Annotated in this window: 50 protein-coding genes, 1 tRNA gene and 1 pseudogene (2 of these 52 running past the window's edge); 31 read left to right on the top strand and 21 right to left on the bottom strand. The window is 32.1% G+C overall.

Features of this window, described 5'->3' with window-relative positions; genetic code table 11:
• Nucleotides 1–473 (top strand): annotated as a pseudogene (locus tag Q0807_RS18910) (OmpA family protein) (its annotated part extends 364 nt beyond the left edge of the window); the annotation flags it as partial.
• 150 nt (nt 474–623) lie between these two features.
• Nucleotides 624–1661 (top strand): aldo/keto reductase, encoded by a 1038-nt coding sequence (locus Q0807_RS01985; RefSeq protein ID WP_299105756.1) that lies wholly within the window; start codon nt 624–626, stop codon nt 1659–1661.
• Between the two features lie 62 nt (nt 1662–1723).
• On the opposite strand, the gene Q0807_RS01980 is transcribed toward Q0807_RS01985, so the two are convergent.
• Nucleotides 1724–2194, bottom strand: coding sequence for an Lrp/AsnC ligand binding domain-containing protein (locus Q0807_RS01980; protein WP_299105754.1), 471 nt, complete (start codon nt 2192–2194; stop codon nt 1724–1726).
• Nucleotides 2195–2284: 90 nt separating this feature from the next.
• On the bottom strand, nt 2285–3649 hold the full coding sequence (locus Q0807_RS01975; protein ID WP_299105752.1) for a saccharopine dehydrogenase C-terminal domain-containing protein: 1365 nt from the start codon (nt 3647–3649) through the stop codon (nt 2285–2287).
• A gap of 69 nt (nt 3650–3718) precedes the next feature.
• On the opposite strand from Q0807_RS01975, the gene Q0807_RS01970 reads away from it, so the two are divergent.
• Nucleotides 3719–4108, top strand: coding sequence for a DUF423 domain-containing protein (locus tag Q0807_RS01970; protein WP_299105750.1), 390 nt, complete (start codon nt 3719–3721; stop codon nt 4106–4108).
• Between the two features lie 66 nt (nt 4109–4174).
• Entirely contained in the window at nt 4175–5791 is a 1617-nt protein-coding gene (pckA, locus tag Q0807_RS01965; RefSeq protein WP_299105748.1) for a phosphoenolpyruvate carboxykinase (ATP), read from the top strand.
• 78 nt (nt 5792–5869) lie between these two features.
• Here pckA and Q0807_RS01960 read toward each other — a convergent pair whose 3' ends face one another.
• Together Q0807_RS01960 and Q0807_RS01955 are read right to left on the bottom strand one after the other, a co-directional pair.
• Entirely contained in the window at nt 5870–6619 is a 750-nt protein-coding gene (locus tag Q0807_RS01960; RefSeq protein WP_299106107.1) for a uroporphyrinogen-III synthase, read from the bottom strand.
• A 16-nt stretch (nt 6620–6635) separates the two neighbouring features.
• Nucleotides 6636–7286 carry a DUF4271 domain-containing protein gene (locus Q0807_RS01955; protein ID WP_299105746.1) on the bottom strand — a complete coding sequence of 217 codons (651 nt, stop codon included), beginning with the start codon at nt 7284–7286 and terminating at the stop codon, nt 6636–6638.
• 247 nt (nt 7287–7533) lie between these two features.
• Here Q0807_RS01955 and Q0807_RS01950 point away from each other — a divergent pair, with 247 nt between their 5' ends.
• Genes Q0807_RS01950 through Q0807_RS01940 form a run of 3 tightly spaced genes read left to right on the top strand, consistent with a single transcriptional unit; the run spans nt 7534 to nt 10060 of the window.
• On the top strand, nt 7534–8256 hold the full coding sequence (locus tag Q0807_RS01950) for a polyprenol monophosphomannose synthase (RefSeq protein ID WP_299105744.1): 723 nt from the start codon (nt 7534–7536) through the stop codon (nt 8254–8256).
• 6 nt (nt 8257–8262) lie between these two features.
• Nucleotides 8263–9606 carry a dihydroorotase gene (locus tag Q0807_RS01945; protein WP_299105742.1) on the top strand — a complete coding sequence of 448 codons (1344 nt, stop codon included), beginning with the start codon at nt 8263–8265 and terminating at the stop codon, nt 9604–9606.
• Nucleotide 9607: 1 nt separating this feature from the next.
• A complete protein-coding gene (locus Q0807_RS01940; RefSeq protein ID WP_299105740.1) occupies nt 9608–10060 on the top strand; it encodes a DUF4296 domain-containing protein in 453 nt (150 codons plus the stop codon).
• Here Q0807_RS01940 and Q0807_RS01935 read toward each other — a convergent pair.
• Complete coding sequence (locus Q0807_RS01935; RefSeq protein ID WP_299105738.1) at nt 10057–11076, bottom strand: NAD-dependent epimerase/dehydratase family protein; 1020 nt, start codon at nt 11074–11076, stop codon at nt 10057–10059. The two genes, Q0807_RS01940 and Q0807_RS01935, sit on opposite strands and share 4 nt — an antisense overlap.
• A gap of 161 nt (nt 11077–11237) precedes the next feature.
• Here Q0807_RS01935 and tyrS point away from each other — a divergent pair, with 161 nt between their 5' ends.
• On the top strand, nt 11238–12548 hold the full coding sequence (gene tyrS, locus Q0807_RS01930) for a tyrosine--tRNA ligase (RefSeq protein WP_299105736.1): 1311 nt from the start codon (nt 11238–11240) through the stop codon (nt 12546–12548).
• Between the two features lie 96 nt (nt 12549–12644).
• Nucleotides 12645–13115: a DUF1572 domain-containing protein gene (locus Q0807_RS01925; RefSeq protein ID WP_299105734.1), complete on the top strand. Its 471-nt coding sequence runs from the start codon at nt 12645–12647 to the stop codon at nt 13113–13115.
• Nucleotides 13116–13250: 135 nt separating this feature from the next.
• On the opposite strand, the gene Q0807_RS01920 is transcribed toward Q0807_RS01925, so the two are convergent.
• The 3 genes from Q0807_RS01920 to Q0807_RS01910 all read right to left on the bottom strand — a co-directional run bounded on the left by Q0807_RS01920 (nt 13251) and on the right by Q0807_RS01910 (nt 18151).
• Nucleotides 13251–14231, bottom strand: coding sequence for an acyl transferase (locus Q0807_RS01920; protein WP_299105732.1), 981 nt, complete (start codon nt 14229–14231; stop codon nt 13251–13253).
• Nucleotides 14232–14365: 134 nt separating this feature from the next.
• Complete coding sequence (locus Q0807_RS01915; RefSeq protein WP_299105730.1) at nt 14366–16090, bottom strand: T9SS type A sorting domain-containing protein; 1725 nt, start codon at nt 16088–16090, stop codon at nt 14366–14368.
• A 273-nt stretch (nt 16091–16363) separates the two neighbouring features.
• Complete coding sequence (locus Q0807_RS01910; RefSeq protein WP_299105727.1) at nt 16364–18151, bottom strand: T9SS type A sorting domain-containing protein; 1788 nt, start codon at nt 18149–18151, stop codon at nt 16364–16366.
• Nucleotides 18152–18378: 227 nt separating this feature from the next.
• On the opposite strand from Q0807_RS01910, the gene Q0807_RS01905 reads away from it, so the two are divergent.
• Both Q0807_RS01905 and Q0807_RS01900 read left to right on the top strand, forming a co-directional pair.
• Nucleotides 18379–19065: a response regulator transcription factor gene (locus Q0807_RS01905; protein ID WP_299105726.1), complete on the top strand. Its 687-nt coding sequence runs from the start codon at nt 18379–18381 to the stop codon at nt 19063–19065.
• On the top strand, nt 19065–20108 hold the full coding sequence (locus tag Q0807_RS01900) for an ATP-binding protein (protein ID WP_299105724.1): 1044 nt from the start codon (nt 19065–19067) through the stop codon (nt 20106–20108). Before Q0807_RS01905 ends, Q0807_RS01900 begins: the two co-directional genes overlap by 1 nt.
• Here the strand turns inward: Q0807_RS01900 and Q0807_RS01895 are convergent.
• Complete coding sequence (locus Q0807_RS01895; RefSeq protein ID WP_299105722.1) at nt 20091–21098, bottom strand: glycosyltransferase; 1008 nt, start codon at nt 21096–21098, stop codon at nt 20091–20093. The two genes, Q0807_RS01900 and Q0807_RS01895, sit on opposite strands and share 18 nt — an antisense overlap.
• A gap of 166 nt (nt 21099–21264) precedes the next feature.
• On the opposite strand from Q0807_RS01895, the gene trmB reads away from it, so the two are divergent.
• The 7 genes from trmB to Q0807_RS01860 all read left to right on the top strand — a co-directional run bounded on the left by trmB (nt 21265) and on the right by Q0807_RS01860 (nt 25915).
• Nucleotides 21265–21939: a tRNA (guanosine(46)-N7)-methyltransferase TrmB gene (gene trmB, locus Q0807_RS01890; RefSeq protein ID WP_299105720.1), complete on the top strand. Its 675-nt coding sequence runs from the start codon at nt 21265–21267 to the stop codon at nt 21937–21939.
• A gap of 2 nt (nt 21940–21941) precedes the next feature.
• Nucleotides 21942–22571 (top strand): LysE family transporter, encoded by a 630-nt coding sequence (locus Q0807_RS01885; RefSeq protein WP_299105718.1) that lies wholly within the window; start codon nt 21942–21944, stop codon nt 22569–22571.
• Nucleotides 22572–22904, top strand: coding sequence for an MGMT family protein (locus tag Q0807_RS01880; protein ID WP_299105716.1), 333 nt, complete (start codon nt 22572–22574; stop codon nt 22902–22904). It abuts the gene before it with no gap.
• Between the two features lie 174 nt (nt 22905–23078).
• A complete protein-coding gene (locus Q0807_RS01875; protein WP_299105714.1) occupies nt 23079–24218 on the top strand; it encodes an Mrp/NBP35 family ATP-binding protein in 1140 nt (379 codons plus the stop codon).
• A complete protein-coding gene (locus tag Q0807_RS01870; RefSeq protein ID WP_299105711.1) occupies nt 24219–24461 on the top strand; it encodes a NifU family protein in 243 nt (80 codons plus the stop codon).
• Between the two features lie 63 nt (nt 24462–24524).
• A complete protein-coding gene (locus Q0807_RS01865) occupies nt 24525–25580 on the top strand; it encodes an NAD(P)/FAD-dependent oxidoreductase (RefSeq protein WP_299105709.1) in 1056 nt (351 codons plus the stop codon).
• Complete coding sequence (locus Q0807_RS01860) at nt 25580–25915, top strand: 2Fe-2S iron-sulfur cluster-binding protein (RefSeq protein ID WP_299105707.1); 336 nt, start codon at nt 25580–25582, stop codon at nt 25913–25915. Before Q0807_RS01865 ends, Q0807_RS01860 begins: the two co-directional genes overlap by 1 nt.
• A gap of 34 nt (nt 25916–25949) precedes the next feature.
• On the opposite strand, the gene Q0807_RS01855 is transcribed toward Q0807_RS01860, so the two are convergent.
• The 7 genes from Q0807_RS01855 to Q0807_RS01825 all read right to left on the bottom strand — a co-directional run bounded on the left by Q0807_RS01855 (nt 25950) and on the right by Q0807_RS01825 (nt 34093).
• Complete coding sequence (locus Q0807_RS01855) at nt 25950–26420, bottom strand: hypothetical protein (RefSeq protein WP_299105705.1); 471 nt, start codon at nt 26418–26420, stop codon at nt 25950–25952.
• A gap of 5 nt (nt 26421–26425) precedes the next feature.
• Nucleotides 26426–27322: a metallophosphoesterase family protein gene (locus Q0807_RS01850; RefSeq protein ID WP_299105702.1), complete on the bottom strand. Its 897-nt coding sequence runs from the start codon at nt 27320–27322 to the stop codon at nt 26426–26428.
• 74 nt (nt 27323–27396) lie between these two features.
• Entirely contained in the window at nt 27397–30846 is a 3450-nt protein-coding gene (locus Q0807_RS01845; RefSeq protein WP_299105700.1) for a hypothetical protein, read from the bottom strand.
• Nucleotides 30847–30997: 151 nt separating this feature from the next.
• The gene (locus Q0807_RS01840) at nt 30998–32176 is read right to left on the bottom strand and encodes an acyl-CoA dehydrogenase family protein (RefSeq protein WP_299105698.1); all 1179 of its coding nucleotides are present in this window, start codon (nt 32174–32176) and stop codon (nt 30998–31000) included.
• Between the two features lie 111 nt (nt 32177–32287).
• Nucleotides 32288–33004: a tRNA1(Val) (adenine(37)-N6)-methyltransferase gene (locus Q0807_RS01835; protein WP_299105696.1), complete on the bottom strand. Its 717-nt coding sequence runs from the start codon at nt 33002–33004 to the stop codon at nt 32288–32290.
• Nucleotides 33004–33534 carry a ribosome maturation factor RimM gene (rimM, locus tag Q0807_RS01830; RefSeq protein WP_299105694.1) on the bottom strand — a complete coding sequence of 177 codons (531 nt, stop codon included), beginning with the start codon at nt 33532–33534 and terminating at the stop codon, nt 33004–33006. Before rimM ends, Q0807_RS01835 begins: the two co-directional genes overlap by 1 nt.
• A 64-nt stretch (nt 33535–33598) precedes the next feature.
• The gene (locus tag Q0807_RS01825) at nt 33599–34093 is read right to left on the bottom strand and encodes a 30S ribosomal protein S16 (RefSeq protein WP_299105692.1); all 495 of its coding nucleotides are present in this window, start codon (nt 34091–34093) and stop codon (nt 33599–33601) included.
• 215 nt (nt 34094–34308) lie between these two features.
• On the opposite strand from Q0807_RS01825, the gene Q0807_RS01820 reads away from it, so the two are divergent.
• The 3 genes from Q0807_RS01820 to Q0807_RS01810 all read left to right on the top strand — a co-directional run bounded on the left by Q0807_RS01820 (nt 34309) and on the right by Q0807_RS01810 (nt 40894).
• Nucleotides 34309–35523, top strand: a complete 1215-nt coding sequence (locus Q0807_RS01820; protein WP_299105690.1) for a DUF6252 family protein — start codon at nt 34309–34311, stop codon at nt 35521–35523.
• 281 nt (nt 35524–35804) lie between these two features.
• Nucleotides 35805–40184, top strand: a complete 4380-nt coding sequence (gene dnaE / locus Q0807_RS01815) for a DNA polymerase III subunit alpha (protein WP_299105687.1) — start codon at nt 35805–35807, stop codon at nt 40182–40184.
• Between the two features lie 236 nt (nt 40185–40420).
• Nucleotides 40421–40894: a DUF695 domain-containing protein gene (locus Q0807_RS01810; protein ID WP_299105685.1), complete on the top strand. Its 474-nt coding sequence runs from the start codon at nt 40421–40423 to the stop codon at nt 40892–40894.
• 59 nt (nt 40895–40953) lie between these two features.
• Here the strand turns inward: Q0807_RS01810 and Q0807_RS01805 are convergent, their stop codons facing one another.
• Entirely contained in the window at nt 40954–42522 is a 1569-nt protein-coding gene (locus Q0807_RS01805) for a hypothetical protein (protein WP_299105683.1), read from the bottom strand.
• 370 nt (nt 42523–42892) lie between these two features.
• Between Q0807_RS01805 and trxA the strand changes: the two genes are divergently transcribed.
• From trxA to Q0807_RS01790, 3 genes are all read left to right on the top strand, one after another.
• Nucleotides 42893–43210, top strand: coding sequence for a thioredoxin (gene trxA, locus Q0807_RS01800; RefSeq protein ID WP_299105681.1), 318 nt, complete (start codon nt 42893–42895; stop codon nt 43208–43210).
• An 80-nt stretch (nt 43211–43290) separates the two neighbouring features.
• Complete coding sequence (locus Q0807_RS01795; protein WP_299105679.1) at nt 43291–44220, top strand: DUF58 domain-containing protein; 930 nt, start codon at nt 43291–43293, stop codon at nt 44218–44220.
• Between the two features lie 76 nt (nt 44221–44296).
• Nucleotides 44297–44370: transfer RNA gene (locus tag Q0807_RS01790), tRNA-Asp, on the top strand.
• A gap of 170 nt (nt 44371–44540) precedes the next feature.
• Here the strand turns inward: Q0807_RS01790 and Q0807_RS01785 are convergent.
• On the bottom strand, nt 44541–46322 hold the full coding sequence (locus tag Q0807_RS01785) for an ATP-binding protein (RefSeq protein WP_299105677.1): 1782 nt from the start codon (nt 46320–46322) through the stop codon (nt 44541–44543).
• Nucleotides 46319–48076 carry an ATP-binding protein gene (locus Q0807_RS01780; protein ID WP_299105675.1) on the bottom strand — a complete coding sequence of 586 codons (1758 nt, stop codon included), beginning with the start codon at nt 48074–48076 and terminating at the stop codon, nt 46319–46321. The genes Q0807_RS01785 and Q0807_RS01780 overlap by 4 nt, the downstream gene beginning before the upstream one ends.
• A gap of 626 nt (nt 48077–48702) precedes the next feature.
• Between Q0807_RS01780 and Q0807_RS01775 the strand changes: the two genes are divergently transcribed.
• The 3 genes from Q0807_RS01775 (at nt 48703) to Q0807_RS01765 (ending at nt 51786) form a co-directional block, all read left to right on the top strand.
• Complete coding sequence (locus tag Q0807_RS01775; RefSeq protein ID WP_299105673.1) at nt 48703–48876, top strand: hypothetical protein; 174 nt, start codon at nt 48703–48705, stop codon at nt 48874–48876.
• Between the two features lie 131 nt (nt 48877–49007).
• Nucleotides 49008–51035 (top strand): tetratricopeptide repeat-containing sensor histidine kinase, encoded by a 2028-nt coding sequence (locus Q0807_RS01770; RefSeq protein ID WP_299105671.1) that lies wholly within the window; start codon nt 49008–49010, stop codon nt 51033–51035.
• An 82-nt stretch (nt 51036–51117) separates the two neighbouring features.
• Entirely contained in the window at nt 51118–51786 is a 669-nt protein-coding gene (locus Q0807_RS01765; RefSeq protein WP_299105669.1) for a response regulator, read from the top strand.
• Between the two features lie 255 nt (nt 51787–52041).
• On the opposite strand, the gene Q0807_RS01760 is transcribed toward Q0807_RS01765, so the two are convergent.
• Complete coding sequence (locus Q0807_RS01760; RefSeq protein WP_299105667.1) at nt 52042–52539, bottom strand: DUF456 domain-containing protein; 498 nt, start codon at nt 52537–52539, stop codon at nt 52042–52044.
• Nucleotides 52540–52664: 125 nt separating this feature from the next.
• Here Q0807_RS01760 and Q0807_RS01755 point away from each other — a divergent pair, with 125 nt between their 5' ends.
• The 4 genes from Q0807_RS01755 (at nt 52665) to Q0807_RS01740 (ending at nt 57099) form a co-directional block, all read left to right on the top strand.
• Entirely contained in the window at nt 52665–53024 is a 360-nt protein-coding gene (locus Q0807_RS01755; RefSeq protein ID WP_299105665.1) for a BlaI/MecI/CopY family transcriptional regulator, read from the top strand.
• A 2-nt stretch (nt 53025–53026) separates the two neighbouring features.
• Nucleotides 53027–55363 (top strand): M56 family metallopeptidase, encoded by a 2337-nt coding sequence (locus Q0807_RS01750; RefSeq protein WP_299105663.1) that lies wholly within the window; start codon nt 53027–53029, stop codon nt 55361–55363.
• Between the two features lie 12 nt (nt 55364–55375).
• On the top strand, nt 55376–56506 hold the full coding sequence (locus Q0807_RS01745; protein WP_299105661.1) for a tetratricopeptide repeat protein: 1131 nt from the start codon (nt 55376–55378) through the stop codon (nt 56504–56506).
• A gap of 116 nt (nt 56507–56622) precedes the next feature.
• The gene (locus tag Q0807_RS01740; protein WP_299105659.1) at nt 56623–57099 is read left to right on the top strand and encodes a hypothetical protein; all 477 of its coding nucleotides are present in this window, start codon (nt 56623–56625) and stop codon (nt 57097–57099) included.
• Nucleotides 57100–57151: 52 nt separating this feature from the next.
• Here the strand turns inward: Q0807_RS01740 and Q0807_RS01735 are convergent, their stop codons facing one another.
• Nucleotides 57152–57671, bottom strand: partial view of a Bax inhibitor-1/YccA family protein gene (locus Q0807_RS01735; RefSeq protein WP_299105656.1) — the 3' portion only. The gene runs 218 nt beyond the window's last position; 520 of the gene's 738 nt are visible here — the last part of the coding sequence; its start codon lies off the right edge, out of view; the stop codon is at nt 57152–57154.

Below are 57671 nucleotides of genomic sequence, written 5' to 3'. Positions count from 1 at the left end.
AAGAACAAGCTTTAGCTGCAGAAAATGAACGTTTAAATACATTGAAGAAAGAATTAGAAAGCCGCTCGCAACGCGTAGCTGAATTAGAAAATGTGATTGCATCAAAAGATGCAGCCATGAATAATTTAAAAGATGCTATTTCTAAAGCCTTAACTAATTTTGAAGGTAAAGGTTTAACTGTAGAGCAGCGTAACGGAAAAGTTTATATTTCTATGGAAAATAAGTTGTTGTTTGAGTCTGGAAGCTGGTATGTTGGAGCACAAGGAAAACAAGCTGTAAAACAGTTAGGTAATGTATTAGCTGAAAATCCTGAAATTTCAGTTTTAATTGAAGGTCATACAGATAATGTGCCTTATAAAGGTAACGAGCAATTAAGTGGTAATTGGGATTTATCAGCAAAAAGAGCAACAGCTATTGTAAATATATTAAGAGAAAATGAGGCTATTAATCCTGAAAACTTAACAGCAGCAGGACGTGGAGAATTTGCACCAATAGCATCAAACGAAACATCAGAAGGTAAAGCAAAGAATAGGCGTATTGAAGTGATTTTAACGCCTAAGTTAGATGAGATTTCTAAGTTGTTGAATGAGATATAACGAACTCTTGCTTTCAAATTAAATACTATGAAATACACAACGCTACCAAATACAGATATAAAAGTTAGTAAAATATGTCTTGGCACCATGACTTGGGGAAATCAAAACACCCAAGATGAAGGTTTTGCTCAAATGGATTTTGCGCTAGATAGAGGCGTTAATTTTTTTGATTGTGCAGAATTATATCCAGTGCCAGCAACAAAGGAGACTTATGCAGAAACTGAACGTATTATTGGTAATTGGTTTGCTAAAACAGGCAATAGAGATAAAGTCGTTTTGGCCTCTAAAATTGCTGGGACAGGAGATTATACGGCTCATATTAGAACTAATGGTTTTAGTAAAGAGGCATTAAATGAAGCCGTAAATAACAGTTTAAAGCGTTTGCAAACGGATTATTTGGATCTCTATCAGTTACACTGGCCAGAACGCGATACTAATTATTTTGGTGTTAGAGATTATAAGCATAACTCAGATGATAACTGGGAAGATAATTTCAACGAGATTCTTTATAATCTTGATGAAATTGTTAAATCTGGAAAAATAAGACAAGTTGGTATTTCTAATGAAAAAGCTTGGGGAACCATGCGTTATTTAGAAGAGTCCAAAAAGCACAATTTACCGAGAATGATTACCATTCAAAACGCATATTCTTTAATTAATAGAGTGTTTGAAGGTGATTTAGCTGAAGTAGCCTACAGAGAAAATATTGGTTTACTTGCCTATTCACCAATGGCATTTGGAGTTTTATCTGGTAAATATGTAAAAGGAATAGATGCTGAGAATTCGAGGTTGAATTTATTTCCAAGATTTGCAAGATATAGCAGTAAGCAATCTACAGAAGCTACTAAACGTTATTTGAAAATTGCAGAAGATAGTAATATGTCACTCGCACAAATGTCTTTGGCTTTTGTCAACGAACGACCATTTTTAACGAGTAATATTATTGGAGCAACAAGTATAGAACAGTTAGAAGAAAACATTGATAGCATTAATATTTCTTTATCAGATGAAGTAATGAAAGCGATAGACAGTGTTCATTCTGAGATTCCTAATCCTGCGCCATAAAGTATGATTTATTGTAAAATAAAAAGTCCATTTGTAATCTACAAATGGACTTTTTTATGTGTTTATATTTTAATCTGACGGTTAATCTGTTCCTGTAAAGAAATGAACGTTTCAGTTCTAGAAACGCCTTTTATACTTTGTATTTCAGAATTAAGAACATGCATTAAATGTTCATTATCTTTAGATAGTATTTTAATGAAAATAGACCAATTTCCTGTGGTGTAATGACATTCAATAACCTCAGGTATTTTTTGAAGTTGCTTTACAGCTTCCGGATTACTAATCGCTTTATCCAAATAAACACCAACAAAAGCCATGGTTGTATAGCCTAAAGCTTTAGGGTTTATAATAAATTTTGAACCAGCTAAAAGACCAGATTTTTCTAATTTCTTTAAACGTTGATGAATAGCAGCTCCAGAAATTCCGACATTACGAGCAATTTCCAGAATTGGTGTTCTGGCATCTTCCATTAATGCTCGTAGTATTTTTTTATCAATACCATCAATATATATACCGTTGTCATTAACCTTCATATGTCTTAAGCCTTATAGTTTGAAAGTTAAAGGTAAAAAAAGCGTTTCAATTTGAAACGCTTAATACTAAATATATGTTTAATTATAAAATTAAATATTCAGAGGGTTATAACCTAAGTAAGGTACTTCATGTTCCTTAAAAATAATATCATAGGACTCTAATTCTTTTAAAATTGGTGTATAAACCTCTTCTGAAATAGGAATTTGAACACCAGGAGTTTTTATTTTACCATTAAGTATAGCTAAAGTTGCAATAGCTACAGGTAAACCTACCGTTTTTGCCATAGCAGTATAAGTTTGGTCTTTGCCAAGCGTAACCATTGTGGCATCAATCTGATGTTTTTTACCATTAAGTTCATAACCAAATTTATGGTACATTACAAGCATGTCTTTATCGGTTTCGTCTAATGTCCAACTATCCATTAATATTTTTTGAAGAATTTGAGCAGGTGTCGCTTTATCTAATTCTACCATTTTTTCAGGATTAAAAATATCCAGTTCTAAAAATTTGTCCCAAACAATATCATCTTGGTCAATTTTTAGTGCATGTCTAAATTTAAGTTCTACAGAATCGGTTGGACTATATGGTAAAAATGCATTAACAAAATCACGATAACTCATATTAATACTATCGTCTATTGTGTAACTATCATCTGTCATTCCTAATTGGGCAAAAACATTCCATGCTCTGCTAAAACCAACGCGTCGCATTGTGCCACGGTATAACGTTTTTACATGGTCTAGGCCATAAACCTCTTGGTATTTTAAGGAGTCCCTATTAGCGTAAGCTTCAAAACGGCCATAACTATCAACTTCTAAAAATTCTGTACGTCTAAATAAACGATTATAAGGAATGTATTTAAATTGACCTTCTTGTAAAAATTTAGCAGCACCTCCTTGTCCGGCAACAACAACATTTCTAGGGTTCCAAGTAAATTTGTAATTCCACAAGTTGTTATCACTCTCAGGAGCGACTAAGCCACCTGTAAAAGATTCAAACAAAATCATTTTTCCGCCTTTATTTCTAATACGGTCAATAACTTGCATTGCACTCATGTGGTCAATGCCTGGATCTACACCAATTTCATTCATAAAGATGAGGTTATTGGCTATGGCATCGTCATTTAAAGCTTGCATTTCTTCGCTGACATAAGATGCTGTGACCATATGTTTTTTGTAAGTAATACAGTCTTTTGCAACTTCTATATGAAAACGTGCAGGTAGCATAGAAACTACAATATCTGCTTTTTTTACAGCTTCAATTCTAGATTCAGCATTAAATACATCTAAATGAATAACATTTGTGTTTGGGTGTGTGTCAACCAACTTTTTAGCATTATCTACATTAAGATCACCAACAGTAATTTGAAGTTTTTCTGATTCTGATTTATCTAGTAAATATTTTATGAGATAAGAACAGGATTTACCTGCTCCAATGATTAAAATCTTTCGCATTATAACTAATTTTGTAGGACACGAATGTAAGAAATACTAAAGCCATTTTATACCAAATTATTACTAATTATGAATAAAAAACTATTAATTACAGGAGCAATACTAGGAATATTAAGCATTATTTTGGGTGCTTTTGCGGCACATGGTTTAGCGAAATTGATTGATGCTGATGCTATTAAAACTTTTGAAACAGGAGTGCGTTATCAAATTTATCACGCCTTTTTTCTGTTAATTTTAGGTGGCACTTCCTTTGTGAGTTTAAAAACTAAGAAAACAATATTTTATTTAGTGATAGTAGGTGTGTTATTCTTTTCTGGTTCTATATACGGATTGGCTACAAATTCGCTTTCAGCCTTTGATTTTAAAACTATTGCATTGCTAACACCAATTGGTGGATTGCTGTTAATCGTTTCATGGAGTGTGATGTTAGTCGGTATTATTAGAAATAAAGTCGATTAATGACAATCAAATGAGCTGTTTCAAAATAAAATTATAGTTTTGCAGAACTAAACAACAAATAATATTATGGCAAACCATACCCAATTTACGAAAACGATTTCGTTAGATCAATATGGAATTAAAAATGCAAAGGTTAATTATCAATTATCTTCAGATGAGCTTCATGCTGAAACCATTGCTAAAGGACAAGGTGTAGAATCTTCATCTGGTGCTATAGCTGTTAATACAGGTGAGTTTACAGGGCGTTCTCCTATGGATAGATTTATCGTTAAAGATGCTATTACAGAAGAGAAGGTTTGGTGGGGAAATATCAATATCACTTTTGATACTGATAAGTTTCAGAAACTTTACGACAAAGTTGTTAATTATCTATCTGAAAAAGAATTATATGTTCGTGATAGTTATGCCTGCGCAGATGAGAATTACAAGTTAAATATTAGAGTTATTAATGAGTTTCCTTGGAGTAATATGTTTGCATATAACATGTTTTTACGTCCTACAGAAGCTGATTTAGAAGGTTTTTCGCCAGAATGGACTGTGGTGAATGCACCAGGTTTTATGGCAGATCCAGAAGTAGATGGTACACGTCAGCATAACTTCGCAATTTTAGATTTTACAAGAAAAATTGCTTTAATTGGTGGAACGGGCTATACAGGTGAAATTAAAAAAGGAATTTTTTCTGCTTTAAACTTTATTCTTCCAGTTTATAAAGAAACATTACCAATGCACTGTAGTGCTAATGTTGGTAAAGATGGTGACACAGCTATTTTCTTCGGTTTATCAGGTACAGGTAAAACAACACTTTCTACAGATCCTAATCGTAGTTTAATAGGTGATGATGAACACGGTTGGACAAAAGAAAACACAGTCTTTAATTTTGAAGGTGGTTGTTATGCTAAAGTTATTAATCTTTCTCAAGAACAAGAGCCAGAAATCTTTGCAGCTATTAAAAAAGGAGCAATTTTAGAAAATGTTATAATGGATGATAATGGCAATGTTGATTTTGCTGATACATCAATTACACAAAACACAAGGGTAAGTTACCCAATTTATCATATTGATAATATTAGAAAACCTTCTATCGGTAAGAATCCAAAAAATATATTTTTCTTAACAGCAGATGCTTTTGGAGTATTACCTCCAATATCTAAATTAACACCGAGCCAAGCAGCATATCACTTTATTTCTGGTTATACAGCAAAGGTTGCTGGTACAGAAGCAGGAGTTGTGGAGCCAGTACCTAGCTTTTCGGCTTGTTTTGGTGCACCATTTATGCCATTACATCCTACGGAATATGCAGATATGCTTAGTAAAAAAATGAGTGATGCTGGTGTAAATGTGTGGTTAGTTAATACAGGTTGGACAGGTGGTCCTTATGGTGTTGGTACTCGTATGAAACTAAAATATACACGTGCCATGATTAATGCAGCTTTAAATGGTGATTTAGATGATTATACTTATGAGGATTATCATATTCATTCTGTGTTTGGAGTAGCACAACCAAGATCTTGTCCCGGAGTACCAACAGAAGTGTTGAGTCCAAGAACAACTTGGAACGATGATGAAGCCTATTATAAAATGGCGTTTAAACTTTCTAATGCATTTAGAGAAAACTTTAAAAAGTTTGAGTCTTATGCTTCTGAAGAAGTGAGACGTGGTGGACCACAACGTTATGCTTTTTAGTAAAGTTATATAAACCAAAAAAGCGATTCTAAATTTAGAATCGCTTTTTTTTTATGTTTTAATCTTAAAGTTTAATAACTACTTTCCTTTATTAACAGCATCAATATATTTCTGTAATGCCATTGTCATTGAAGGTGTTTCTGGAGTTGGTGCAGAAATATCTACACGCAATCCTTTTTCCTTAACTGCTTTAACCGTTGTGTTACCAAATACAGCAATACGCGTTTCGTTTTGCTTAAAATCTGGGAAGTTATGGAATAAAGATTCTATGCCAGAAGGGCTAAAGAATACTAAGATATCATAAGTTACATTTGATAAATCAGATAAATCACTGATAACCGTTTTATAAAATGTCGCTTGTTTCCATTTTACACCTAAATCATCTAAGATTTCTGGTATAATTGGCTTTACCTTATCTGTTGTAGGTAATAAGAATGATTCGTCTTTGTATTTTTTAATTAAAGGAATTAAATCTTCAAAAGTACGTTTACCTACATAAATTTTACGTTTTCTGTAAACAACATATTTTTGTAAGTAATAAGCAACCGCTTCGGATTGGCAAAAATACTTCATAGCATCTGGTACTTTAAAACGCATTTCGTCTGCAACTCTAAAGAAGTGATCTACTGAATTTCTACTTGTAAGAATAATGGCTGTAATTTTACTAAGATCAACCTTTTGCTGTCTTATATCTTTAGAAGACACACCTTCAACATGAATAAAGGGTCTAAAGTCCACCTTAACTTTTTGCTTCTCTTGCAAATCAAAGTACGGAGAGTTCTCTACTTTAGGCTCTGGTTGTGATACTAAAATCGTTTTCACTTTCATACGTAAACCTTGTGTTTTAACCGTTATACTCTCTAATAACCTTATATAAAAGTACATAAGGTCCAATTTCGAGAGCGCAAAGATACAACAAAAAATAGAAAAAATTAGGATTAATTATTTTTTGATAGGTTTTGAAGGAGTTTAAAAAGCCAACAAGATTTATGATACAGACTAAAGAAAATGCAATAATGATTGTTATTTCCATATAACGCGTGGTGTACAACAAAAATAAATTCGCGATTAAAAATACAATACCAGATAAATTTTTGAACGTTGTTTTTTGAAATAGGTAATGATCCATTAAGCTATCTATTTCAAAAAGACTACCAATAAGACGTTCTATAAGTGTTTTTATAATAATTATAGTAGAAACTGCAAATAGTAATTTTAAAAACGAAACGAGTTCAAAATTTAAAGGAGATACAAAAGTAGAGTAGGCGAAATAAATAAATATACTCAGTGACAAACTGAGATTTATAAATAGAAAACTATCAAACTGATCAATGAATTTTTGATCTTTACTATAGATTTTTAAATACTTAGAATTCCCAATAACATAAATAAAATCATTAAACCTAAGCGTGTTTAAATATTTTGCAATGACAATAGTACACAATCCTATGACAGTGAAAATGGTAAACCAATCGTGTGTAATATAGTTTCGCATGCGGCTAAATTATAAAGAATATTGAGGTAATGCCAAATAAATATCAAAATGAAGGCATAATTTTATTTGGTTTTTGATTTGTTAATAAAAACAATTCAAAATTAATTAATGTTCTTTATTTATTTGAATTATAAAGATATGTATAAATCGTATCTATAGAAAACGTTAATTTGAACTTATAGTCCATTAAAAACTTTATTTTTGTTAAAATTCTAACGCAAGAAAATGCGTATTTAAAAGTGAGTTAATGTCTGACGCAATTGTCATAATCCCTACATATAACGAGATTGAAAATATAGAATCAATCATTAGAACTGTTTTTTCTCAAGAAAAAGAATTTCATGTACTTGTTGTAGATGATAATTCTCCTGATAATACAGGAAAAATGGTAAAATCGTTACAACAAGAGTTTGAAAACAAATTATTCTTATTAGAACGAAAGCAAAAAAGTGGATTAGGAACAGCCTATATTGCAGGATTTGAATGGGCTTTAGAGAAATCGTATCAGTTTATTTTTGAAATGGATGCTGATTTTTCGCATAACCCAGACGATTTAGAAAAATTATATGATGCTTGTGCTAAGGATGGTGCAGATATTTCTGTAGGATCAAGATATGTTAAAGGTATAACGGTAGTTAATTGGCCATTGTCTCGTATTTTATTGTCATATGGTGCGTCTCGCTACGTGAGATTAATTACAAGAATGAAAGTAAAGGATTCTACAGCAGGATTTGTTTGTTATAAAAGACAAGTATTAGAAACCATTAATCTAAAGAAGATTAAGTTTGTAGGTTACGCGTTTCAAATTGAAATGAAATTTAAAGCCCATAAAAAAGGTTTTAAAATTATGGAAATACCAGTTATCTTTAAAGATAGAACTAAAGGACATTCTAAAATGAGTGGCAGTATTATTTCTGAAGCTATTTTTGGAGTGATTAATTTAAAATTAAAAAGTTTATTTGCTAAGTAAAATAATATGAATCGACAGACGCTTATTAAAAATGCAAGAATTGTCAACGAAGGAAAGATTGTTGAAGGCGATATTCTTATTGAAGGCAATATCATTAAGGAAATAGACTTATCTATTAGTGTTAAGTCTGCTGATATGACTGTAATTGATGCAGAAGGTAATTACGTATTGCCGGGTATGATTGATGATCAAGTACATTTTAGAGAACCAGGACTAACACATAAAGCTAATATTGAGTCTGAGTCTAGAGCAGCATTAGCAGGTGGTATTACTTCGTTTATAGAAATGCCTAATACAAATCCTCAAACAACAACAGTAGAAAAATTAGAAGAAAAGTTTGCTATTGCAGCAGATACATCTTACGCTAATTATTCATTTATGTTTGGTGGTACAAATGATAATTTAGATGAAATTCTAAAAGTTGACCCAAAAACTGTAGCAGGTTTAAAACTCTTTTTAGGATCTTCTACGGGAAACATGTTAGTGGACGACCCTAAAGTGATTGAAAAAATATTTTCGAGTACAGATATGGTTATTTCTGTGCATTGTGAAGATGAAGCAACTATAAAAGAAAATTTAGCCAAGTATAAAGCCGAATATGGAGATGATATACCAATGGAAATGCATCCAATTATTCGTAGTGAAGAAGCTTGTTATATATCATCTTCAAAAGCTATTGAACTAGCGAAGAAAACAGGAGCTAGATTACATGTTTTTCATTTGTCGACAGGGAAAGAAACGAGTTTGTTTTCAAATAAAATTCCTTTAAAAGATAAAAAGATAACTGCTGAGGTTTGTGTGCACCATTTATGGTTTTCGGATGAAGATTATGTTAAAAAAGGAAGTCATATAAAATGGAATCCGGCTGTGAAAACATCTAAAGATAGAGACCAACTCTGGAAAGCTTTGTTAGATGATAGAATAGATGTAATTGCAACAGATCATGCACCTCATACATTAGAGGAGAAAAATAATCCATATACAAAGGCTCCTTCTGGTGGACCATTAGTGCAACATGCTTTAGTGGCTTTGTTAGAAGCGCATCATCAAGGTAAGATTTCAGTTGAAAAGATTGTAGAAAAAGCATGTCATAATCCTGCCATTTTATTCAATGTTGAAAAAAGAGGTTATATAAGAGAAGGTTATTTTGCAGATTTAGTTATTGTAAACCCACAAAGTCCTTGGACCGTAAATAAAAGTAATATTTTATATAAATGTGGCTGGTCACCTTTTGAGGGTAACACGTTTAAAAGTAGAATAACTCATACTTTTATTAATGGACAACTTGCTTACAATAACTTTAAGGTTTTAGATGTAAAAGCCGGACAACGATTAACTTTTAATAGATAGCATGTTAAAACATTATATTATAGTACTACTATTAGGAATTTTGGTTTTAGGGTGTGAAAACATTGAGAAGCCTAAAAAACCTGATAATTTAATACCAAAGGCACAGATGACAGAGCTTTTGTACGATGTTTATGTGGTTAATTCAGCAAAAGGTGTTAATAGAAAAACATTAGAATTAAATGGTATTATACCAGAAAATTACATTTTAACAAAGCATAATATTGATAGTACTCAATTTTCAGAAAGTAATACCTATTACAGTTTTAACACAGAGGATTATAAAAGCATTGTAGAAAAAGTAAAAGAAAGATTAGAAAAAGAGAAAAAGGAATACGAAGATTTAAGAGACGAAGAAAATAAAGATCTGAAAACCCAAAAAGATTCTGTAAAAAAGAAAAAACGTATTAATCCTGTTAATCAGTCTAAGAAACGACCTGTTTTTGATAAAGATTAATTATTCAAATCTTTAAGGTATAGTGTACTGACTTCTTTAATAGTTTCTTCTATTGGCTTAAATTTAAAGCCTAAAATATTTTCTACTTTAGAACTATCATATTTTCTGATACTTAAAATTGAGTTTGAGGCTTGTTTTGTTAAGTTTCTAGGTTGACTTAATAATTTAGATTTAAGCCAATCTAATCTCCAAATAATTTTTGTAAGCCAAGGCTTTGCTTCTTTTGTAGGTTGTTTCACATTTAGAGCTTTTGCAGTCTCTATAAAAAAGTCTTTATAGCTTAGATTGTTAGCGGCTAGAATGAAGTTTTCATTTTTTATGTCACTATTCATTAGTTGTTGCATCAAATTAACAACGTCCCAAACATCAACAAATCCTGTGATACCTGTAGTGTAATAAGGAAGTCCATTCTTAATTCGTTTAAACAAATTACCACTACTACCTCCAGACCAATAGCCAGCTCCTAAAATAATACCAGGATTTACAATAACAGCATCTAATCCTTCTTGTGTACCTCTCCAAACTTCAAGTTCTGCACCATATTTTGTAATAGCATAAACGCTGTTGTCATTTTCGGCGTTCCATTCAGTTTGTTCATTTATAGGTTTTTCTGAATTGGTGTGATGCCCAATGGTTGCAACAGAACTCACATAGCATAGCTTGTCAACTTTATGACTAATACATAAGTTAACAATGTTAGCAGTACCTACAATGTTTATTTTTCGGAGTAATTTGTATTTGCTAGGTTCAAAAGAGACAAATGCAGCACAATGATAAACATGTGTGATATCTTTAAATGCCTCCTGAAGCTTAGGAACATCGTTGATGTCAGCCTCTACCCATTCAATTTTATTAAAAAGGATTTCGGAATCTTCAGAATAATAAGAAAATACGTGTTTTACGTTATTTAAAGTGTTTTTACTTCTATAAATAGCACGTATTGCTGCATTATTTTTCAACAGTTGAAAAAGTAAATGCGAGCCAACTAAACCTGTTCCACCTGTAACTAAAATCATTAGGCGAAGTTACAAATCTTAGACTTAATTCGTTGTTAGAACTTTGTTAATAAGGATTAAGATCACTTTAATTGTAGTTTGTAAATTGAATTAAAATTGTCTTTTGTCTTTAACAGCGGAAACATATCTTTGTGCAATTAAAATTTGAAACTAAATAAGCAATGGCAAACAAGTTTGTAGAAGAATTACGCTGGAGAGGAATGGTACATGATATCATGCCAGGAACTGAGGAGCAATTAGATAAAGAGATGACAACAGCCTATATTGGTTTTGACCCTACATCAGACTCGTTGCACATTGGTAGTTTAGTACCTATAATTTTATTGGTTCATCTAGAGAAAGCAGGTCATAAGCCAGTAGCTTTAGTTGGTGGAGCAACAGGAATGATTGGTGATCCATCAGGGAAAAGTGATGAGCGTAATTTACTTGATGAAGCAACTTTAGCTCATAATGTTGCGGGAATAAAAGGAGTTCTGTCTCGTTTTTTAGATTTTAATTCACATAATAAAAATGCACCAGTTTTAGTAAATAACTACGATTGGATGAAAAACTTTAGTTTTATTGATTTTGCACGTGACGTTGGTAAACGTATCACTGTTAACTACATGATGGCTAAAGATTCTGTAAAAAAGAGATTAAGTGGAGACGAAGGAAACGTAGGTATGTCTTTTACAGAGTTTACGTACCAATTAATACAGGGTTACGATTTTCATCATTTGTACAAAACCATGGGTTGTAAATTACAAATGGGAGGAAGTGATCAATGGGGAAATATAACCACAGGTACGGAATTGGTTAGACGTATGCATGATGGAGAAGACCAAGCAAAAGCATACGCCATGACGTGTCCGTTAATTACAAAAGCAGATGGTTCTAAATTTGGGAAATCTGAAGGCGGTAATGTTTGGTTAGATGCAGAGAAAACATCAGTATTTAAATTTTACCAATTTTGGTTAAATGCAACAGATGAGGATGCAGAAAAGTATATTAAAATCTTTACATTTTTAGATAAAAATACTATTGAAGCGTTAGTAGAAGAGCATAAAGAAACACCTCATTTACGTTTGTTGCAAAAGCGCTTAGCGGAAGCAGTAACTGTTTTTGTGCATAGCCAAGAGGATTATGATAATGCAGTTAAGGCTTCTCAAATATTGTTTAGTAAAGATTTTAAAAATGAAATTAAGCAATTACCAGAATCCTTATTTCTAGATGTTTTTGAAGGTGTAAAGCAAGCAGAAATATCTGAAGCAGAATTTAGTGAGGGTATAGATATGATTGGAGCATTGGCAGCAAAAACCAACTTCTTAAACTCTAATGGAGATGCCAGACGTGCATTGAAAGAAAATGCCGTTGCCGTTAATAAAGAAAAGGTAAAGGAAGATTATATATTATCATCTGAGGATTTAATTCATGATAAATACATTATTATAAGTAGAGGAAAGAAGACTAATTTTATTTTAAAGGTAGTTTAAAATAGATTCTCACTACATAGTTTAGACCTCACTGTTATCTTACATGTGAGGTCTTTTTATATCTTTAAAATTTTAAATGACTAATTTTTAAGACAAATGAATCAGACTAAGCAATTAGCTAGTAGAATTAGTGAAGTATTTCTTAATGGTACATGGATTGCCAATACCAACTATAAAAATGAGTTAGATAACTTAGATTTTAGAATAGCGAATAAAAAAATAGAATCCTTAAACTCTATTTCAGTTTTAGCGCAGCATATTCATTATTATATATCAGGTATCTTAAACGTATATGTGAATAATAAATTAGAAATAAGTGATAAGTTTAGTTTTAATTTTTCACCAATTAAATCACAATATGCTTGGGAATCCTTCTTATCTCGGTTTTGGGGTGATACAGAATTACTTATTCAGTATATTGAAAATATGACTGAAGAGGATTTAAATATAGATTTTGTTGATGAAAAATATGGAACATATTCTCGTAATATAAACGGAATTTTAGAACATAGTTATTATCACCTTGGGCAAATTGTTCTAATTAAAAAATTAGTATTACATTTTTAGTTGAATAAAAAAAGTGCCCAAAATTTTATTTTGGGCACAATCTAACCAATCAATCAACTATTGAAAATCTTCCTTTTTCATAGCATTAATTAAGTCGTAAGTAAGTTTTAGTCCTTACAAAAAAATAAAATAATTTTAAAGAGCCATTAAATTACAGCCTCTAATATCAGAATTGTCAAACCTGCCAATAATTTCAAACTCACCGTTTTCATTGATTTTGCCCAAGTCTTGGGTCGCAATAAATGAACAAGAATTTATATTAGCCAAATCAATAACATTTATACCACCTGTTTTGTTTGGCTGTTGTATTGTTAGTGCATCTTCGGTATCTCTTGTTAATATTTTCATCCATGGAGGACATTCAAAAACACCATGCCCTTTTGAGTAAGCTTGACTTAAAAGTTCTGTCATGCCGTATTCACTATGAATTTGGTTAACCTTAAATCCATTTTGAAGAATTTGGTGCAGCTCTTGTCTTATGATTTCTTTTCGTCTGCCTTTCATTCCTCCCGTTTCCATGATTGTGGTATGCTTCAAATTAAGTTGGTAAGCTTCAACCAAATCTAATAAGGCAAAGGAAACACCTATAAGTAATGTTTTTTGTTGGTTAGCCTCAAGCATTTTTAATGTGCTTGCTAATTCTTCAATATTATTAAGGTAAAAGCCACTTTCAGTTCTGTTAGATTTTTCAATTAAATCATTAACCATGTAAATTAGTGAAGAACCGTCTCGTTCTAAATAAGAAGGTAATAAGGCTAAAACTACATAGTCTTCAATATTGCCATAGAAGTGTTTAAAAGCTTTTAAATAACTCTCTTCATATAGTTTTAAATCAGAAACTAAATGTTTACTCGTAACGCTTCCTGTTGTGCCAGAACTTAAAAATGTTTTTTGAATTGTTGCTGTAGTGCTTAAGACTTCACGTGATTTAAAAAACTGAATTGGTAAAAAAGGAATATCAGAAATGTGCTTTACATCAGAAGGATGCTTGTAAAGTAAGTCGCAAAAGGAGCGGTAAACTTTGTTGTTATCAAATTGAAATTTAAACACGTTTAAGGCTAGCGCTTCAAATTCAGCATTAGATTTTATATTAAAAATATCGTCTTTAAATTTCATATTGCAAAAATATGCAAAGAAGTGATTTAAACTTTTTCTTTTAGCGATAATTTAATGTAGCTAAAGTTTAGGTGAAAAAAAAAGCGTAACTCATTTTTTTGAGTTACGCTTTTAATATGTATTGAATATTATGCTTAGTTAATTACTAATTTCTTAGTAGTAGAAGCATTGTTTTGCGTGATTTTTATAATATAAACACCAGACTTTAAGTTAGCCACGTTTAACGTGTTAGTTGTTAAAATTTCATTTTTAACTTGCTTACCTAAGATATCATAAACTTGTACAGAGATAGCATCGCTATTTGTAGAAGAAATTGAAACCGATCCAATATTTGTTGGGTTAGGGTATAAGCTAAAAGAATTAGCATTAAAATTATTTACACTTAATGGTGCTGCAATATCACTAGCATATCTAGGGAAAATTTGGTAAACAGCATTAAACTCACCACCCAAACCAGTAATACTTGAAGCAGTAGTTGGGATAGCTGTACCAATGATATCTTCATCACCAAAAGCAACTCTTGCAACAGTTATATCTGCACCATCCGCTACGTTATAGTTTGTGTTGTCTGTGAATACACCAGTATCTGCAAAAGTTACATTGTTTAAAGTGATTAATCTACTTTCGTAAGTTTCACCGTTAGTAATAAGTTCAGAAGCACTAACTACTATAGGTGTTAATGTGTTACCTGTAGATGATGCAGCTGCTACATTTTCACTAGGAACAAATTGAAGTGTTCCAGCATATTCAGATAATTCGCCTACTAAACCTGTTAGTCCGTCACCAATACTAAAAGCAGTAGTTAAAGTACCAGCAGTATCATCAATTAAGATTCCTGCACCAGTATCTTGAATGTATTTTTGGTTTCTTATTCCTTCAGTCACTATGTAAGAAATGATTGCTTCACCAGTTAATTCATATAATTCACCAACTGTACCAGCACGTAAAGCAGTAATATTTGCTACTTGAGTTATTGTTGCAACATTTGCTACGCTAAATGATATCATATCTGAATCAATTGTTCCAGTTCCATCAACTAAATCAGCCGTTACAGAATAAGTTTCACCATCTATAGTTGTAACTGAAAAAGGGCTTGTTGCATTTGCAGTTGCTGTTCCATTTACTGTAATAGTAACACTTTCTCCTCCAGATAAGTTGGCAGTTGAAAATTCTACATTTACGCTTGTAGTACCAGAAGCTAATACTGCATTGTTACTTGGGCTTGTTATTGTAACACTTGGCGCGGTACTTCCTACGGTAGAGTATGCACCAACACCACCAATTAATGTTTCAAAAGTATCTGTACCACCTTGACATATTCCTAATCCGTCTAAAGCAGCTAAACCTGCAATATTCCAGTTAGATGCTACGAAACCACCATCAGGTCCAGTTCCATTAATTCTTGTAGCATAAGAATCTTTATATTCCCAAGATTCTCCACTACCATCAACATCACTAACGCCATATTGATCTATAACAGATGAGTCAGAAGTTAGAATTATTCTAATTCTGTCATCACCGTTTAAATTCATAGTGTTCGATTCTAAAACATTAGCTGTAGCTAAAGCAGGAAAATCACTCACTATTGCATCTGCACTTCCAGTTGTAGTGATATACACAAAACCATCTGTTACAGTACCTAAAGTTGATAAATCTTGTAGATTACCCCAATCTGTATTAGCATTAGTTTGATTTTCTATACTGTATAAAGTAAAGTCAACCGTACCATCTGCATAAATTTCAAGTAATTTTGGATTTCCACCAGTACAATCACCATCAAGGATTGTAGTAATAATTGGAGATTGACCATAAGATGCAAGTCCAATAAGAGTAAATAATAAAAAGTAAATTTTCTTCATAATTGATTTTTTATAAAAGCGTTAGACTACAAATATAACAACAAATCTCTAGTTTTCGGAATCTTCATAGTTAATACTTATCATATTTACAATAACTTAATATGGTAGCTATCAGGTGCTTTTGACTTACAGTGAATTATGATTTTAATGTTAAGCAATTGTTATTTGCAATGACTTTAAAGTCGTGTTTAATTAAAAAGAAAGATTAAAAATTAGCAAAAAAAATATTGCTGGTATTACCCAGCAATATTTTAAGAATAACTTTTAAGAAAATTATTCAATTACTAATTTTTGGGTTACAGTTGTATTGTTGTGTGTTAGTTTTAAAATATACACTCCTGTGCTTAAATCTGAAACATTTAAAGTGTTATTATTTAAAGTTTTATTTTTAATTTGTTTTCCCAAAATATCATATACCATAACTTTTATAACGTCACTATTTACAGAAGAAATGGTAACGGATCCAGTATTTGTTGGGTTAGGGTAAATAGAAAAAGTAGAAGAGTTAAACTCATCAGCAGATAACGTATTAGGTGTAACATCAGCCCAAGAAGTACCTACACGAAGCTCATCAAATAAAATAGAAGGCGTTTCTCCTGTTGTGTCTTGACGTAAAAAGAATTTACTTATAGATGTTGCATTATCCGTAGAGAGTTCATTGAGTGTAAAGCTTGGTGCTATATCAGATTCAAGTTCAGCAACACTAGGATTAACCCAAAGACTCACTTTATTAGTGTCTATATTGTAGCTTACTACAATTAAAATATTATCTCCAATATTATAAGAGCCAACAAAACTAGGATTACTTGGGACAGCACCTGCTCCAATATCAAAAGTAGTGCTAGCTGCATCAGGATTAGGTCTTACCCATAATCTAGCATCAAATTCACCTAAAACAGCAAAATAACCACCATCATTAAGGTCAGTTATTGACGATTGATCAGTTACACTAAAAATAAAAGAAGCATATACTTCTCCGCTTGTAACAGGAGTGAATTCAATTTCAGGATCATTTCCTTCACCATCCCACATAACGTGATTTCCAGTTGATGACGCTAGTCCAGGATATGATAAGTTTCCAGTACCAACTATTATTTCATCACCAGTATTTTGATTTACCCAATTTGGTTGATTTGCCAAGTTTTCAGAAGCTGTGTAATCAAAATTTTCATATAAAGGAAGTGTTTGTACAATATCATTTATTGTGAAGTTTACAGCGTCATCAATAGATATTGATGCTGCGTTATTATCAACTAAACTAATTGATATAGAATGAGGTCCAGTTGATAGCCCTGAAAGTGTTATTGCACTAAGGTCAAATTTATTAATTATGGCACCAGAATCAACAGAGTATTGTATAAACCCATCTCCTGTGCTATCCGTTGCTCCTGAGCCATCATCATTAGATAACGTGAAATTAATAACTTCTAGAGTAACGTCAAAACTAGCATCACTGCCTACATTTACTATTTGCCCTTCAGTTGGTGATGTTATAGACAGTGAAGGATTAGTGTTAGCACCAGATTGTAATAAGATGGAATCAAAACCAGCATAATCAGACCCTCCATTTTGAAGGCCAATTAAAGTAAATCTTACGTTAGCAGTTCCATCAGGTATTACTTTTGCAGATGTTGTCCATGTCTCAGTATCTTTTTCTAGCGATACAATGCCTTGGCTTACATCATCAAAAAAATATTCAACGCTTAATTCGTCTGCTGAGTCATAGCCATCTGTATAATATTTAAAAGTTAGAAGAATGTTGGATTCACCAACTACAGAAACATTAGGAAACTCAAGCGTGTGATCAAAAGCACCACCACCATTGCTGTTTTCAATGTCTCTAAGTCCCCAAAAATTAGTACCTGCATCAGGACCAGCAATAGTACCTACAGTCGTTGTTATTCCCCATAAATCAGAGCTCACATCATAAGTATCAGGAGTAGCAGTATAACTCCAGGTATCAGCTGCACTATCTTCAAAACCTTGAGCGGCTAATGTTGTTTGGGCATTTAATGATACGGTAAGTAGAAGCATAATAGTAAAAAAGTAAATTTTTTTCATAATAAGTGTTTAAAGATTAAGCATTAAATATACCAATATAGAGGCACTATAAAAGTTGGTATTTCCTTGAATTAGCCTATGTTTACCTTTGCATAACGTTATATGCGTTCTTAGCTGTTGATTAACAGTTGTTTTAGTTTAATGTTAGCAAATTGTTATCAAATAGGTTTGTGTCTTCATTTAATGCATATATATTTATATTTACTCAACCTTAAAAGGCATGTGAAGTGAAGAAAAAGGATATTAAAATACTATTGGTTGATGATGAGCCAGATATTTTAGAAATTGTAGGTTATAACTTATCTGCAGAAGGCTACCAAGTTATAAAAGGTGAAAATGGTTTAGAAGCTGTAGAGCTAGCAAAAAAACATAAGCCTCATTTAATAATATTAGATGTAATGATGCCGAAGATGGATGGTATTGAGGCTTGTGAACGCATTAGAGAGTTACCAGAATTAAGTGAAACTGTAATTACATTTTTAACAGCAAGAGGAGAAGATTATTCTCAGGTTGCAGGTTTTGATGCTGGTGCAGATGATTACATAGCCAAACCTATAAAGCCAAAAGTCTTAATTAGTAAGGTAAAAGCTTTGCTAAGACGACTTAAGCAAACTGATGAAGCTGCAGATTCAGTAATGAAAATTGGTGATTTGGTTATTTATAAAGAAGAATATAAAATAACATTGAAGGGTAAAGAAATTACTTTACCAAGAAAAGAGTTCGAATTGTTATCTTTGTTAGCAACCAAGCCTGGTAAGGTTTTTAAGCGCGATGAGATTTTAGATAGAGTCTGGGGAAATGAAGTCGTTGTTGGCGGAAGAACTATAGATGTACACATTAGAAAACTTCGTGAAAAAATAGGAGATAAATCCTTTAAAACCGTTAAAGGTGTTGGTTACAAGTTTGTTGACTAATGCAAAATACTAATTTTAAGAAATCTTATAAGTTCGCTTTTAGAACAGCGTTATACGTTACGCTGTTTTCAACAGCGCTTGTTTGCCTGTTTTTATATTACTTCCATACTTTTAATTGGCAAGTCATCTTTTATCCTATTTTATGTTTTCCGCTTTGCTTTGGCATTGTACAATATAGAGTTGAACGTTTTATATACAGACGAGTAAAAAAGATTTATGATGACTTAACTCTTTTGGAATCTACTAGTTTAAGGCAGTTACCTATAACGACTGACATGGGAACATTAACTAGGGAAATAGATAAGTACGCCAAAAACAAAAAAATTGAAATTGAAACGTTAAAGGTAAGAGAAGAATACCGAAAAGAATTTATTGGTAATGTTTCTCACGAATTAAAAACGCCTTTATTCACGGTGCAAAGTTATCTCCTTACTTTGATCGATGGCGGAATTGAAGATGAAAAGATTAGAAATAAATATTTAGCAAGAGCAAGTAAAGGCGTAGAACGTCTAACCTATATCATTAAAGATTTAGATATGATTACCAAATTAGAAGTTGGTGATTTAAGTTTAATTAAAGAGAATTTTGATATTGTAAAATTGGTTCACAATGTTTTTGACCTTTTTGAAATGAAAGCTGCCAAAAAGCAAATTACGCTGACTTTTGATATCGATTATAAAGAACCTATTATGGTTTATGCTGATAAAGAACGTATACAGCAAGTGTTAACTAATCTTATTGTAAATTCAATAAAATACGGAAGAGAAAAGGGAACAACAGAAGTTAGTATAGAAAACCTAATAAAAAACAAAGCCATAGTAAGAGTTACTGATAATGGTGAGGGTATTGCAAAAGCAAATCTTCAACGTTTATTTGAACGTTTTTACCGTGTAGATAAAAGTGGCTCTCGTAAAGAAGGTGGTTCTGGTTTAGGATTATCTATTGTGAAACATATTATTGAGGCTCACGAAGAAAAAATCTATATAGAAAGTCAATTAGATGTAGGTAGTGAGTTTTCGTTTACTTTAGAAAAGTCCAAATAATTTCTTGTAATTTAATTGAGACTCCTTAAATATCATTCCTTTATAATTCTCAACTTGAGACAATAAATCTAATGTAAAGTCATTTTGTTTACAAAACGGCGCAATACCTTCAGATTCTAATTTTTTTGCTAGATATTCTTGCTCGTATTGACCAGGAGTGGGAATAAAAAAGGCTTTCTTTTCAAGTTTTGTTAAATCCATTATAGTTGTATAACCCGACCTACTTAAAACCATCTCACTTTCATTTATGGTTGTTTCAAGTTCTGCACTGGTCATATAATTATAAATCATCATATTTTTATGTTGAGTAATCGTCTGCTGAGATTCAATCACACCTTTTATAAAACAAATGTTTCCATTATATGTTTTTAATTCGCCAAATAATTTTTCTTCTAAAAACGTACGCTGAGGTTCTGGGCCAGAAAGCATAACTAAAAGTTGGTATTTGGTCTTTAAAGTTTCTTTTTTAAATCGGGATAAAGCACCTAAATATTTTAAAGGAACACCAAAATTTTTAACATGTCCTAAAATACCACTGAGGTTATTTTTATCAGCATAATCAGGAATCCAACATTCATCAAATTTAGAAATAATTCTCTGGTGAATTTTAGTGCTAAACCAAGTTGTATTTCCACTGAGCACTTGTAATTGATGTGATATAAATACAGATGGCACATCGTTGTGTCTAACACCAAAGCGATTGTCTGAAATAATTCCAGATATAGCATTTGATTTTACAAAATTGGCTATTGCTTTTTGCTCTTTCTTGGCAGTCTTTAAAAGATGAGGTGTATCTTTTAAAAGTTTTAATTTTAGATGTTTTGGTTTTTTAGAATAGGTAATGTTATAAGATGGTAGCTCAAAAGATTCAAGTTTAGGAAACTCTTTTTGTAATAATTGAAGCGCAATACCATCACTTGCAATTATGGGTTCAAAATTATGTTCAATGAGTGCATTAATAATAGGAATACAACGCGTAGCATGACCCAAACCCCAATTTAATGGAGCGACTAAAATCCGTTTTCGATTTTCATCTAATTTTTGGTTCGTTTGTTTCAGTTTTTATAAGGTTATTAATATATCAATGACCAAAACAAAGGTAAACCTAAATTGTTTGCTTAATTTTACCGAATTATTAATAAATCATAAATATTAAGTGGGAAGTAAAAACAAACTAAAACGCTTTAAAGAAAACGAAACTTTTCATAATGTATATCAACCAACACGTGAAGAATTGGTGGATGCAACCTATAAGTTAAAAGGGAAATGGAGAACAGATGTTTTTAAAAATGAAAACCCTCTAATTTTAGAATTGGGTTGTGGTAAAGGCGAATATACGGTTGGTTTGGCTCAGCGCTATCCTAATAAGAATTTTATTGGTATAGATATTAAAGGAGCTAGGTTTTGGAGAGGTGCTAAAACGGCCATTGAAGAAGATATTCCTAATGCTGCTTTTATAAGAACTCAAATTGAGCTTGTAGATTCTGTTTTTGAAGAAAATGAAGTTGATGAAATCTGGATTACATTTCCGGATCCTCAGATTAAATATCAGAGAACAAAACACAGAATGACTAACCTACAGTTTTTAGAGCGTTATAAAAAAGTATTAAAACCTGGTGGATTAATGCATCTTAAAACGGATAGTGAATTTATGCATGGTTACACATTAGGCTTGTTACATGGTGCAGGTCATGAGGTTTTATATGCCAATCATAATGTGTATAAATTAGAAGGCAGTCCAGAGGATGTTACTAAAATTCAGACCTTTTATGAAAATCAGTATTTAGAGAAAGATAAAGCAATTACGTATATTAGATTTAAAATCAACTAAACTTGAGCATTACTGTTATTTTCTTTCTTGGCTTTATTGTAGCTTTAATTGGAGTTGTTCCACCTGGATTGCTTAACATGACAGCTGCTAGAATTAGCCTAAAAGAAGGTGCAGGACGTGGCATTATGTTCTCAACAGGTGTTTGTATTGTTGTTTATATTCAAACATATCTTGCTGCGATATTCGCTAGATATTTATCAAAAAATCAAGATGTCGTAGAAATTCTTCAACGTGTTGCCTTTGTTATTTTTGTTCTCATCACAGTTTATTTTTTAGTCCTAGCATCTAAGCAAAAAGAAGCAAAAAAAGAAACAGAAATTAAGAGTAAACACGGACGATTGTTACATGGTATGTTATTGTCTGCGCTTAATGTTTTTCCTATTCCTTATCAAGCTTACATGACCATTACATTGGTTTCTTTTGGTTGGATGAATTTTGAAAAATTAAGTATAATCACTTACGTTACAGGTGCAGCAACAGGAACATTTGCAATGCTTTATTTTTATATTTTCTTTTTTGATAAAATAAAAGATAGAAATTTCACATCTCAAAAGAGTATGAATCTTAGCATTGGTATCATTACTGGAGTTGTAGCACTTATTACATTTATTAATATAATTAGAGAACTTTAAATGAAACCAGAAACATTAGGTTTTTTTGAAAAAGTTTACGACGTCGCAAGACAAATTCCTTATGGTAGAATTACCAGCTATGGTGCAATTGCAAAGTATTTAGGAGCCGGAAAAAGTGCAAGAATTGTTGGTTATGCTATGAATGGTTCACACGGAAAAGACGTACCAGCACATAGAGTGGTTAACCGAAAAGGACTATTAACAGGTAAGCATCATTTTGAAGGAACAAACTTAATGCAACAATTGTTAGAGAGCGAAGGTGTTGAGGTTATCGAAAATCAAATTCAAAATTTTGAAACTTTATATTGGGATCCTGTGACAGAATTGAGATAATATTTTTCTATTAATTAGTACTATATTTATAGACCATATCCAAGTATAGTACAATTCAATTTATCTACTTCAAAATCTAAACTTTTAGCAGTATCTTTGTCTTTAGAATTAATCTTAATAAGAAAAAATTGAGTCTATGTTCTAGTCTCCGTTTTTTCTATTCTCATTATATATATGAAATTAGTAAAGCAAGATATACTTAACGCACTAAAAACTATTACAGCTCCAGGAGAAGGAGAAAACATGGTAGACAGTGGAGCAGTAACTAATGTGGTTACATTTGCAGATGAAGTGATTGTAGACATTACAATTAAAAATCCAAGTCTTCAGGCTCGTAAAAGGACAGAAGTCGATATTTTACAAACCATTCATAAAGAAGTTTATGAAAAAGCAAAAATAAAAGTCAATGTTAAAGTTGATGCTCAAGCGACTCAACCTAAAAATGAAATAAAAGGAAAAGCTATTCCTGGTATTCAGAATATTGTTGCCGTTGCTTCTGGTAAAGGTGGTGTAGGTAAATCTACAGTTACAGCAAATTTAGCAGTAACTTTAGCTAAGATGGGTTTTAAAGTTGGTGTTTTAGATGCTGATATTTATGGACCATCTATTCCAATTATGTTTGATGTAGCTAATGAAAGACCATTATCTGTAACAGTTGATGGAAAATCTAAAATGAAACCTGTTGAGAATTACGGAATAAAAGTATTATCAATAGGCTTTTTTACAAAACCAGATCAAGCCGTTATTTGGAGAGGGCCAATGGCTTCTAAAGCATTAAACCAAATGATTTTTGATGCAGCTTGGGGAGAATTAGATTTCTTATTACTCGATTTACCTCCAGGAACTGGTGATATTCACTTAAGTATTATGCAAGCGCTTCCAATTACAGGAGCAGTTGTTGTGAGTACACCACAAAATGTGGCTTTAGCAGATGCTAAAAAAGGAGTAGCGATGTTTCAACAAGACAGTATCAATGTTCCTGTTTTAGGAATTGTTGAAAACATGGCTTATTTCACACCAGCTGAACTTCCAGAAAATAAATATTATATATTCGGTAAAGAAGGAGCGAAGCATCTAGCTGAAGACTTAAATGTCCCGTTTTTAGGTGAAGTGCCATTAATACAAAGTATAAGAGAAGCAGGAGATTTAGGAAGGCCTGCAGCATTACAAACTGCAACTCCTATAGAAGAAGCTTTTGAAGCAATTACTCGTAATGTTGTACAAGAAGTTGTCAATAGAAATGAAGAATTACCTGCTACAGAAGCAATAAAAATTACAACAATGGCAGGTTGCTCTGCAGTTAAAAAGAATTAAATGAACTCAGAAGACCTTAGATTAAATGTTGAAAAAGCATTAGATGAAATCCGTCCGTTTCTTCAAAGTGATGGTGGAGATATTAATTTGTTATCTATTGATGATGGTAAGTTTGTAAAAGTACAATTAGTTGGTGCTTGTACGTCTTGTAGTGTTAATCAGATGACTTTAAAGTCTGGAGTAGAAATGACGATAAAAAAATATGCGCCTCAAATCGAACAAGTAATAAATGTAGAAAAGTAATGTGACATTTATCACATTCTTAATGAATTGACATTATTATTTTTGTCTTCAATTTTTTTATCCATGATTACAACAGACATACTTATTATTGGCGCTGGTCCAACAGGGCTTTTTACTGTTTTTGAAGCGGGACTATTAAAACTTAACTGTCATTTAATTGATGCATTGCCTCAACAAGGTGGCCAATGTTCTGAATTATATCCAAAAAAACCTATTTACGATATTCCTGCATATCCAGAAATTTTAGCTGGCGATTTAACGGATAAGTTATTGGAGCAGTGTAAGCAATTTGAACCTGGTTTTACATTAGGAGAACGTGCAGAAACCATAGAGAAACAAGAAGACGGTAGTTTTATTGTTACTACTAATAAAGGTACACAGCATAAAGCTCCAGTAGTTGCAATTGCTGGTGGTCTAGGTAGTTTTGAGCCTCGTAAACCTTTAATAGATAATATCACAGATTTTGAAGACTGTGGTGTTGAATATATGATTAAAGAACCTGAGCTTTATCGCGATAAAAAAGTTGTAATTGCTGGAGGAGGAGATTCTGCATTAGATTGGAGTATTTTTTTAAGTGATATCGCGTCTAGTGTTACATTAATTCACAGAAGAAATGAATTCAGAGGTCATTTAGATTCTGTTGAAAAAGTTCAAGAATTAAAGAATCTAGGAAAAATTAATCTTATAACTCCAGCAGAAATTACTGGTATCAACGGTAATGGTAAAGTAGAGAGTGTTGAAGTAACTAAGAAAGACGAAGAACCAATTTTAGTTGAAACAGACCATTTTATTCCATTATTTGGATTGTCTCCTAAGTTAGGGCCAATTGCAAATTGGGGACTTGAGATAGAGAAAAATGCGATCAAAGTAAATAATGCTTTAGATTACCAGACTAACATTCCTGGTATTTATGCTATTGGAGATGTAAATACATATCCAGGAAAATTAAAATTAATTCTTTGTGGTTTTCATGAAGCAACATTAATGTGTCAATCAGCTTATCAAATTATCAATCCAGGAAAGCGTTATGTTCTAAAATATACAACAGTTTCTGGAGTAGATGGATTTGATGGTACACGTAAAGAAGCACCCAAAGCGGTAGTAAAAGCAATAGACTAGTGGAGAATCCGGATATAAATATTACAATTATTGATAGAGAAGGTGTAAAGCACCAAATTGAAGCACCTACAGATATGGCAATGAACTTAATGGAAGTGGTTCGTTCTTATGAACTAGCTCCAGAAGGTACTATTGGTATTTGTGGCGGTATGGCTATGTGCGCCTCTTGTCAATGCTACGTTTTAAGTGAAACAGAGTTGCCAGAAATGCAAGATGATGAAGAAGCTATGCTTTCTGAAGCTTTTAATGTAAAGGATAATTCTCGTTTGGGTTGCCAAATTCAAATGACACCAGAAATGGAAGGTTTAGAGGTGGAGTTGGCTCCTGAATCTTAACAAATTCCTGCGAAGGCAGGAATCTCATAATATATTAACAAGTATTCTCTTTTACAAGAATGAGCAATGCAAATGATATAACTACAGGAGTCGCAGTTATAAAAAATGTATACCTGTTATAGTAATGTTCATATTTTAGGTCTCCATTGTTTTTTTGATAAATTCCATCAGATAGTTCCGTTAAAGCAGGCCCAAATAATTGTAATTTATTAGTAACCTGAAATCCTTCTATTTTACTTATTTTTCTAAAAAGAATCATTACTATCTTACATACTAATAGTGTAATAAATGGCGAAAATGTAAAAATCAAGTATTGATATCCGCATAAATAATTGCAGTTAGTCAAGAGCATAAATATTCCAATTAAACCTATAGAAAAAGAGATTTTAAGATATTTCTTAAATCGTTTTCTGTCTTTTAAATCTTCAGAGAATAATATTATTGGAAAGTTCAAAACACTACATATTATGATAACCATCCAAAAGTACATTTCCAATAATCCCATACTAATTACTCCGTTTTATAATCACTCAACAGCGTTGGTCCTTCCAACAAAAACCGATCGATCTTTAAATTTCCATCTTCTGAGGTTATTATTTGCCATTTAATTAAAGAAATAGCGCCATTTTCAATCTCTAAACCTGTAATACTTCGTGGGTGAACACAGCTACCATCATTAAAATAAGCTATATCTCCTGGTTCTGGGAAACGTGGTCTGTGTGTATGGCCAACAATAGTAATTAGATTGTTGTTATCGGTAATCCAACGTTTTGTGCGTCGTTCAATTTTAATGAGTTCTGTATAGTTTTTTGCAGGACTTGTTGGGTCAGCAATTCCCATAACATTGAGTGGTTTCCATAGAATACGAACCATAAAACGACTCCATTTCCAGAATAAAAAATTCCACCAATCTGCTTGGTGTCCATGCGTCAAAAATAACTCTTGTTTTGTTTCGGAATGCTCTAAAACAATACCTTCATGATATTTAATACCACAGAATAAATCTTCGTCATTACCAGTTTTTGGGTCAAAAAATGTAGATAAATGTTTTTCTACATATCTTGGGTCGCGATACACCATATCATGGTTTCCCCAAATCATGTGCAGTCTGTCTTCATCATGAAATTGTTTCATGAGCATATACACGTTTTTGTGCGCGTAGAAGATAGCTTCAAAAGATAGGTTTTCCCATAATTCGTCACCATCACCAAGTTCACAATAGTCAAAACCTTCAGAATAATAATGCCTTAATGCATGAAAATAAATGTTTCTATTATTTGCAAAATCATCAGCAAAACTGTTGTCTCCACGATGGCAATCACTGAATAATATATATTTAGAAGCATCGTTAAACTTAATGCGTTTTGCATTTTTATAAGCGCTATCTAATCTGGTTTTTGAAGACATAAAGTAAATGTAAACAAAAAAATGCTTCCCAATAAAGAGAAGCATTTCATTATTAATCTGTTATTTAAGCGGTTTTATTTTTTATAAAGTGGATCTACTCCAATTGTTCCGACCAATCGGTTTATATAATCAGCAGATTTTACATTATCACATAACGTTTTAGTTGTTGCTAAACGTGCTTTTAATTGCATGTCTTCTACTAAAATATCATTGTGAGAATCATTTATAAAAGCTTCTAAGTAATTAATTTGAGAACGGTAATACTTAATGTCCTTTTGTTGTTTTAAAGCTAATCTTTCTTTGTACCAATCGGCATTAACAACATAAGATCTATCAAAATATTTTCTCAGTTCTGGGTCACTAATATCTTTGCCATCGTAATGGCCATAAGCCATAATATTCAATAGAATTTTTAAAGGCGGAATGGCTGCTTCAATACTTCCATCTTCAAAATAGTTTAAAGCTACTTTTTGCTGTGCTTCAACAATATTATTAATACCATCTACAAAATCTTCTAAATTTTGTAATTCTGGTTTTAACATACGTTTATTAAATACAGCTGTTGGCTCATCAAACAATCTATTAAGGCATAGTAAAGAGAATTGTTTAGTAATTCTGTACCCTAAACGACTAGCTAATATTTTTTCACCATTATGTTCAAAATCTTCAAGTTTTTCTAAAGATCCGTTGGCAATTAAGTTTTTAGGATCTCTGTCTTCTGGTGCCATTCTTGCCCAAATCTCAGGGATTAATAAACTAACATCATGATCAATCTTATTTTCTGCACCAACATAACCTGCAGCCGTACTAAAACCATTAGATTCAGTTAAGATATGAGATAGTAAAGCGTTGTTTAAATCTGTTGTTGGTGTCAACATATTGAATGGAGCTTTAGTTAAAGCACCTTCTGATCCTGCACCTGTAGTTGAAGGCGATTTACCAGTTAAACTACAAATGAAGTCCATAAATAATTCAGGAGTTTCCTGATAATGAATTGGGTTGTAAACCGCTAATGGTCTAATGCCAGCTTCTCTATCTGCAGGATTATTTCTTCTACCTGGTAAAACTGCATTTACAACATGAATTACTGGGTCTTCTGGTTTAATTCTTCTACATAAACGAACACCAATATCTGAGATATAAGTCGCTTCAGTTTCGTTATAAAACTTATTAGGCTCTAAATAACGTGGGTTTTTTGTTGGTTCTCCATCTACAATTCTTGGGTGAGATGGTAGAACAAATTGTATGTCCTCATCATCAGAATCAATGATTTCTTTTATAAAATCTTTTACGGGTTGTGTGTACTTATCGTAATTGATGGTATCCTCATAGATGGCAATAGCATCTTTTTTAGATAACATTTCATAATTTGTTAAGAATCTGCCATCAGTAATAATATCTAATTCGGCAAGTTTATCATAACCTCTTACAATCGCTTCATCTGGTCTTTGAAATAAATGTGCTTCGCAATTGGTTAAGACTTTTACACTCTTGTTGGTATATTCTGGGTTTAAGTTTTTAAACTGCTCTTGTGGTAGTGTTATTGAAGCTGTTATGTCGTCCTCAGTTTGAATTTTTTCACTTGCAGAAAAATCTGAACGTAATTTGTTAAGCATCCAATTACCATCTTCATTAAATCCTATACGCACATAACTACCAACAACTGGTGTATGATTGTAAATTAAAGATGTGCCTTTTGCACCATTAATATATTCTACAGACATCATGTCTTTCCAGTTAAGGTTAGCACCATGAGCTTGTCTAAACAAACGTTTTACAAATAATACTAATGATCGAATGTGTACAGGAATGTTATTTAAAAATTCATTGAATTCATCTGAGTTTTCATCATTTGGTGTCAATAATTTAACAACAGAACCTAGTGTTCTTTTTTCACTTAAAAATGATCTTGATATTGGCCTATTTGGATCTTTAACTTTCCATCTCGTTGAGTAGTTGAACTCAATAATTTCATCGGCCTTCTTAAAGTCCTCATCAATATTATGAATGTTAAACGGGCTATAAGTAATGGCGTTTTGCATTGATTTAGAAATCTCTGATTTTCCACCTCCAGAAACTGTACAAGGTTTATGACAAAAAACACCTTCGGGATAGGTCTCTATCATACGCCATAAATCAATAGACTTATGTTTTTCTAATCTTAATTTATTTCCAGATGGATGTATATAGGTTTTAAAAGGCGATAACGTCAATTTTTGTTCCTTACCTTTATAATTCCATGTGATGCTATTAGTAGCCGTGTTGAAATATGAAGACTCAGGAATATATACAATGTTAGGATATTTTTTATCTACTGCATAATTTTCTGGTTTAAGCTCAATTCTATCTGCAATTAGGTTTTTAACACCTTCAAAAGTATGGTCTAATCCGTAATATTTAGCATAATCAGTACTGTCTACAGTTTCACCCATAACACGTCGAGCATATGCAATCGCTCCACCTGCATGTTCTTCTTCAGCTAAGCCAAATAAGTTGGCAGAATAACTGATTTGCGTTTTTATTTCTTTTTTAGAATAGCCAAAATAGTTGTCTGCAATTAATGTTATTACAACACCTCTTTCATCTCTACAGGTAATTTTAAATGCACCACCTTCATTATAAAGTTCATGTTCTTCTGTCCAGCACATGCCATCTTTTTTCTGACGGTCTGTAGCATCATCAAAATGAGGAAGACCTACCTCTTTCTTTTTTAATTTTAATAATTGAGGTGCAAGAACGATACAGCCTGTATGACCTGTCCAATGTTCTGGGTCTAACGCAGCATCATTATGTGCTAGGTTTGGGTCGCCTGCGTTGCCAAAAATAGATTCAACAAAATCTAAATTACTAACTAAAGTACCTGGTGCAAAAAAGCGAACTTCTAATGATTTTTGCGCAATAACACCTTTCACTTCTGGCGAAACCACAGGTCTAAGTAGCATTGAAACCATAGTTTCTGCTTTAGCGTCTTGGTTTGATGTAAAAGGAAGTGTTTTTAAGTCCTTAGATGGGTTAAAAGCAGCATGTAAAAAATGTGCTAAAACGACTTTAGGAACCTCTTGTTTATCTAAAGGAACAGGTAATGAACCTTCTACGATATGAAACGTTCCTTTTGTTGTTCTTTTATCGTGTAAAGGGTTATTTAAAATACCTTGCTTAATGCGTTTTGATGTAATTAAATCGCTTTCAAAGGAAGTACCATCTGGTGGTAAACTTGCTTCTCTAGCTTGTCCTTTTCTAGATAGAATTAATGTATTATTAGGAAGTACAAACGATTTGTCGATTGAAACATCCTTTAGGTAATCGTCTATAAAATTTTGAATTCTAGAATCAGCAGGACAAAGATGGCTTGCTAAAAGTCTCGATTTTTCTCGTAAACTTCTTATTAATCCTTGTGATAATACCTCGAATTTAGGATCACAGAATTTTTCTTTGTTACCTTCTGTGTCTTTGTATGTTGGTTGTCCTATTGAGGCTAATTGTAAATTGATGAATTGAATGAGCTCCTGTCTTGTGTCTTCCATACTAAATATCTGCTATTGAATTTTACTTGTAATTTTATTCAATGCAAATTTAGGCTTCAGCGGAATTAAAAAAGCTGTCAAATATCAGTTTATGAAAATTATAAAGGCTTAATTTGAAGTTTTAAGCCTTTATAATTTATGAGTTTTATTCTTATTTAAAGGCATTTAATCCAGTGATATCCAATCCTGTTATAAGTAAATGAATATCATGTGTACCTTCATAAGTAATAACACTTTCGAGGTTCATTGAATGACGCATAATAGAATATTCACCAGAAATTCCCATACCACCAAGCATCTGTCTTGCTTCTCGTGCAATGTTAATTGCCATTTCAACATTATTACGTTTTGCCATAGAAATTTGTGCTGAGGTTGCAGTACCTGCTTCTCTCATTACACCAAGTCTCCACGCTAATAATTGAGCTTTAGTGATTTCGGTAATCATTTCAGCTAATTTCTTTTGTTGTAGTTGAAATTGTCCAATTGGCTTGCCAAATTGCATGCGTTCTTTACTATAACGTAAAGCGGTATCGTAACAATCCATTGCTGCACCAATTGCTCCCCAAGCAATACCAAAACGTGCTGAATCTAAACATCCTAATGGTGCTCCTAATCCAGATTTGTTTGGTAATAAGTTCTCTTTAGGGACTTTTACATTATCAAAAATAAGTTCACCAGTAGCAGAAGCTCTAAGGGACCATTTATTATGTGTTTCTGGTGTAGAAAAACCTTCCATACCACGTTCTACAACTAAACCATGAATTCGTCCTTCTTCATTTTTAGCCCAAACTACAGCAACATCACAAAATGGTGAATTACTAATCCACATTTTAGCTCCATTTAAAAGATAATGGTCACCCATATCTTTAAAGTTGGTTGTCATACCTCCAGGATTAGAACCATGATCTGGTTCTGTTAATCCAAAAGAACCAATCCATTCACCTGATGCTAATTTTGGTAAGTATTTTCGGCGTTGCTCTTCGTTTCCGTATTTCCAAATGGGATACATTACTAAAGACGACTGAACAGACGCTGTACTACGAACACCTGAATCACCACGTTCAATTTCTTGCATTATTAAACCATAAGAAATTTGGTCTAAGCCTGCACCTCCATATTCTTCTGGAATGTAAGGTCCAAAAGCACCTATATCAGCTAAGCCTTTTACAATTTGTTTTGGGAATTCAGCTTTTTGAGCATATTCCTCTATAATAGGTGAGACATCACGTTTTACCCATTCTCTTGCAGCATCGCGCACTAACTTGTGCTCTTCTGTAAGTAATTCATCAAGATTATAATAATCTGGTGCTTCGAATAAATCTGGTTTCATTCTAATTTTGTTATTTATAACTTCTAATTCTGAGAAATTATCAAAATAGAAGGTGTTATTTTATAAGTTTAACAAAAGTAACGAAAACGATAGCATTGCCCAACAATAGATTTACATTTTCAGATAAAAATCTTTGGTCAATTGAATGTACGCTTCTGTATATTGGTGACGAGCAGTTTCTATAACTAATTGAGACGTTTTAGTTTTGCTTTTTGTAAACGAGAATTCTAATAAACTTCTTTTAATTTCTGAATCAAGGTTTCCTTTAACATGAAGTATCCGATTAGGAAATAAACCAGACTCAGAAGCCAATTCAATAAAATCACGTTCTTCCTTAACAGGAATTACAACAGAAAACAAACCATCTTTAGAGAGTAGATTAGCAACAGCAAAAATTAAATGTTCAAAAGGCATAGCATCATTAAAACGTGCTAAATCTCTCGATTTATTTTCAGTTTTATAGTCTTCGGAATAAAAAGGTGGATTACAAATAATAAGGTCAAATTTATCATCAACCTCTTCTACAAATTCTAATAAAGACGCATGATAGCAAAATAGGCGATCTGCCCAGGGCGAGTTTTCAAAATTCTCAGCGCATTGCTCAAAAGCATCCGCATCAATTTCTAAAGCCTCAATATTTTCAGCAAAACTTCTTTGAGCAATCATTAAGGATAAAACACCTGTTCCTGATCCAATATCTAATACCGAAAATGGATTCTGTTCTACAGAAGTCCATGCACCAAGTAAAACACCATCTGTGCCAATTTTCATAGCGCATTGATCTTGGTTCACTGAGAATTCTTTAAATTTAAATGGGAGTGAACTCATTATTCTTCAAGATACAAATCAATCAAGCCTTCTGGCGTGCTAACTTCAATGGTTTTGTTTTCTCGATCCACTTTAACTATAAACTCATCATTCATCGGAATCAAGATTTCAATACCATCTTTATCAATTTCAAATAAAGATTGTGCTGTAGTATCATTAATTCCTTTTAAAATTCCGACGTCACCATGGTTTGTATCTTTTATCGTAAAACCAATTACTTCATGGAAATAAAATTTATTGCCTTCAAGTTTAGGGAGTAAATTAAGAGGTAAGTATAAGTCTGTTTTCATTAAAGCATCAGCATCAGCTTCTGTGTCTACTTCCTCAAACTTTAAACGTAGTAAATTAGATTTGTGTAGTTGCGAAGATTCTACAAAGAATGGTACCATATTACCTTTTAGGTCTATAAATATAGCATCTAAATTGTCGTACAAATCGGGTTCGTCAGTATCTAACTTTACTAAAAGTTCTCCTTTAAAACTGTACTTTGATACAATTTTACCTAAATAAAAACAATCTTCTTTTTTCATAAAAAATCAAATAAAAAACCCAGACTATAGTAGTCTGGGTTTAAAAGTATAAAAAATAATTTTTTTATTCTTCTTCGTTAGAAGCAGTTTCTTCAGCTACTTCTTCAACAACAGGAGCTGCTGCTGCAATACGAGCTTCGTTTACTACTTTCTCTGCGTCTAATGCTTTAGCTCTCGCGTCTGCATCAGCTTTAGATAAACCGTCAGTTTTAGCTGCGATTTTAGCTGTTTTTTCTTCTAACCAAGCATTAAACTTTGTTTCTGCTTGCTCTTCAGTTAAAGCACCTTTTCTAACACCACCAGCTAAATGATTTTTAAGCATAGCACCTTTATAAGATAAAATTGCTTTTGCTGTGTCAGTTGGTTGTGCACCATTTTGTAACCATGTTACAGCACCATCAACGTTTAATTCAATAGTTGCAGGATTTGTGTTAGGATTGTAAGCACCTAATTTCTCTAGGTATTTACCATCTCTTTTAGAGCGTGAATCCGCTGCTACGATCCAGTAATAAGGTTTTCCTTTTTTACCGTGTCTTTGTAATCTAATTTTTACAGGCATAATAATTAATTAGTGAGGTTCTCGACCTCTGTTATTAATGAGGGCGCAAAGATACTATAATTTTCGAAAACACAATATATTATGTACACTTTAACTAAAAGAACATCTTTTTAACTAAAAGAAAAATCCAAGTTATGCTCTATATAAAAAATTATTATACTTTTGGGATTCTTGTTTCGTTATATTTGAGGCAAAGATAAAAGACCAATTAACACATGAAGAAACTAATCCTCTTATCTCTTGTTTTTTTAACCGTATTTAGTTGTGGTGATGAAGTACAATTTAATTCACCCGCTTTTCAGGGAGATCGCGAAAACGAACTTTGGAGAGCAACATCTTTCACAGCAAGTATTGAAACAAATGGATTCTTAACAATTACAGGTTCTAATAATTACGAAACAGTAAACCTAAGAGTACCTTCGGCCTCTGAAAATACATTTATTGTAGGTGAGGTTGATCTTATGGAAGCTGAATATTTAGATGGATTTGGTACAACATTTTCTACAAACAACAGACCAGATGAAAGTGTTTCTATTTACCCAGAATTAGGAGAAATTATAATCAGCGAAATAGATTTAGTAAATAAGACATTTACTGGAACATATAGATTTTTAGCTTTTGATGAGGACGGTTTAAATTCTATTGGGTTTACAAATGGAATTTTTTATAAAGTACCTCTAGTTTCTGGTGAGATTCCAGCAAATCCACTTACATGTGCCGATATTGAAATTGCGGCAAGTGATGCACTTATTGCTTATGAAGCTACTTTTGCTTCTAGTTTAGACTTTGTTAACAGCGCTGATTTTGCAGCGGCTTGTAGTACTTATAAAGAAGCATTAATTAGTCAACGTGGTTATTGTGGAGATCCAGATGGAACGATTCAAGCTAAAATTGATGAATTAAGTGGTGATTGTACAATGCCTTGTGAATATGCATCGGCAAATGTGGTAGAGGCAAATTCACAGTATACAACAGCTACAATTGGTAATTTTGATGAAAAATGTGCACAATACGCACTTTTTTTACAAGATGAAATAGATATTTGTGGTGATACAGATGGGAGCATTCAAGCTAAAATTGATGCCTTAGATTGTAGTGATGATGACAACGATGGTATACCCAATGTATTTGAAGATTTTAATGGTAATGATGATTTAGAAGATGACGATACAGATGGTGATGGTGTACCAAATTATTTAGATAATGACGATGATGGTGACGGTGTGTTAACACAGTTTGAAGCTGTTGATGCAGACGGAAATCCAATTGATACAGATGGTGATTTAGATGTAGATTACTTAGATAATGATGACGATGGAGATGCTATTTTAACTATAAACGAAAACGCAGATCCAAATGGAGATGGTAATCCTGATGATGCTGTTGATACAGATGGTAATGGTGTTCCAGATTATTTACAGCCTGTATAAAACATAGATAATACAATAATTATAAAAGCGTTATTCTTATAGAATAGCGCTTTTTTGTTTACAATTGTTTATAACTTCATTTCAAAAAAGTTCAAATTGTACGTAATTTTATATGCTAGATTTTCAGGAATTAAAACTTAATTATTGGTCATTTAAAGCGTAGTTCAAAAGCTTTTATGATTCTGTTTTTGAGCCGATTAGATTTCATTCGGCATAATATTCTGAAATACTTTAGATTAACAGTTTTTCCATTTTGGGGAAATTAAAAGAGGCTTTTTTTTATGTACTTAATATTCGATACAGAAACCACAGGATTACCAAAACGTTGGGATGCACCAATTACAGATACTGATAATTGGCCAAGATGTATACAAATTGCTTGGCAATTGCATGATGGCATGGGTAATTGTATAGAGCATCAAGATTATTTGGTGCAACCAGAAGGTTTCAATATCCCTTATGATGCTGAAAAAATTCATGGTATTTCAACTGAACTAGCCCAAGAGCAAGGTGTTCCACTTTCTGAAGTTTTAGAGAAATTCAACATCGCTTTATCAAAAACAAAATTTGTTGTCGGACAAAATGTAAAGTTTGATTTAAATATTATGGGAGCGGAATTTGTGCGTGAAGACGTAAATAATCCACTTCAAGAATTACCTGTTTTAGATACGTGTACAGAACATACAGCAAGCTTGTGTCAATTGCCTGGTGGACGATACGGAAAATTTAAACTACCAACTTTAACAGAATTACATCAATATTTATTCAATCAACCATTTGCTGAAGCACACAATGCAACAGCCGATGTTGAGGCAACCACACGTTGTTTTTTAGAATTAATAAGACGTAAGCAATATACCAAAGAACAGTTAGACGTTGAGCCAGAATATTTTGAGAATTTTAGGCAAGAAAATCCTGCTGAGATTCAGCTCATTAAGTTAAAACATATTAATCTTAAGAAGGAAAGTGCTAAGATTAACGCACGCCTTCAAAAAGAACAAGCAACACCAATAGTTGTAGATGAAGAAGCTGCATCTCAAATAAAAGCGGTTGATTTTGCGCATTTGCATAACCATTCGCAATATTCCATTCTTCAATCTACCATTAGTGTTAAGGATTTAGTGGCTGCAGCTGCCAGAGAAAATATGCCGGCTGTTGCTATGACAGATCATGGTAATATGATGGGAGCATTTCACTTTGTAACGGCTGTTTCTGGTCATAATAAAAAGGTTAATGCCCAGCATAAAGAAGCTGAAGCTGCTGGCTTAGAAAAGAAAGGTAAAATTATAAAACCAATTATTGGTTGTGAGTTTTTTGTGTGTGAAAACCATGCGGACAAAACCAGAAAAGACAACGGTTATCAAATTGTGTTAATGGCTAAGAATAAAAAAGGCTATCACAATTTGGCTAAATTATCGTCTGCGGCCTTTACAGATGGATTTTATTATGTTCCAAGAATTGATAAAAAACTAATTGAACAATACAAAGAGGATTTAATCTGCTTAACCGGAAACCTTTATGGTGAAGTACCAAGTAAAGTATTAAATGTTGGTGAAAACCAAGCGGAGGAAGCTTTGCTTTGGTGGAAAGAGACTTTTGGTGACGATTTGTATTTAGAGATAATGCGTCACAATCAGGAAGATGAAAACCGTGTGAATCCTGTTTTAATTCAGTTTTCAAAAAAGCACGATGTTAAATTGGTGGCAACCAATAATACTTATTACGTAGATCAAGAAAACGCCAATGCTCACGATATTCTATTGTGTGTAAAGGATGGTGAAAAACAAGCCACACCAATAGGTCGCGGTCGTGGTTATCGTTACGGTTTACCAAATCAAGAATATTATTTTAAGTCTTCAGAAGAAATGAAGGCTTTGTTTAGAGATGTGCCTGAGGCCATTGTGAATATCCAAGAGGTTGTAGATAAAATTGAACCATATGAGTTGGCTAGAGATGTACTGTTGCCAGCTTTTGATATTCCAGATGAGTTTAAATACGAAGAAGATTTAGCGGATAAAGGTAAACGTGGAGAGAATGCATTTTTACGACACTTAACTTACAAAGGTGCCAAAATCCGTTATGGTGATATTACACCAGAAATTGAAGAACGTCTCGATTTTGAGTTAAGCGTTATCGAAAAAACGGGTTATCCTGGTTATTTCTTAATTGTAGAAGATTTTATTCGTGAAGCCAGAAAAATGGACGTTTCCGTTGGTCCTGGTCGTGGTTCTGCAGCAGGTTCTGTTGTTGCTTATTGTTTGTGGATTACAAATATTGATCCCATTAAGTACGATTTACTTTTTGAGCGTTTCTTAAATCCGGATCGTGTAAGTATGCCAGATATTGATATTGATTTTGATGATGAAGGTCGAAGTCGTGTTATGGATTATGTCATCGAAAAATATGGCGCCAACCAAGTGGCTCAGATTATTACCTATGGTACTATGGCGGCAAAATCGTCTATTAGAGATACAGCCAGAGTATTAGATTTGCCATTAAATGAAGCGGATCATCTTGCTAAGTTAATTCCGTTGATGTCTAAACTTGGAAAGATTTTTGGACTTTCTGAAAAAGAATTAGCTAAGAAATTTAGAGCTGAGGATTTAGAGAAAATTAATGAATTACTTAATATTTCTGATGGTGACGATTTACAAGCAGAAACCTTAAATCAAGCCAGAATCTTAGAAGGTTCGGTTCGTAATACTGGTATTCACGCTTGTGGTGTTATTATTACACCAGGTGATATTACCAATTATGTTCCTGTTGCTTTAGCTAAAGATTCCGATTTATATGTCACTCAATTTGACAACTCTGTTGTAGAAGATGCAGGTTTATTAAAGATGGATTTCTTGGGACTGAAAACCTTAACTTTAATTAAAGATACGGTAAAGATTGTAAAAGCGAAGCATGATATTTTGCTCGACCCAGAGAATTTTCCACTAGATGATGTAAAGACTTACGAGTTATTCCAACGAGGAGAAACGGTTGGTGTGTTTCAGTATGAATCACCAGGTATGCAGAAACATATGAAGAATCTTAAACCTACGGTTTTTGATGATTTAATTGCCATGAACGCCTTATATCGTCCCGGTCCAATGGAATATATCCCAAGTTTTATTGCACGTAAACATGGTGATGAAGAGATTTTATACGATTTACCAGAAATGGAAGAGTACCTCAAGGAAACCTACGGAATTACGGTTTACCAAGAGCAAGTAATGCTTCTGTCTCAAAAACTTGCAGATTTCACTAAAGGTGAAGCCGATGTTTTGAGAAAAGCAATGGGTAAAAAGCAGATTGCGGTTTTGGATAAGATGAAACCAAAATTTATTGAGCAAGCAGGAGCCAAAGGATTAGACAAAACAAAGCTCGAAAAAATCTGGAAGGATTGGGAAGCCTTTGCGAGTTATGCCTTTAACAAATCGCACTCCACATGTTATGCTTGGATTGCTTACCAAACTGCATATTTAAAAGCGCATTATCCAGCAGAATATATGGCTGCAGTTTTGTCTAATAATATGAATGATATTAAGTCCATAACCTTCTTTATGGAAGAGTGTAAACGGATGCGATTACCGGTTTTAGGACCAGATGTTAATGAAAGTTTTTACAAGTTTTCAGTAAACAAAGACAATGCCGTTCGTTTTGGAATGGGAGCCATAAAAGGTGTAGGTCATGGTGCTGTAAAAACTATTGTAGAGAACAGAAAAGAAGATGGACACTATAAATCTATTTTCGACTTAGCCAAACGAATTGATTTGCGTGCTGCCAATAAAAGGGCATTTGAAGGCTTGGCTAATGCAGGCGGATTTGATTGTTGGCCAGAAACGCACAGAGCGCAATATTTTGCAAATGATGGAGATGGTATAAGCTTTTTGGAAAAAGCAGTTAAGTATGGTGCCAAGCATCAGGAAAATGAAAACTCGGCACAAGTCAGTTTATTTGGTGCAGCTAGTGATGTACAGATTGCAGAGCCTGTTGTTCCGCCTTGTGAAGATTGGGGAACCATGGAAAAATTATCCCGAGAAAGAGAAGTGGTTGGTATTTATATTTCTGGTCATCCGCTTGACGATTTTAAAACTGAAATGAAAACATTTTGCAACGGAAGCATTGATTTGTTTAACGATTTAGAAGCCGTTGTAAATAAAGAAATCACCTTTGGAGGTGTGGTTACAGATGTGCAACATCGTGTAAGTAAACAAGGAAAAGGTTGGGCAATTTTTACCATTGAAGATTATAGAGATAGTTTTGAGTTTAGAATTTTTGGGGAAGATTATTTAAAGTTTAGACACTTCTTTGTTATTAACTCATTTGTGTATGTGCGAGCCTTTGTGCGCGAAGGTTGGGTAAACAGAGATACAGGTAAAAAAGGTGATCCAAGAATTCAGTTTAATAGTTTTCAGCTACTGCATGATGTTATGGATACTTATGCAAAGAAACTGTCCATTCAACTAAATATTAGAGACTTAGAAAAAGATAAAATTGCAGTTTTGTACGATTTAATTAAGTTTCACGAAGGCAACCAAACGTTAACTTTTGTGGTCTACGATAATGCCGAAAAAATTAAAGTGCAAATGCCAAGTCGAAAAAATAAGATTAAAATTTCTCAGGAGCTTTTGGATGGTTTGAAGGAAAATGATGTGATGTATAAGTTGAATTAATTTTAATGCTTAATATATGCGTATTGTAAAACAGTTAGAAGAAAACCCTGCAAATGAAGAAAAATTCGAAAATATTTTCAATTTTAATTACTCTAATCGTATCCGCGATTTTAGGATATATCGAAATTGGAATTTTTATGTCATGCTTATTTGTTAACTTACTTTTTCAACCATGCAGCAAGCCATAAACAAAAACGTTAGCGTTAATTTGATAAAATAAAACAGAAAATAAAATTATGGGATTTTTTGACAATCTATTTAAGGAAAAAAACGATTCAAGTTCATCTGAATTAATAACTGAAATTCCACAAAGTTGGAGCATTTTGTCAGGTAAAAATAATGGAAACCCAATGTTTGTTCGTAAAAACGTTGCATGCGACAAAATAGCTGGAAATAAAAATTATTCAACTAATTGCGGAATTGCGTTCAAAATGTTATCACCAAACTCTAACGGTTTACCTGATATAGAAAATGAACCTGAATTGGACAATCTCGAAGACGACATATTTGATTTTTTAGAATCGGATTTGAATTCAATTGTTCCTATCACTATTACTACTTCTGGATTTAGAGAATTTGTTATATATACAAAAGATTTAGTGGAATTTAATTTGAGATTGGAAAAATTAAAAATGAAATATCCGAAGTATGAACTTACGACTTATAGTAAAATTGACTTAAATTGGAATACTTATAAATCGTTTAAATAAAAAAAAGCAACTAATTAAAGTTGCTTTTTGTAATAAGGTGAATTGATAATTTTCTTAGTCTATTTTGAGCTAGCTAATTCATTACAAAACTTAACTAAGTCTTCAACATTATTTTTAAATTCTTTATTGTTTACTTTTTCAATCAGTGCTGAGTTGCCTTCAGCTAATTTAGCAAGGTTTTTTGTAAAGCCAAAAACAAAAGATTTTGATAGTGTAGATGTTCCGTTTTCGCTATTTGGTGCTAAGATTACAGGTTCTTCGTTATTAAAAAGATATAGGTTTACTTTATCAGATTCTACCAATACTTTACAAAGTTTTTCTTGTGAATCACTAATTGAGCCTTCTGTTACTGTGGATTCTTTAAAAGGCACATTTTTATAATCCGTACCATCAATAAAAAGCACTTCGTTTAATTCTTTCGCACTTCTAACTTCTGTACCTATTGGTGTACCATTATCTGCATATCTTACAATATTCATTTTATAAGCTATATTTTTAATGTCTTTAGTATCCATGTCTACTAAAGTTGTATCGCCAGCTTTAGAAACTAAATAAGCTTTAATTAATTCTAAGTTTAATGAAGATGACTCTTCAGGTTCATCAACTACTGGTTCTTCTACAATATTGCTTAAATCTTCTGTAAGCACTTCAAAGTGTCTTGTGTTTGTATCGTTAGCTTTAAACTTAGTAATTAATTCATCCGCTCTGCGGATAAAGTATTTACCGTCAGATTTATCATAATCATTATCAATTAATTTTTGAGCATACACTTTAGATTCTTCTGGCATGTCTAGATAGTAGTACATTTTAGCAATGTTATAAAAACTAGCATATCTCATTTTGGCTTCTTTCTTTTTTGAGCCAGCATATTTTGGAACTAAACTATTAAAGTAATCCATTATAGGAGTTAATTCAGCTTTTAGGTCGTTAACAGATTCATGAGATTTCATTTTAGAAAAAGCGACTTTCATAGCTTCAAAAGCATCCATATGCTTTTGGTATTCAGGATGTTTTTTCTTACCTAAAATCCAAAAATGTTCGCCTCTAGACTCTGTAATTTGATAACCGTAAATGTTGTTTAAATTGTTGTTTATGGTATTTAGTATGCCTTTTTGGTGGTTAGAAGCATGCGTGCTTCTTAGGTTATTACGGTTATTGTTGTAATAATCTTGGGCAGCTCTGTAGGTTTTAAAATCTTTACTTTGATAATTGTCTTTTTCGGAAAAATCATTTTGATAATCATTTTCTATGTTTTCAGAATTACTAACCGATATGCTAGCAGATGAGGTATAAGTAACATGTACTTTGTAAGTGTACCATGTTGAGGTAACGTTTCCATCATCATCCTTTTTTTCGTGTTTAGTCTTTTTTATTTCAACCTCTCCAACGTTTGTACCATGAAACCTATAATTAATATCTAAAGTTCCGTTAGCGCTAACTCTAGAGAAACCAGATAAATAAATTGCTCTTTTGTTTGTAGAAAAAGTTCTTTTGTTATTGTCTAATATTGGGTGAGAAGGCAGTTTTACATAAGACACATTAAAGTACTCTCTGTCTAGGTTTGCACTTTGAGAAAATGAAAGGGCATAAGTAAAAAGTAGAACTATTAGCGTAATTGAATTTTTCATAAGTAGGATTTTGGGTTGTAAATTCGTTGACAAATATATAGATTATTATGAGAGTGCCTAATTTAATAGTTTAGGTCTGTAATTGGTTGTTAATGCCTATAGTATAGCTTTTGTTTTGAGGATAATTAGTCTAAATTGAAGGCGAGAATAGCTCATTTATGAGTTTAGAGAACGTGTTATTAAGGAGGGTAAAAGTTGTATGTGTTTTGCTGTTGCTATAGTTTTTTGATTTCAATAAGCCTAGAAAATACATCTATAGTCAAATCCAATACAGCCATTGTAAGGTTTGCGGAATATTTTGACTAATTTTGTACTTCTATCAGTAGAATGGTAGTTGAAAAATGAAGTACAATACAAAAAAATAAATATTATGGCATTAGAAATAACAGATGCAAACTTTGAAGAAACAGTATTAAAGAGTGAGAAGCCTGTAATGGTTGATTTCTGGGCTGCTTGGTGTGGACCTTGTCGTATGGTTGGACCAATCATTGACGAAATTAGCACAGAATACGATGGTAAAGCTGTTGTAGGTAAAGTTGATGTTGATGCAAACCAAGAATTTGCTGCTAAATATGGTGTAAGAAACATACCTACTGTTTTAATTTTTAAAGACGGAGAAGTTGTTGGTCGCCAAGTCGGTGTAGCACCTAAAAATGCATATTCAGAGGCTATTGACGCGCTTTTATAGTCCGACGATAAAAATAAGTTTCTAAAAGAAATGATAAAAGGTTTGCCTATACGGCAAACCTTTTTTAGTTTCGGTAACTGATGAATTTACAACAAGAACTCAATAAAACAGGTGGTTTTAAAAACCTAGAATTACTAGCAAAACAAGTGGTTGAAGGTTTTATTGCAGGTATGCATAAAAGTCCGTTTCATGGATTTTCTGCTGAGTTTGCTGAGCATAAGGTTTACAACCCAGGAGAAAGTACCAAACACATTGATTGGAAGTTATATGCAAGAACAGATCGTTTATATACTAAACGCTATGATGAGGAAACCAATTTACGTTGCCACCTTATAGTAGACAACAGTAGTTCTATGCATTATCCGGAAACGGCTGGCACATCTATAGATCATCTTAATAAGATAGCGTTTGCGGCTTTGGCGAGTGCCTCGTTAATGCATATTCTTAAAAAACAACGTGATGCGGTAGGTTTAAGTATTTATAGTGATAACTATGATTTTTATTCGCCAGAAAAGGGTAGTGAACGTCATCACCAAATGCTTTTACATAAATTATGTGACGCTGTAGTTTCTAAACCTGAAACTAAAACGACAGAAACCTATAAATATTTACATCAGATTGCGGAGAAAATTCATCGTCGATCTTTAATTTTTGTGTTCACAGATATGTTTCAAACGTCAGAAAACGACGAAAAACTGTTTGAAGCACTAAGACATTTAAAGCATAATAAGCATGAAGTGGTCTTATTTCATGTTTTTGATAAGAAAAAAGAGCTTACTTTTAATTTTGATAATAGACCAAAACGATTTATCGATATCGAGACAGGAGACCATATTAATCTGTACGCAGATAATGTAAAAGAAACCTACGAAAAAGCTGTAAAAGAATACTTTACGGACTTAAGAATTAAGTGTGGACAGTATAGAATTAAGTATGTGGAAGCCGATATTAATGCGGGTTTTGATAGTATATTAACGACCTATATGGTAGAGCGCCAAAAATTTATTTAGAATATTTTTTATTTTTTTACTTTTTTGTTTGTCAAATTAAAAATGCAGTGTATATTTGCCCTCGCAATTAAGCAACGGTCTGGTAGTTCAGCTGGTTAGAATGTCGCCCTGTCACGGCGAAGGTCGCGGGTTCGAGTCCCGTCCAGACCGCAAAAATTGCAAAAAGAGCTTCAAGAAATTGAGGCTTTTTTTAGCACTTTAAAGAAGTTGTGTTGTCCAAGAGCAATCTTGGAGGTAGTTTACCAAAGTAATTTGGTATTCCAATGAGAAGCTTTCCTTTTTTCTGAATAAGAAGATTGGGATGCTTTTTTGTTTTAGGGCTATTCGTTTAGAACAATAGCTTTATCTATATTTTTATTGTCTTCTTTACAGTTTAAGAAAATAGCTTTTATTAGAGTTTCTTTTTTAAACGGCTTTGTAATAAAGTCATCAAAACCATATCTATTTAGTTTTTTGAGTAAGGCTTCATTAGGTGTGTTAGCCGTAAAAGCAATAACTGTTTGGTTTGGGTTTAAAGCTTTAATTTGTTCAATAGCTTTTAATCCAGATAATTTGGGCATTTCTAAATCCAAGAGAATAATATCTATTTCTTTGTGAGCCTTAGCGATTTCTACGGCTTCTAATCCATCTTTAGCTAAGTAAGTCTTCGCTTTATGCTTTTTAAGCAATGTGTCCGCATACAAAAGGGTAACCTTATTATCATCTGCTACTAAGATTTTTTTATCCTTAAGACAGCAAGGGTTGTTTATTATGTTTTCGATATTTTTTCTTAAATGTTCTTTAGTTGTTTTGTTAAAGTCAATTGTAAAAGAAAAGATACTTCCTTTATCTACATTCCTTTCAATTATAATTTTAGATTGCATTTTGTCTAAAATAGTTTTAGTGAGCGATAAGCCTAAACCTGTACCACCATAAATATCTGCACTTTCACTTTTAATTTGTTGAAAGCTTTCAAATATTTTAGAATAATCCGTTTCTGAAATACCAATTCCGGTATCTTCCACTTTAAACAATACAGAAGCTTTAGTATCTGTTTCTTCTATTAACTCTACTTTTAAATTTATTTCACCTGTATCAGTATATTTGATAGCATTACTTAATAGGTTTTTAAAAATTTGAGCAAGTCTCATTTTGTCAAAATCTATATTAAGATTGGTGATTTCTGGCGTTATTTCTCTTTTAAAATTAAGACCTTTATTGTCTGCTAATAAATTAAATTCACTAGCAATTGAGCTTAATAGTAAATTTAGGTTTTCTGGTTTTTCTAAAAGTTCAAATTTTCCAGATTCAATTTTATGAATATCTAAAACATCATTCACAATATTGAGCATTTGATCATTACAACTGTCTAATATTAGAGCGTACTTCTTAATTAATTCTCTATTTATTTTGGGTTCTGTTTTCTGTTCAGATATCAATTGAGTAATACCATTAATACTTGTAATTTGAGTTCTTAACTCATGCCCTAAACTTGTAAGTGCTATTAATCGTTTGTCTTTTTCTTTTACGGCGAACTTTTTATCTTTTAAAAACGAAATAAAATAATCTCTACTAACATAAACAGCAAACACCATAAGCATTACTGTAATTAGTAAACTTATAGTAGAATTAAGAATCATTTTAAAATAGATGTCATCTGCTGTTACAAACGCATATTTTGGATATACAGGTGCAATAAATATTGCAATAGTGGCAATAACTGATACTGTAATAAATAGAATAAAATTATCTCTAATAAAGTAGTTATTTCTTTTAATTAAAAATGGAATAGAAAGTATAATAGCAAAATAATAAAGGAAATTAAATGATAAACGACCTTCAAAGTATAAAGCGCCTGAAACACCTATTGTTGTCCCTAATACAGAAATATATGCGCCTAACACAAATTTTTTATGTTTAAAATATACAATCATTGCTATAACAATAGCGGTAATTATAAAAGCATCAAAACAGATGGATTCTGTAAGACCTTTTTGGTAATTAACAAGCATATTTAATGCGCTAAAAATAATAGCTGTTATGTGTATGATAAATGTAAAAACATCTATATTTTTTTCTTCTTTGACATAAGGGCTAGAGTCGTTAGCAATTAATTTTCTCATAACTCCAAATGTTGATTTAAAACTGAAAACATAGCTTCATTTTTAAATGGTTTTGCTAAGAATCCATCGAAGTTGAAGCGATTGATTTTAGCTAATAATATATCATCTGGAATATTTGCGGTAAAAGCAATCACCTTAACTGATTTGTTGAGTTTTTTTATTTCTTGTATTGCATTAAAACCATTCATTTCTGGCATTTCTAAATCCAGTAAAATAATAGAAATATCAGGGTTAGAGGCTGTTAGTTTTACAGCTTCTTTACCGTTGTACGCCTTTAATATTTGAGCTCCATTTTTTGCTAATAATTTACTAGCATAAAGCATACTTATTTTGTTGTCTTCAGTAATAAGTATTTTTTTGCCTGTGAGTACACAAGACTCTATGTTGTTGTTATCAATATTCTTAATGGCATTAGAGATGTAAGTAGATTCATTTTTTAATATTAATGTGAAATTAAAGTCGCTACCATGTTCAGGAGAACTATTGAGGTGTATTTGAGACCCCATTTTTTCAATAATGGTTTTAGAAATGGCTAAACCCAAACCGGTTCCTCCAGTTTCTGTTGTGTTTTCGTCTCTTATTTGTTGGAAACTATCAAATACCTTTGTACTGTTGTCATCAGAAATCCCTATGCCAGAGTCTTTTACAGAGAATAAAAGAGTTGTGTGTTCTTTTGATTGTGTAATTATTTTTGTTGAAAATTTAACAAATCCTTTATCGGTAAACTTTATGGCATTAGATATTAAATTTTGAAGTACTTGGGTGAGTCTAGAAGCATCTATGCTCACGTAATTATTTTTTAAAATAGGATCAATTGAAACTTCAAATGCTAACTGTTTGTCTAATACTTTAGTTTTAAAAGGTATAGTTACTTGGTTAAGTAGGTTATATAGATTCTCTGGAGTATTATGAAGATTAAAGTTGCCAGATTCAATTTTATGAATGTCTAAAATATCGTCTACTAAAAAGAGCATTTGCTTGCTGCATACCTCAAGTGTTTCTGTGTATTGAGAGAATGTAGAATTATTTAATTCATCGTTCTCGTTTTGGTCTAGTAGCAATTGTGTTATACCATGAATGCTACTTAATTGTGTTCTTAACTCATGACCTAAATTAGAAAGCACGCGTGTTTTTGCATCTTTTTGTTTTTCGGCATTCGTTTTTGCTCTAATTAATGCTAAAATAATATTTGAAGATGCTATGACTAATATAAATGCAAATGTTATAAAAAGTCCAAAACTTAATATTGAGTTAGTGAGTAGTTTTTGATTGGCATATTCTATTATTAGTTTTTCCGCATTGTATTGTGGTGAAAGTATGATGCTTAATGTTGAGAAAATAAGTATGATTACCGAAAGTATAATGCCATTTCTTAAATAATGTTTATCCCTTTTATTCATAAAAGGTATTGTACATAAAAGGACATAGCCATACATAAAGTAAGATGTTGTTAAGCCTACGTTATAGCAAAGATAAAGCATCGCACTTCCGAGGCATGCAATAAGAGCAACACTTGATAGAAAGTGTTTTTTTAGATTAAAGTATAGTTGAGAGCCAATGAGAAATGCTGCTATTACAAATAAAGCAACCCTTTTTGGAGTTTGATAATCTAGATAGATGTTAACTATATAAATTAAAATACCTGTAATTAAACCAATACTGTACGTAACATAAGTAAGTCTGTCTGCGGGACTTAGTTGCTTATATGGAGTTTTAGTAAGAAGAATATTTATATTTAATGATTTGGGGCTCATTTAAAATATGTAAATAATTTTAAGGTTTAGTTAAAGTTGTTTTATGCTCATTATTAGTGGTTTAATGATTGAGTAGTGCAATAACATACTTTTTATCGATAAAAACAAGCGTTTAGTCGGTATTTTAGATAAAAAAGGGAGAATAAAAAAATATTATGTTTTCGGTAGTACAATCTTTGCGCTAATCTAATAACCATTTACCCTTGTGAGGCTTGATTTTAGTGTTGTGAGTAGCTTTTCTTTTTTATTGAGACGAATTCCTGTTTTATTAAATAAAAATCAATAGTATTGTGTGGCTTAAAGCCTAAGTTATCAACAAGTTGTGAACACTATTTGTGTTTTTCATCGGTCAATACGTGTGGTTTATCGATGATTCATTAGGAAATTATAAAAATACGTGTATATTTGTCTTTTCTTGTTAAGACCTCAAATCGCTTAAAAAGGAAAATTTTAATCCATTTTACTAGTTAGACATTTACTTGTCTTAAAAACTTCCCTCGTTTTTAGTTTAGTATTGTTTTAGGTATAACCTAAAATAGTTAATAATCCATTCCCTTCCCTCAATGTATTGCTTTGCGATACAGTTTTAGATATTGATTAAACTTTAACCCTAAATTAAATATTTTATGAAAACCCTTAAAATTACTATTGCCTTAGTTGCTGTTCTATTATTAACTGTCTCTGGCGTTAAATCTGAAACGATGTCAGTAACGGAAAACAATGAAATTAAACAACCTACTAAAATTGACTTGTTAGCGCATACTAAGAAAGGCACAATAAAACCTCCAACTCAAGGTTAAGAGTTGTATATCATAGATTTAATAAAGCCCATAACTAATTAGTTATGGGCTTTATATATTATATTCAATTGAAGCACCAATTGTTTGAAAAAAAAATCTAACTTTGGTAATCTATCAACTCCATATTTCTTTTGAAATTTATATTATTCAATTTCTTCTTCCTTTTTATTATAACACTTACTGGTCAAACAAACCAAGCGTTACTAGATTCTATTAAAAAAAATAGAGAGTTGTCTATTAATTCTTCATTACCTGTTAAGGACAGACTTATGTATTCTAAAAAGGTTAGTGAACTTGCTATTCTCACTAAAAATGATAGTCTAATACTTAGAGCCAATAGGGATTTGAGTTATAGTTACCTAATTAATGGAAATTATGAGTTTTTTAAAAATATTGGGTTAAATAATTTGACTTTAGCTAAAAAACTTAAGGATTCATCTGCAATAGCTTATACTAATAAAAATTTGGGTTGGTATTATTATCAGATAGCTGATGATAATACAACTTCATATAAATATTTGATTAAGGCTTTTGATTATTTTAATAGGAAAAATAAATTAGTCGAAAAAACTGAAATCTTATATAGTATTGCTACAATTCAAGATCTTGAAAAAGACTATTTAGGTAGTGAACAAAATGCTATTGAAGCGCTTAAACTAATTTATAAATTGGATAGTGAAAGTATGAATAGCGATGAGTACCGAGTTCTAATTTTATTAGGAACAGTATCATACAAACTTGAAAACTATGATAAATCCATTGACTATCATAATCAAGCAAAAGAGTTAACAAAGAAGATTAATAATAGTTATAATTTATATTTAGAGGCACAAAATAATTTAGCTCTCCCATATAGGGCGAAGAAAGATTATAAAAAAGCATTAAGTATTTATGAGGAACTCATAACAGATCCTATTCTTAAAAAAGATGATATTGCATTTTATGCTTTAATCCTTAGTAACTATGCGTTTACAAAATTCTTGGAAGGGAATTATAATTATAATGAGTTAGAAACTGACTTTAGGAAGGCACTTCAGATTTCAGATAGTATTGACGATTCATATACTAAACTCGCTACTTCTATTGATTTAGCTAAATTCTATAAAGAAAATAAAAAACTCGATTCATCCTTAGTTTATGCTAAGCAGAGCTATAATATTTCTCGGGATATTCCAATTAATGAGTTGTATTTAGAATCGATGCTTTTATTAGCTGATTTAACAAAAGGGGATGAGAGTAAAGTTTATTTAGAGCAGCATATTAAATTGAGTGATAGTTTATTGAAAAACGAACGTAAAGTCAGAAATAAGTTTGCAAGAATCGAATATGAAACAGACCAACTAGAAGCTGAAAACAAACAAATTTCTAAAGAAAACGTTTATCTTCTATTTATATCCATCGGACTCTTATTTACAGCCATCTTAACCTATTTGTTTATTTCCCAACGCGCAAAAAATAGAAAATTAAAGTTGATACAAGTGCAACAGAAAGCAAATGAAGATATTTATAATTTAATGTTGGGTCAACAAGATAAAGTAGATGAGGCAAGAGCAAAAGAAAAAATAAGAATTTCTAAAGAATTACATGATGGTGTTTTAGGTGGTCTTTTTGGTGTAAGATTAAGTCTAGATAGTATTAATTTTAATGAAGGTAAAGAAGCAATGATGTCACGTGCTAAGTACATCAGTCAGCTGCAAACCATTGAGCAAGAAATTCGAAAGATATCACACGAGTTAAACACCGATTTTGTCTCTGGTTCTGGTTTTATAGATATTGTGTCTGAACTTATTGAGACTCAAACAATAGCATATAAGTTAGAGTATGAGTTCAACTCTTCGGATGATATTAATTGGGATTTTGTAGCGAATAAAACCAAAATTAATATTTACAGAATCATCCAAGAGTCAATGCAAAATATCTACAAGCATGCCAATGCAAATAGTATAAAAATTAGCATTTCTTTAGAAAAAGACTTAATTTGCTTGGATATCATTGATGATGGTGATGGCTTTGATACATCTAAGAGTAAAAAAGGCATCGGGTTAAAAAACATGAAGTCTCGTGTGGATGATTTTGAAGGAGAAATTACTTGGACATCCCTATCTGGTAATGGTACAACAGTGAAAGTTAAAATTCCCTATTTAGATAAAAAGGCATGATCCAATCGCTTAGTTATTTTTAATAAATTAAAATTAGTAAGCGAACAGCATGTTACCACCAAAAACCAAAAAATAAAACTGCATGAATCACATCAACATTTTAATGGTAGATGACCACCCAATTATTATTGAGGGCTATCAAAATGTATTAATGGCAACAAAACAAGAAGATCAAACGCTTCATATTGAAACTGCTAATAATTGTGATGAAGCCGTTATAATGATAGAACGTGCATCAAAAAAATATCCTTATAATGTGTGTTTTTTTGATATTAGCTTACCTGGTTCTGAAGATGGTAAATATGCTTCTGGCGAAGATTTAGCACTGTTAGCTAAAAAATTAATGCCGAGAGCAAAAATTGTGATTCTTACAATGTTTAACGAAACTTATAGAATTCATAATATAATTAAGGAAATAGATCCAGATGGTTTTCTTATTAAGAGTGACTTAACATCAATGGAGTTAGCCGATGGTTTTCAACAAATATTAAAATCACCACCTTATTATAGCTCTACGGTTAATAATTACTTAAAGAAAACAATTTCGAGTGATATATATATAGATGATATTAACCGAAAAATTCTGCATTTACTATCTCAAGGTATTAAAACAAAAAATTTATCTGAATATGTTAGCATTTCAAAAAGTGCTATCGAAAAACGAAAAAAACACTTAAAATTATTGTTTGCTGTAGAGGATGGAAAAGATGAGTCTTTACTAAAAGAAGCTCGAGAAAAGGGCTATTTATAAGTAGTTTTATAGAAATACACGATTTTTTAGGTCTTTTTATAGGCTTGAGTGTACTGTAAAATAAGGAAAGTACGGTTTTACCACATCAAGTCTACGGTTTTACCACAGCAAAAGAATAGTTCACTTACATATATTTACACCATCAACAAGAATTAATTAATCCCTCATTAAGTAATTGTTGAATTAATAGCAAGAAGATTAAACCTAGTTACAGTAATGTAACTAGGTTTTTTATTTTAAATATGCCCAGGCGTTCTAATACCAACTAGTATTATGCTCAGATAGTTTTACAATGAAGAAGCCAAAATAAACTATAGCAACAATAAATTTCATAAAAGTAGAAGCAACAAAACCTATAAACGACCCAAAAGCGGCTTTCAATGCCTTGTCTATATCGTTTCTATGAATCATTTCTCCAATTAATGCACCAATAAAGGGGCCAATAATTATTCCGAAAGGAATAGGAGAGAAGAGTCCAATAAGTAACCCAAATGTTGTGCCAATCATTCCGGCTTTACTGCCACCAAAACGTTTAGTCCCAATTGCAGGTATTATATAGTCTAAGACATAAATAAAAATGGCAAAAACAAGAGTAGCGATTAAAAACGCCTGACTAATCTCTACACCATCTGAAAAATGAAGCACTAAAAGTCCTGCCCAACTGGTGAGTGGTCCGGGTAAAATAGGCAGAAAGCTACCAACAATTCCTAAAACCATTAAAAGTAGTGCTACGAGCACCAAAAAAATTTCCATATTAATAAATTATATTTAATAGGTAAGACGCAATAAGCAGACCAAAGTTACATTTTTGAACTAAAAAATTAGTTGAAACTAAATATTTAGTTATATTTACAGTTTTAAACTAAAAACTTAGTTCTATGAAACAGTTAACAAAAGCAGAAGAGGAAATAATGCAAGCCCTATGGCAATTGCAAATGGCCAATGTTAAATCAATTATAGATATTCTGCCAGAACCAAAGCCAGCATACAATACGGTTTCTACAATTGTAAGGATTTTAGAAAGTAAAGGTTTTGTTGATTACGAAAAACAAGGTAAAGGCCATGTCTATTTTCCAATAGTAGCTAAAGAGTTTTATAGTAATCAGTCCATTAATAAATTGGTTGATAATTACTTTCAAGGGTCTTTTAAAAGCATGGTGTCGTTCTTTGTACAAAAGAATGATGTCGATGTAAAAGACATTGAGATATTAATAGATGAAATTAATAAAAATAAGTAATTATGTTGTATTCTATTCTTCAAATTATAGCGTTTCAGGCTTTGTTTTTAATGGTTTACGATTTGTTTCTTAAACGTGAAACGTTCTTCAATTACAATAGAGCTTATTTAATTGTTACGTCTATTCTGTCATTAATTTTACCCTTTATAAAATTTTCAGAGTTAAAAACTATGACAACTAAAGATGTGGTAATTCATTTGCCAGAAGTATTTATTGGTGCAAAAACACCAACATTTTACGATATTAAAATTGCAGAGCAAGCAGGTATTATTATAGAACAACCACAACAACCAATTTGGCAGGTTGTAGCAATTGTAGGTATTGTAATTGCATCATTAATATTTTTAGTGAAAATTACAAAGTTATATTGGTTAAAATATAAAAACCCAAAGCGTTGGCAAGGGAATGTACTTATTGTGAATTTAATTAAGAGTAGTGCAGCCTTTTCGTTCTTCAACACCATATTTTTAGGTGAACGCATTTCTGAAACTGAAAAACCAACTATTTATGAACACGAGATGGTTCATATTAGAGAATATCACACCGTAGATCTATTGTTTTTTGAACTGCTCAGAATAGTATTTTGGTTTAATCCGTTAGTATACATCTATCAAAATAGAATTAAAGAGTTACACGAATATATTGCAGATGCCAAAGCCATTAAAGAAAGTGGGAAATCGGAATATTACACAAGTCTACTCAACCAAATTTTAGACGTTAATCAGGTCTCTTTTACCAATACTTTTTTCAATAAATCATTAATCAAAAAACGAATCGCCATGTTACAAAAATCGAAATCTAAACAGCTTAATCTCATTAAATATGCCTTGCTGATACCTTTGGTATTTGGGATGTTAATTTATACATCTACAGAAGTTAGAGCGCAGGAAAAAATTAAACAAGAAAAATCAGTTGAGCAAGAGTTGACGGAAGAAGAGCTTATAAAAAAGTATTACATGGAAATACTTGAAATGGAGAAAAATGGAGATGATTTTTTTGAAATTTCTAAATATGCTGGAATAGGTGATAATCAATCGGAAAGGTATATTCCTTCCAAAACAGAATATTTAAAGTTTAAAGCCTATATGCAATATATTTCTGATGGAATTATTAAAAGAAAATCTGAAGAAGGCACATTGACACAACTGGATGTAGATAGAGCTAAAGGCTTGCGAATGGATAAATTTAAAAGTTATGAAGAGTTTAGAGCTTTTAAAAACACCAAAGAGGAAAAGGAACGATGGGAATTAGATACACAAGATGGTGTTTTAAAACTATTTGTAGAAGATTTGGGAAGTTTGACAGTTGATGAAGAAAAGCGCTTTAATGCTTTATTAAAACAGCTAGAGAAGGATGATTTTTTTACCAAAATAGTAGTTACTGATGGGTTGTCTTTATCTATGACAGAATCTTTTATTTCTAAAGATGGTGTTGAAATTATTAAAGAAGACGTAGAAACAATAGAAGTTCCATTTGCAGTAGTAGATGAAACACCTACCACTTTTGATTGTAAAGATTTAGAAAGTAACGAAGCTCGAAAAAATTGCATGAATGCATTTGTCAATAAACACATTGGTAAAAATTTTAATACTAGTGTTGCAGATAGTTTATCTCCAGGGAAAAAACGCGTTTTTGTACAGTTTAAAATTGATAAAAAAGGTAACGTTACCAATATACTTGCTAGAGGTCCAAGTGAGGCATTAGAGGTGGAAGCAAAACGCGTAGTTGCTACTTTACCACAATTTATTCCTGGGAAACAAAAAGGAAAGACGGTTGTGGTACCATTTTCAATTCCTATTGTTTTTGAAGTAAAAGGCGACAATAACACACAAGAAAGGATATCATATAAAGAACTCGTTGCGCAGCGTGATCGTATTTTAAAGAATTCTAGTGAGGAAAATCCAGTGGTTGTGCAGTTAAATAAGCAGATAGATGCTTTAAAAGATAAAGAAACAAAAATCATTGATATTCCATTTAACAAGGTAGAAGTTCCGCCAGTTTATCCAGATTGTAATTCGGTATCGGATGGTGCGGAACAAAGAGAGTGCACAGTTAATGCCATCAATAAATTTATTGTAAGAAATTTTAATATGAATTCTGATAGTTTTAGAAATCTTCCAGCTGGTAAAAAACGAATTTATGCACATTTTACAATAGATAAATTAGGCAATGTTACAAGTGTTAAAACAAAAAGTAAATTTCCTGTATTAGATGAAGAAGCTAAAAGAGTGGTGGAATTACTACCGCAATTTACACCTGCTAAGAGCAAAGGTGAAGCTGTAGATGTTGGTTATTCTTTGCCAATTGTAATCGAAATTGTAGATAATAAAAAGAACTAATTATAGTTGTTTATGAAATATTTGTTGTGCTGGTTTTATTTCATTTTTAGTTTTGATGTATCTGCTCAGGATCTTAAACAAAAAGCAGATGATTACTATGCTAATGGTAAGTTTACTAAAGCTATTGAAACCTATAAGTCAGTTAAAAACTTAGATGATGTTTACGATGACATCGCTAAAAGTTATATGGCTATTGGTAATTATGATAAAGCCTTAACGTTTTATGAACTCGCCAAAACGGCAAATGAAGATAATCTTTTAGTGCAATATGAATATGCTAAACTTTTAACTAGAACCAAAAAATATGAGAAGGCAAATCAGTTATTTTCAAGTCTCATTGAGTTAGATAGTTTAAATCCCAATTATTATTATCAGTTGGGATTGGTTTTAGAAAAACAGAAGGATACGTTAGCAATATTACAGTTTAATAAAACCTATAGTTTAGATAAGACACATCAAAAAGCAATTTTTAAAATAGCGAAGCAGCAATTAATAAAACGAAACTTTTTAGATGCACATCGCATTATAGATACAGGCTTAGAAAGTTATGAGAATAATGTAGAGCTCATCAGTTTAAAAGCCCAGACCTATTATCATCAAGAGTTTTATACGCATGCTATTGTTTGGTTTAAAAAATTACTTGCGCTTGGAGAGAAATCGGAGTTTATACACGAAAAAATAAGTCTAAGCTACGCTCAAAATTCAGATTATGAGGATGCTATTTATCACAGAAAGCAAGCATTAAATTATAATCCTTATGATGCCAATGCCATGTATGTTATAGGAACTTATTATGTGAGTTTAAATAATTTTGAAAAAGCGGAGGATTATGTTAAACAAGCATTATTTATACAGGACCAATCACTTTCAGAAGAATATCAATATTTAGGTACAATTTTAAATCGACAAAAAAAATATGAAGATGCTATTAAAGCTTTCAAAAAATCGTTGAAAGAAGACCCAACTAATATGATGTCTGAGTTCTTTTTATTGAGAACAAAAGATGAATATTATGGTGATTTAGACAGTAAAATTACGTTGTATGAGCAGTTTATTGAAAAGCATGAGAAAAGCTATTTTATAACCTTTGCACAAAAACGATTGAAAGAATTAAAGGAGGAAAAATTCTTAGAAAAAAAATAATAGGTCATTGGCTAAATCCGATAGGCTTAGCTGTCTAAGTTATTGATTCTAAAAGCGAAGCGTTCTATCTTCTTTTTCAATAAATATTCGTACTTTTCGCTTTCAGAATTCTATAAATGAACCGAATTGTTTGTCTTTTAATCTTGCTTTTTGCAACATCTTGCAATTATTTTGAAAAGAAGAAAGTCACTCCTGAAGATTTACTTGAGGAAGAGCTACAGACTTTTAATTGGAATGAAGTAGATACCTATCCTACCTTTACAAGTTGCGAAACCTTAACGGCAAAAGAAGAAAGTAAAGCTTGTTTTCAAAACACATTAATTACAAATGTTAATGCGTACTTAGCTCAACAAAAAATTATTGTAACCAATGATGTTTTCGATACAATAAAGTTGAGTATTATTATTGATAAGCAAGGACTGTTAACAGTAGAGTCAATGAAGATTCATCCAGAAACCATCAAAGAAATTCCTGAAATAGATAGTCTTTTGCGTCAGAGCTTAAAGAGTGTTCCTAAAATATTTCCTGCTATAAAAAGAGGGCAACAAGTCACTACAGCTTTTGAGTTGCCAGTAATTGTTCAAATTAATTAAATAGTTTTACAATTTGTTTTTGTGTATTGATCTGTAATGCGTGTCATATTTTCTAAAACCGGAAAGCAAACTTTTGCATTAAGCGTAACACTTCAACATATAACCAAATAAGCGTTGCTAAAAGTCCCCAAGTTGCAATCCATTCCTTGTATTTTGGAGCTCTGTTTTTATAACGTTCAATATAATCAAAGTCTAATAACAAGGCAAAAGAAGCCACAACTGCGGCTAAAACATTAAAGGCAATGGCAAACCAAGAGTTTCCCCAAATGTAATTTTTGATACCGAAAAAACTCAAAATCCAAGATATGAGATAAACGACCATAATACTTACGGTTGCAGTGATGACGACACTTCGTAATTTTTTTGTTACTACAATAATTCGAAATTGATATAAGAACAACATTACAAAAAAGGTAACGATGGTAACGCCAATGGCTTGGTAAGGCAACTCCGGATAATGACGATGTGCATACGCCGAAAAGCCACCTAAAAAGAAGCCTTTTGCAATCATATAAAGTGGTACTAAAAAAGTAGACCAATGCTGTCTAATAGAAATCAATATGCTTACAACT

The sequence above is a fragment of the uncultured Winogradskyella sp. genome, assembly GCF_947495255.1.
Lineage (GTDB): Bacteria > Bacteroidota > Bacteroidia > Flavobacteriales > Flavobacteriaceae > Winogradskyella.
The sequence above is the reverse complement of the archived record's forward strand: the minus strand, read 5'-3'. Positions and strand labels throughout refer to the sequence as shown.

What these genes read in the sequence shown, in the direction of transcription:
- Q0807_RS01775 (WP_299105673.1), top strand. Translation starts at nt 48,703, where the DNA reads ATGAAAACCCTTAAAATTACTATTGCCTTAGTTGCTGTTCTATTATTA.
- Q0807_RS01825 (WP_299105692.1), bottom strand. Translation starts at nt 34,093, where the DNA reads ATGCCTGTAAAAATTAGATTACAAAGACACGGTAAAAAAGGAAAACCT.
- Q0807_RS01955 (WP_299105746.1), bottom strand. Translation starts at nt 7,286, where the DNA reads ATGCGAAACTATATTACACACGATTGGTTTACCATTTTCACTGTCATA.
- Q0807_RS01875 (WP_299105714.1), top strand. Translation starts at nt 23,079, where the DNA reads ATGAAATTAGTAAAGCAAGATATACTTAACGCACTAAAAACTATTACA.
- Q0807_RS01935 (WP_299105738.1), bottom strand. Translation starts at nt 11,076, where the DNA reads ATGATTTTAGTTACAGGTGGAACAGGTTTAGTTGGCTCGCATTTACTT.
- Q0807_RS01915 (WP_299105730.1), bottom strand. Translation starts at nt 16,090, where the DNA reads ATGAAGAAAATTTACTTTTTATTATTTACTCTTATTGGACTTGCATCT.
- Q0807_RS01960 (WP_299106107.1), bottom strand. Translation starts at nt 6,619, where the DNA reads ATGAAAGTGAAAACGATTTTAGTATCACAACCAGAGCCTAAAGTAGAG.
- rimM (WP_299105694.1), bottom strand. Translation starts at nt 33,534, where the DNA reads ATGAAAAAAGAAGATTGTTTTTATTTAGGTAAAATTGTATCAAAGTAC.
- Q0807_RS01765 (WP_299105669.1), top strand. Translation starts at nt 51,118, where the DNA reads ATGAATCACATCAACATTTTAATGGTAGATGACCACCCAATTATTATT.
- Q0807_RS01975 (WP_299105752.1), bottom strand. Translation starts at nt 3,649, where the DNA reads ATGCGAAAGATTTTAATCATTGGAGCAGGTAAATCCTGTTCTTATCTC.
- Q0807_RS01925 (WP_299105734.1), top strand. Translation starts at nt 12,645, where the DNA reads ATGAATCAGACTAAGCAATTAGCTAGTAGAATTAGTGAAGTATTTCTT.
- Q0807_RS01795 (WP_299105679.1), top strand. Translation starts at nt 43,291, where the DNA reads ATGAATTTACAACAAGAACTCAATAAAACAGGTGGTTTTAAAAACCTA.
- Q0807_RS01970 (WP_299105750.1), top strand. Translation starts at nt 3,719, where the DNA reads ATGAATAAAAAACTATTAATTACAGGAGCAATACTAGGAATATTAAGC.
- Q0807_RS01835 (WP_299105696.1), bottom strand. Translation starts at nt 33,004, where the DNA reads ATGAGTTCACTCCCATTTAAATTTAAAGAATTCTCAGTGAACCAAGAT.
- Q0807_RS01745 (WP_299105661.1), top strand. Translation starts at nt 55,376, where the DNA reads ATGAAATATTTGTTGTGCTGGTTTTATTTCATTTTTAGTTTTGATGTA.
- Q0807_RS01810 (WP_299105685.1), top strand. Translation starts at nt 40,421, where the DNA reads ATGGGATTTTTTGACAATCTATTTAAGGAAAAAAACGATTCAAGTTCA.
- trxA (WP_299105681.1), top strand. Translation starts at nt 42,893, where the DNA reads ATGGCATTAGAAATAACAGATGCAAACTTTGAAGAAACAGTATTAAAG.
- Q0807_RS01945 (WP_299105742.1), top strand. Translation starts at nt 8,263, where the DNA reads ATGAATCGACAGACGCTTATTAAAAATGCAAGAATTGTCAACGAAGGA.
- Q0807_RS01985 (WP_299105756.1), top strand. Translation starts at nt 624, where the DNA reads ATGAAATACACAACGCTACCAAATACAGATATAAAAGTTAGTAAAATA.
- pckA (WP_299105748.1), top strand. Translation starts at nt 4,175, where the DNA reads ATGGCAAACCATACCCAATTTACGAAAACGATTTCGTTAGATCAATAT.
- Q0807_RS01910 (WP_299105727.1), bottom strand. Translation starts at nt 18,151, where the DNA reads ATGAAAAAAATTTACTTTTTTACTATTATGCTTCTACTTACCGTATCA.
- Q0807_RS01980 (WP_299105754.1), bottom strand. Translation starts at nt 2,194, where the DNA reads ATGAAGGTTAATGACAACGGTATATATATTGATGGTATTGATAAAAAA.
- Q0807_RS01760 (WP_299105667.1), bottom strand. Translation starts at nt 52,539, where the DNA reads ATGGAAATTTTTTTGGTGCTCGTAGCACTACTTTTAATGGTTTTAGGA.
- Q0807_RS01740 (WP_299105659.1), top strand. Translation starts at nt 56,623, where the DNA reads ATGAACCGAATTGTTTGTCTTTTAATCTTGCTTTTTGCAACATCTTGC.
- Q0807_RS01950 (WP_299105744.1), top strand. Translation starts at nt 7,534, where the DNA reads ATGTCTGACGCAATTGTCATAATCCCTACATATAACGAGATTGAAAAT.
- tyrS (WP_299105736.1), top strand. Translation starts at nt 11,238, where the DNA reads ATGGCAAACAAGTTTGTAGAAGAATTACGCTGGAGAGGAATGGTACAT.
- Q0807_RS01900 (WP_299105724.1), top strand. Translation starts at nt 19,065, where the DNA reads ATGCAAAATACTAATTTTAAGAAATCTTATAAGTTCGCTTTTAGAACA.
- Q0807_RS01755 (WP_299105665.1), top strand. Translation starts at nt 52,665, where the DNA reads ATGAAACAGTTAACAAAAGCAGAAGAGGAAATAATGCAAGCCCTATGG.
- Q0807_RS01845 (WP_299105700.1), bottom strand. Translation starts at nt 30,846, where the DNA reads ATGGAAGACACAAGACAGGAGCTCATTCAATTCATCAATTTACAATTA.
- Q0807_RS01870 (WP_299105711.1), top strand. Translation starts at nt 24,219, where the DNA reads ATGAACTCAGAAGACCTTAGATTAAATGTTGAAAAAGCATTAGATGAA.
- Q0807_RS01780 (WP_299105675.1), bottom strand. Translation starts at nt 48,076, where the DNA reads ATGAGCCCCAAATCATTAAATATAAATATTCTTCTTACTAAAACTCCA.
- Q0807_RS01820 (WP_299105690.1), top strand. Translation starts at nt 34,309, where the DNA reads ATGAAGAAACTAATCCTCTTATCTCTTGTTTTTTTAACCGTATTTAGT.
- Q0807_RS01865 (WP_299105709.1), top strand. Translation starts at nt 24,525, where the DNA reads ATGATTACAACAGACATACTTATTATTGGCGCTGGTCCAACAGGGCTT.
- Q0807_RS01805 (WP_299105683.1), bottom strand. Translation starts at nt 42,522, where the DNA reads ATGAAAAATTCAATTACGCTAATAGTTCTACTTTTTACTTATGCCCTT.
- dnaE (WP_299105687.1), top strand. Translation starts at nt 35,805, where the DNA reads ATGTACTTAATATTCGATACAGAAACCACAGGATTACCAAAACGTTGG.
- Q0807_RS01840 (WP_299105698.1), bottom strand. Translation starts at nt 32,176, where the DNA reads ATGAAACCAGATTTATTCGAAGCACCAGATTATTATAATCTTGATGAA.
- Q0807_RS01855 (WP_299105705.1), bottom strand. Translation starts at nt 26,420, where the DNA reads ATGGGATTATTGGAAATGTACTTTTGGATGGTTATCATAATATGTAGT.
- Q0807_RS01785 (WP_299105677.1), bottom strand. Translation starts at nt 46,322, where the DNA reads ATGAGAAAATTAATTGCTAACGACTCTAGCCCTTATGTCAAAGAAGAA.
- Q0807_RS01850 (WP_299105702.1), bottom strand. Translation starts at nt 27,322, where the DNA reads ATGTCTTCAAAAACCAGATTAGATAGCGCTTATAAAAATGCAAAACGC.
- Q0807_RS01750 (WP_299105663.1), top strand. Translation starts at nt 53,027, where the DNA reads ATGTTGTATTCTATTCTTCAAATTATAGCGTTTCAGGCTTTGTTTTTA.
- Q0807_RS01920 (WP_299105732.1), bottom strand. Translation starts at nt 14,231, where the DNA reads ATGAAATTTAAAGACGATATTTTTAATATAAAATCTAATGCTGAATTT.
- Q0807_RS01880 (WP_299105716.1), top strand. Translation starts at nt 22,572, where the DNA reads ATGAAACCAGAAACATTAGGTTTTTTTGAAAAAGTTTACGACGTCGCA.
- Q0807_RS01940 (WP_299105740.1), top strand. Translation starts at nt 9,608, where the DNA reads ATGTTAAAACATTATATTATAGTACTACTATTAGGAATTTTGGTTTTA.